Genomic DNA, 57,671 nt, shown 5'->3' on the forward strand with positions numbered 1-57,671 from the left:
AAGAACAACTAAACCGACAATGGTAATGGTTTCTAATAAGGTGATTACAATTTCTTTTAATGCATCACGCATATATAAAGTGCCGTCATAGGCAAATTCAACTTTCATTCCGTGTGGCAAAGTTAAGTTAATTTCGTCAACAGCTTTATACAAGCCATTACCAATGGTGATTTCATTGGCGCCGGGTAATGGCCAAACTGAAATATAAACTGTATCGCTATGGTTTATTCTAGCGCTTATATTCGCTTCTTCTGCGCCTAAGGTTATTTGTGCAATATCTTTTAAATAAATAACGTCGTTGTCTATGCGTTTAACCACTAAGTTTTCAAAACCTTGCACCGTTGAAAGTTGAGAATTGGTTACTATGTCAATGCGTTGTCTTGAATTTTGGCTGTAACCCATAGTTGCAATAGAGTTGTTATTTCTTAAGGCATTAAACACTTCATCCGTACTGAGATTAAAAGTAGCTAATTTAGCTGTATCGAGGTTTACTCGCATTGCCGGTATTCTGCCGCCTTCTAATTGTACTCGTTGCACACCCTCAACATTATTTAAAATAGGGTTCACTTGCCGATTTAAATAATCAGATACCTGAGACTTATTTAAATCGCCATAGCTTACATTCAGATAAAAAGCGGCAAACGTTCGATCGGTTCTAACTACTGAAACGGCAGGATCTTGTGCGCCTTGTGGTAATTCAAATCGAATTTGGCTTAGTTTAGTATTTAGCTCTGCTAACGCTCTTGTACTGTCTTCATTAAGTTTAAGCCAGGCAGTTACTTTGCTTGTTCCTGAAGTGGTAACCGAGTCAACATAATCAACACCGGGTATTGTTGAAGCAACACGTTCTATAGGATCACTAATGAAGCCTTTTACGACCTTTGCCGATGCTCCGGTATAGTATGTGTCAATCACTAGTGACGAGCTTTCCATTTGTGGAAATTGGATCACCGGTATATTGAAAACTGCCCATAGTCCAGAAAGACAGATCACAATAGATAATACAACTGCCATTACCGGGCGACGGACAAAAATATCCATAACACTATTTTTAGTTTTTAAGGTGTTGAACATCAGACTAACCTTTACCCGTCAATTAATTTATTGATAAATACTTTCATGCCCGTTTGCAGTTTAAAGGCGCCATCGGTGGCAATGATCTGATCTTTGAGCAAACCACTACTTATTATTGCTTGCTCTGCTATACGCTCTAACACAACTACTTTTTGACGTTCAGCTCGATAACTACCACCTGCTTCAGGTTGCAGTACAAAAACATAATCACCAAATTGATCATGGGTTAGAGCTAAATCAGGAATAGCTATCCGACTTTTACTATCTTCTACGGCAACCGTAACATTTACCAGAGTATTAGGGCGCAAAGGTAATTCAGCTTTCAATATTTTGGCGCGATATTTTAAATGACGAGAGTTGGCCGATAATGTGGGATTGATGGCAATGATCTGTCCCTTAATCTGATTTGTACGAGAGCCTACTTTGTTGATCAAAACTGTGGTGTGAAGTGGCAAATCGTTATAAGTTTGCGGCAAAGAAAAATCAATCCAGAGGTAGTCATCAACTCCTACCAAGGTATTGATCAAGGTATTGTTGTCCAGGTATTGTCCAACTTCCAAATTGTTGATACCAACAACGGCGGTAAATGGCGCCTTGATAATTTTTTTAGAAATACTATCTTGTAATAAAGTTACATTGGAGTGCGCCAACGCATAGTCAGCATGGGCTTGATCGACTAATTCTTGGCTTACTTCATTACTTTCTTTTAATGTAGTGTAACGTGTCAGATTATGCTTGCTTAACGTTAGTTGAGCATTCGCGGCAATTAATTTAGCTTTTTCTTCAGTGTGCTGAAGCTCGACCAGTATTTGCCCTTTTTCTACCACGCTGCCTGATACCAAATTAAGAGCAATAATTTTTCCGGCCAATTCATTTTTTAATTCAAGTTGTTTTACCGCTTTAACTTCACCACTTACTTGTGTTGTTTTTTGAAACTCAATTGAGGCTGCCTTTATCGCATCGACGGTTGCTGAAGGTTCAAATTGTTGCTCAGCCGCAGTTGGTGGCGACATCAGTAATTGCTTGTAATGATATAAACTAAATAAGGTAATAGTTAATAGAAACAAGGTGATGAGCCAAGGCTTAAATTTCATGGTTGATCCAACTAGTGTAAAAACATTATTAATAAATGTTAAAGGGGCATTTTTCCAGGCAATAATTTTAAGCGGAAAATAGTGCTATTTCTATGAGAAATGTTAATGAAATGTTGCAAAATATTTCATCAAGGAAGCTCATTGCATCCAAGCATTGATAATTATCAACCTTAGAGTAGTATAAAAATCAATCAATACAAGGATTTTGAATATGATAGGGTAGGCAAATAGTAAAACTATTTTAGTAATTCGTGGCCTTCTGGAAGTTGTTTCTGGATCCACAGTGCAAGCTTATGTTTCATGCTTAACAGGTCTTCCTGATCTTCAGGTAATGGGTGGACTAGTTTATCTTGTACTAATAAACGATATAGCGCCTCAACTTTTTGTTTCGCTGCATCGGTTGCACCAAAGCTTTTGAAACCACGGTTAATTGCGTACTTTTCACCAACACTAAGGGCTATTTTTAATAAAGCCTGTTCATTTTTTATTTTTTTCATACGCGTTCCATATCAGGGGAAATTGATTATCTAATTGGTATTATTGTAAAAATTCGCTGCGTGTCGCCGGGTTACTTTTAAAACAACCGCTTAGGGCTGTTGTAGTGGTACTTGAGTTTGAGTCCATAACGCCACGAGCTTTCACACAATAATGCACGGCATTGATTGTTACCGCAACATGTTCTGTGTCTAGTAAGGCTTTTAATGAGATCAAAATTTGTTGAGTTAAGCGCTCTTGAACTTGTGGGCGTTGAGCAAAAAATCGCACCAGACGATTGATTTTTGATAAGCCAATAATTTTCTCTTTCGGAATGTAAGCAACTTTCGCTAAGCCATCTATAGTGACAAAATGATGTTCACAAGTACTGGTTAAATTTATATCTTTAACCATGATCATTTCATCATTAGCCATTTTGTTTTCAATAACAGAGATTTTAGGAAAGTTACTATAATCAAGGCCAGAGAAAATTTCTTGCACATACATTTTTGCGATGCGATGCGGTGTTTCCTGTAAGCTGTCATCGGTTAAATCTAACCCTAAGGTGTCACAAATATCGGTAAAAGACTGTTTGATCTTTTGATACTTTTCATCATTACTAAGCTCTTTATTACTATGCATAGGCGTTTCTAAACCCGCAGCAATTAATGCATGTTGCACAATTTTAGCCGCAGGACTGCTTGCTTTGTTACTACTAATGCTCGCCAGTTTTTTTGCTTGCATGCTATTCATAATCTCTTTCTCTGTTATCAATACTTAGCTTAATCTCAACCGAATTAAATCAAGCGGATTAAACTAGGTGTCGGCCACCGTTTAAGTGTAGTGTATGGCCAGTGATATACCTACTGTTTAGTAGATATTGCACTGCTTCAACCCCTTCAATTTCTCCGGGGGCAATTTGCATTAATGATTTCTGCAGGGTTTTTTGTTTATAACTCTCGCTGTCGCTTTCATTGAACATTAACAACGATGGCGCAATCGAATTAACTTTTACCTTTGGTGCTAACAGGGCCGAAAAAGACAAGGTTAAATTGGCTAATGCAGCTTTACTGGCGGCATAAGCTATATGCTTTTTACTACCTTTATCAACAACAAAGTCGGTTAAGTGAATTATACTGGCTGTGCTCAAGTTTTGTTGATAATAGTTTTCCAATAAAGGCTGAAAAGCTAAATTAAGCTGATAGGGCGCTTGCACATGAACTTGCATCATTGTTTGCATGGTTACGCTAGCTGAAACCGTAGTGCTTTCAGCTAACCAATCTGACGCGTTATGTATTACGGCTTTTAATGAAGAATAATGGTTTTGTATGTACTGGTTAAAGTCATCAATTCCTGCGTCAGTGGAAAAGTCGGCTTTGATACAAGTAATACCAAGCTTTTGTAATTCTGCAATTGATTCACGTTCTGTTCTATAAGTAATCACAACAGGCGTGAGTTTACTGTGTAAAGCTTTTGCTAATGCCAAGCCTAATCTTTGCCCACCACCGGTGATAACTATTGCATTATCTATCATAAGTTACTGGCGTTTGGCACTTAAGGTAAGTGATACCGAATCAGCGAATCGCAGCGCATGCGGTTTCTCTACCGTAACTTTTGCAAAGGTAACAAGCTTGGACGTCATGGCAATTTCTAATAAATCTGAAGTTAGCTTTTCTAGCAGTTTAAAATTGCCACCTTCAACATGACTGATCATTTTTTTAGTAATGGTTTTATAATTTAAAGCTTGTGCTGCTTCATCGGTAGTACAGGCGTTACCTGCCGGGTAACGTATTTGAGCATTTATGACAATGTCTTGCTGTTTGCTTATTTCTTCGGGGTTAAAGCCAATATAAGTGCGCAAGCGTAAATTAATGATATCGATGGTTGCATCGTCCATAATTAAGGTATTGGTATTATTTTGTATTTTTTGTACCGAACTCATGCTGATCTCTACTGATACTTTTGCTTAAGTATAACAAGATGCAGAAACAATGAAACGCTAGAAAGTGAAAATAAACAAGAGTAGAACCAGTACCGGTTCTACTCTTGCTTCTTTAAGGTGAGATGGTTTAAACGCTATTCATTCCTGCAATTTGATGCCAGTAGCCATTTGAGTGGTTGCAAGGCAGCTTCTCAAAGGTTGGTTGTTGTTCTTTAGCGATAAAATTATCAAGTATAGTGAAAGTGTTTTCTGCCTGCGGACTTATACGAATGATATCAATCAAGCCTTGCATACTTGTTATGTCATTACTTAGGTCATAACAATCGCCCGACATGGTTTGAATACCATTTAATACAAACAGCTGTTTATCTTCCTGGCTGTCAGCAATGCGCCCACTTGGATAATTTATACAACAAAGCTGACAATCATCTTTACTTTTGTTTTCACTTCTTGCGGTAAAGCAGCGGGCTGAATAGGCCAACGGTAAATGCCCATATGATTGAGTTTCAACTTCAAATTTTTCGCGCAGTCCTTGGTTAGCCAAGTCATCCAATGTCTGTTTTATCCAGTCTCTACCAAGTTCTACAGGCGTCACCCAACGTTTCATTCCCATGTTAATTAAACGCTTTAATGCGGGGCCATTGTAGGCATTTATAGCTTGCCCACACACAAACTCCACCTTATTTTGTCGGCAAAATTCAATGGCGCCAACATCGTTGGCTTCAATAATAAACTCACCGTTATCACAATATTTTTTGAGAATTGCTACTTCTGATGGCGCTTCTAATAATGCCATAGTCGACAAGACAATCTGTTTATTAGAATTAGCCAACTCTTTTGCTAATTCCAACCAATCTTTTTGCCGCAGCTCTCTTCGTTTTGAGCAAACAGTTTCGCCCAAGTAAATAATATCAGCATTTGAATATGCTGCTTGTTGGTAAAATTCTGCAACCTTTGCTTTTGGCCAATAGAATTGATTTGCACCTAATGAATATTTCATTACTTTTCCCCTATTGCCAGTCACGGTGATAAGCACCTAACGTTGTTTGTGAGCCTTCTGAAATATTACCAAGCTCGTTCATCCAGGCAGGATCGGCTCGATAGTTTTCAGGATCTTTATTGTATGAATCTATAGCTTGGCGCCACAATCTGGTTACAGTCGCAACGTAAGCAGGACTGCGTTGACGACCTTCAATTTTTACCGAGGCAATATTTGCTTTAGCAAGTTCAGGGATTAAGTCGATTGTGTTTAAACTTGTTGGCTCTTCGAGGGCATGATAAATATTATCATCTACTTTAAAACGGCCTTTACACAGTGTAGGGTAACCGGCGTTTTCATCGTCTTGGTAGCGGTCAATTAATACATCATTTAAACGCGATTCTAAGCCATTTTCGGTCTGTTGCCAGTCTACATATTTAGCCGGTGAGCAAGCGCCTACCGTATTTGGGCTTTCGCCGGTTAAATAAGATGATAAGTAACAGCGACCTTCGGCCATAATGCACAGGCTGCCAAAGGCAAACACTTCAAGTTCAATATCCGTTTGGCGAGACAACTGCTTTACTTGTTGAAGTGACAAAACTCTTGGTAATACAACACGATGAATATTGAAGTTATTGCGGTAAAAATCGATAGCGGCTTTATTGGTAGCTGAAGCCTGCACTGAAAGATGAATTTCAGCATCAGGGTATTTATCTGCGGCGTAATCAAGCACCGCCATGTCTGCAATAATTAATGCTTTCGCGCCAATGTCTACGGCTTTGTCTACCGCATATTGCCACGATTTGAACTCGCCTGGTTTGGCAAAGGTATTAATGGCAATGTGCAAATCTTTATTCTGTTGATTAATTAAATTAGCAGCTTGCAAAATACGTTTATCATTAAAATTAAGGCCGGCAAAATGACGGGCATTAGTTTCATTATTCATGCCGATAAATATTGCATCAGCGCCATGCTCTAAGGCTGTTTTTACTGCAGGCAGACTACCGGCAGGGCAAAGTAACTCCATGGTTGGTTCATACTCTTAGTTATTATTATGCGAGATTATTTTAACTGTTTAGTTAGGGTTATATTTGATATGGATTAAACAATCGATATTTATAATTTGTTATCTTGGCGTTATTAACATTACTAATCTTTTATTTTTGAGTTGCCATGAATCTACCTGATAAGCTTTGCCAAATCTTGCCTAAAATAGCTAATATTTCAGCTCATATTGTTCCGGACTCCATTCAAGGTAAAGTCATTACTGTGGCGATTAATCATGTCCTTAAAGAACAACTGGAAGACGGTGAGTTGGACTTTCTTGATGGGGTATTCTTAGAAATAAAAGTAACCGACCTTAATAAATCTTGGTTTTTTACTGTCGAGGGTGAAAAGATAAGTGTTCATCATACTATTAACGTACAACGTAGCGATGTGGTGATCAGCGGTGATTTCAATTCATTCGTGTTATTGGCATCACAAACGATTGATCCCGACACTTTGTTCTTTAAACGCAAATTACTGATTGAAGGTGATGTTGAGTTGGGCCTGGCGGTTAAAAACTTACTCGATAGGGTTGAGTTGAATCAATTACCTGAGTTGTTAACCAAGCCTCTTATCGCTTATGCACAAGCACTGTAATTTATAATCTGCTCTACTCTATGAAGAGGTAATAATAAAATAGGTTGGCATCACCGCAATCTTCTGTATAATGAATTTCTTATTTAGACGTCTATACATCTAAATTGATAATTTATTAACACAGTACATTATAGGTAAAGCAAATGCGCTTATTCGACATCTTAGGGGTTCTTTACGAACCAATTAACAGCCTTGATAATCACGATCATTTGTTAACTTATATCGAACCTGAGTTAAACGCTGATGGCACTTGTCCAATCTATAAGGTTGCTGGTAATAGCTACGACTTAATGCAATACGTTGATAGTGCTGAACAAAAAGCGAACTTGTTAGATTTACTTGCTCGCTTAAATCGTTTGGTGCGCTGGATTCACATTAAATCTGACGTACTGTGGTTTGGTATTTACCTGCGTCACGGTGATAAATTAGTGAAATACGTTTACAACGGTGAAATGAGTAAAGCTGAGTTTGAGATCTCAGAAGAACATTTAGAAAAATCGATTAATACTCGTGTGATCATGGAAAAACAGCAATATTATATTCCCGATGTTGATACTCATGTCGGTCCTTATTACCGTTGTGATGCAAAAGTTAAATCAGAGCTTTGTTGCCCAATATTTGGCCCTGATGGCGATGTGATAGGAATTTTTGATTCTGAAGATCACCGTAAGAATTTCTTTGATGACAAAATTGATTTTATCGGAAATAAAGTCAAACGTGCCATTGAGATTTTTTTAGAAGATCACCCGTATATGACTCATTCTAAAGAGTTTGATATTAATGAAGATAATTACTCAAAAGAAATAAAAGCAAACTAATCAGCGAAACCGATTTAAGATGCGGTTATTTGAAATGGTTGCTCTATTGTAGATAGTAATGGCGCAACTTGGTTTATCTCTTCACTAAACCATTCATTAATTGCATCATCTGCGATTAACAGCGGCATTCTGTTGTGATACTCGGCGCACTGCTCGGTAGGCTTGGTCGTCAGAGTAACTAGCAAAGGCTTATCACCATCTTTAGCTTGATAATAAATTCCTGCCATCAGCAAAGGTGTATTTTCGTTACTCGCAAACTGGAACTTCTGTTTCTTTCCTTGCTCATTAGTTTTCCATTCAAACCAAGTTGAAAAAGGAATGAGGCAGCGCTGTTTTTTAAAAGCTTGTTTAAACGTTGGTTTTTCAGTAATACTTTCAGCTTGACCATTTATTAGTAACTTATTTGCCCATGCTGGTTTGATGCCCCACAGAGCATCCTGCTGTGCCAATTTATCTGCAGTTTTGATAATCGTGCTTACCGTTTGGCTAGGGCATAAATCATTATTATCAACACACGCAAAGGGACTGAGTAAATTACTGGTTACCCAAGTTTCTATCTGTTGCTTATTTATTGAAAAACGTCCACACATAATTACTGTTATCTAAGGTAGTCTCGCTATAGGTAAGGTAAGTATAAACCTTACTCCGCTGTTATCCGCTAAATTTTCAGCAATTATAGAGCCTTCGTGGTGATCACTGATCAATTTACAAATGTATAGACCTATACCTAAATGCGGCTGCTTTTTCTGCTCTTCATTGCGCACCGACACCATGGCATCAAAAATATTGGCCTGCATCTTTTCAGGCAACAAAGCCCCTTTGTTTTCTATCGATAACATTACTTGTTTTTTGCTATTGTCTAGCGCTAAATTTACCTTAATATCATCGCCATTGTTACTGAACTCAACGGCATTTGATATTAACTTGTCAAACAGCTGTGCTATATGCTCATCGCAGCCATTAATAAAAATAGGTTTGCTGGTAATGTTTAAATTGAACTTTTGTTGTTGATAAATTTGTTGATAGCTTTGACCACAGCCTTCAACCAGTGCGGCAAGATCAAATTCATCACTTTCAGATGTTGCCAATGCTTGCTCTAAATGGGTCGCTTCACTCATCGCCATTAACATTGAGTTTAAGCGGTTTATGCCATTTTTAGCACGCTTCATGTAAACCTGGTTATCTTCTGGTAACTGCTGATTTTCCATCATTTCAAGCGACGAACGTACCACAGATATTGGCGTTTTTAACTCGTGCGATAAGCGGGACGACATATGCTGCAGATAGTTATTGTATTGACCAAGTTGACTAATTATATTGGTAAAACTCTTCGATAAATCGCCAATTTCATCGTTTATTTTGGTGCCGGGCAAGTTAGCTTTTATTTTACCTTGCTCATCAACCACAGCTTCGGTTTGATTGCGCAATTTTCGAATACGAAATGACAATCTTAGCGTATAGAGAAATAATGCCGCGACCGATAAATAAATGAAAATACTGGTCAGTAATATACCTTCAACCGCTTTATTACGAATGCTGCGAATACCATGAGTGGTTTCTTCAACAATCACTGCGCCCTTTACTTGATTATCAACATAAATAGGATGTGCCGCAGACAATATAACCGCTTTATTGTCATTGGTTGTCCACCACATTGACGTTAATTTTCCGGTGTTTATTGCCGCCTGAACATGGCGGTTTTTATGGCGACGATTTTCAAACTGTTCAATAGTAAATGTTTTTGGCGGTTTAGTTAAAAAGTATTGATAAAACGGATTTATGATCAAATCTCTTATTTGACTAAACCAAGTATCTTTTTCAAGATAAAAATTATTATCAGACCAATCGCCAGCCGCATTTTGAATATCACCATGTTCAGTTAATAATTGCTGATGTTTATCGACAACTCTGATTTTTGAATGGCTGCGGCCCATTGCTTTAATAATGCTCTCAATTTTTGGTGAAGGCACCGTAAGTGTACCTAAATCATTCGAGTTCTGAGTATCGGCGGTGCCAATTACGATCTTTTGAATTGGTTTTGCGAAAGAGTCAACGTCGGTAATACTAAAGCCGACCTTTTCACCGAGTAATGCTTTTTTAATTCTAAGTTCAACAATATAGCCGTCTTCGGTTAATTGCCACTGGCCTTGTATTGCCGTTTCATTCTGGGGATGTGCATCGATATCTGCAGCAGGCATCTTGAATGCGCTTACCCATCCGGCGCTATGGTTACTGATAACATAGCGAGAGAATTCTTGGTTTTGATCGAGTGTCGCTATTTCAATATGATCATTTTCTACAACCGATAAGGCATTTTTAGGGCGAAATAAAACCTGATCATCAGTGACGTTTAACAACGCATATACATAGTCTTTATATCGACCTATTTGCGAGCTAAAATTTAAACTAATTTCTGCTTCGCTCAGAGTTGAGTTAATTTGGTTAAGGTGATTGTAACGGTTGATACTCTTGGCATTAGCCTGTTCTAGCCAATCATTATCAAGGCCGTCCAGTTTTATTGCTTTATTAATTTGGCTGGGAAAAAAATCTTTGCCTTTCACCAGGGCATCTTTATAGCTGGCCTGATTGTTAAATAAATTTTCGCGCTCGTGTAACGCTGTTGCCAATGCTTTGGCATTGTTCATTAAGGTTTGCTCTTGGCCTTTGCGCAAGTGCTTTTCCATATCCCAAATATAGTTGTAACCTATCATCGGGATAGCCAGTAAAAAGCTGGCAAAAAACATTAATTTTATGGTGATGTTTAAGCGCAAACGTATATTTCCTTATTGCCCGTCATGCCAACGGTATCCCATACCATACACTGTATCGATACAATTAAAGCCGCTATCTTGGGCACTAAACTTTTTTCGAATTCGTTTGATATGAGCGGTAACTGTGTTGTCATCAACAACAATGTTGGCGTCCGTCATTAGTTGCTCTTTATTTTTAACATGACCAGGATTTAGTGCTAAAGAATACACCATCCAAAATTCAGTGATGGTGGTGTTAATTAACTTATTTTGCCAGTGAATACTTAATCGGTCTTTGTTGATACTGAGTTCACCGCGGTCGACTTTATTTTCGACGACAGGTTTATCAATAAATTTAAGGTAGTTTAAAATTGCATGAATGCGGGCACTTAAATTTGCAAAGCTCATGGTTTTACTGACGTAATCATTTGCACCTAAACGTAAGCCGCTAATTAAGTCTGCATCTGAATCGCGTGCGGTTAAAAATATAATCGGTAGCGTGTCAGACTTGTCTCGAAGGTAACGACACAAATCAAAGCCGCCATCATATTCATCTTCCAGGCCAATATCTAAAATGGCTAAATGCGGTAGGGCCAAATCAAACGCATCGAGAGCGGTTTGTTTGTTTTTATAGGTTTGCACCACAAAACCTTGTTTACGCAAGGCATCGGCATAATTTTCTCTGATCGCTTCATCATCTTCAACAATTGCAATTCTTTTGCTCATCATCTCTTTTTCTTAGTTATCGGGATACTTGAAATTAATATATCAATTAAAACCATAAAGTTAAGGATAACAGGCTAATCATCATAATTGGTCATAATTGCGCGCGAAAAGTTCATTTTAGAATAAATAGATTGTCATTTTTATTGGGTTTAATGAAGTCATTGAAAGGCCACGGCTTAACTCGAGACAACTTAACAATTCAATCTAAAAAAGGTAAACATTATGAATAAAACAATGACAGCAGTCGCACTCAGCTCAGCAATACTTACTTCTTCTTTCATCGCATCACAAGCGTATGCGGAGGAAAAAAATATTATTGAACATATTGAAGAAATCCCAACTGAAGAAAAAGTAGGGGTAAGTATTGGTGCCGTTATAGGCGGTATTTTTGGTGGTCCTCCTGGGGCATTTATTACCGCCATTGCTGGCGATTTTATTGCTAAACATATAATCGCTGAAGAAGAAATTGGAGTTTTAGAGTCACAGGTTGAAAAACAACAACTCAGCGCCAGAAACGCTAAAAATAAGCATAACAGTGAAATTAAAAGCCTTGAGATGCAATACCAACAAGAAGTAATGAACATTGCCAACAGCTATGAAAATAGCGAAAAAGCACAAGTCGAAAATATATTAGTTAGCTTGATGTTTAGAACGGGCTCGAGTGTTATAGAACCGCATTATGAGCAGCAAGTACAAGCGCTGGCAAAAGTATTACAACGATCGAAGCACTTAAATATTGATTTATCTGGCTACACCGATAAACAAGGTGATGAACAGCTAAACCTGAAATTAGCTGAGCAGCGCATTGCCAGCGTTAAACAATTATTACTTGATGAAGGTATCGATGAGCAACGAATATTTACTAATGCGTTTGGTGAAATGGCCCCGGTAGATGAAACCATCGCCTCAGAAGTTAACTACTTTGACCGACGTGTAGTTATGAAATTAAAAGTTGATAGTGAGGAGGTGGCCAAACAAGCAAATTTATAATATAACATTTTAAAACTGATAAAATCTCCCGCCAAGTTAAAGCCATTTATCAACAGGTAAATGGCTTTTTTGATTTACCGGTACCTTTACGAAATCAGGAAATGTTCACCGTCATCCTCGAGGAGCTCAAGCGACATCGGGGACCTCATTAAACGTATTGTGAATATAAAAATATCGACTTCCTGAACTTGTTTCAGGATCTTCAATAGGTCGGCTTAGTGCCATTTTCTGCCGTTCACTAATTATCAATCTTTTATGGTTATACGTTTATAGGCAAGTGAAAGGATGGCAACGTTAAATATTCCTATAAAAGTGAATACTATCCAGTCAATTAAAATTAATGTGATAGAGTCAACATGAAAGAATTTCATAGAGAGAAGATATAATCCTTCCCAAATCAAAGCCATTATAAACATAGTCAAAAACAAGCTTGTTCTATGCCCTTTAGATAATCTAAGAGCATGAGTAAAATCAATTTCATTTTTAATTGCTATGTGCGGAAGAACAAGGCCACCAAATGATAACAGTACAATAAAAAATACCTCAATTACAAAATTACAGGTTAGAAAAATAACTCTAAGCACTTCATCAGAATAACCTGTTAATGAGAGTTTCCAATCACTTAAAGCCCAGTCTCCAATAAAAGGTAATATGTATAGAACAGCTATAGCCCAAATGTATTTCCATTCTTTAACGCTAGGTTTAACGCCGAACTTAGACTGCTCAATTGACATGGCTAGAATCAAAATTTGGTGAATAACAACAGCTATGTTTGCGTAGATAAAAAATATGAAAAAGCTGGTTGCCAAATACAACAATCCAAGTAAGGATTTTCCATTTGGTAAATGGTCAGGAAGAAGAAGTAACTCAAAACTAGCTAAAAGTATTAATGGTATTAATAAACATCTGAACAATGAATTTCTATGGGTACTTAGAAGGTTAATCGTATCAGCTAAAATTAACTTATTATTTAGGAGTTGTATCACTGAAATCCCTTTCTATATATTCCGCTTGTCGCTCTTCAGAGACATTAAACTTTTCAACTAGTTACGTCAGCCGCGAGTGACTTTGGAGTACCATTCTCAGCCATTCATTGTCACCTTAATCACTTGTTAGATTTTTTGTTTATTAGCATTCTAGATTGATAATAAACATAAGTAGCATACAGTGGAGGGATGAGCACAAATAATTTTAAATTTATAATTGAAGGGAGTGTTATAAGCCACAAATACCCAATTAAAATGGCATTATATTTACTTGTTGTTTCTACTTTTAGTAATCCTATAAACGCAACAATGTATAAAAACACCAAAAAAAATAAACGATGAAAAGTATCATCATACCCATCTTTAACTTTCATTTTAAAATTTTCAATTATTGTTACACCTTCTGGAAGGCCTGATAATAAAAGAATATATACAGTCCCTAACAGCCCTAGTAAACATATAAAATAAATAACAGATACGTACTTATTGGGGTTTAAATCACTAAGCTGTTTAAATAGTGTCAAGTTAATTACTCCATAGAAATACAACAAATTTGAGTGGCGTTTAAGTTGGCTAAAACATTGATCTGAGCGAAAGCCACCACAGTCCATTTATCGCTCGCAGCGGTCGGTCACCACTTCATTCTTTTAATCAATAACTTACGCTAGTTCTCTGACCTACGCAAATGCCGCTATAAAGGTTTATATGGGGGAAAGGCATAGTGAACTAAAAATCGTAACTAACCTGAAGACCAATACCTTCAGAAGTAGTTGGTGAAAATTTGAGTTCATCAGGTTTACCTTTAAAGGCCAGTTCCGCCCCTAGAACTAATATCGTACTCCCCCAAAACATTTTCAGATTATCTTGCCTTGAATTAATTGATGGTGCAGGAGAAATATTGACATGATACTGGTTCGTAACTGTCATCGCCGTAGAAGCTGCAAACATTGATTTACCGAAAGGTTTTTCAATGTTGTTAATTGAACTGAGCATTGCAACCATATAAAAGTATCGTGCGTTTTCTGGCTCTCTTCCCGCCTCATGTATCATCCAGTTAGTGGCGGCAAGAGCAAAAAGCATTACTGGCCAGTTACCTTCATGGTGATTTTTTATTTCCACTTCATCTTCACTTGCATTGGCCGAGAATACAGAGGATGAGATAAGTAACAGGATTAAAATTGAATTTATGCCCATAATATCCCTTTAATGCAACTAATTTTATTTTTATATGACGTATCAATATGGTTAACAAATTACCACTGCGCTCATCGGAGACATTCAGTTTTCCAATCAGTTACATCAATCATGAGCGTCTCTGGTGTAGCCTTACTCTTTAAAGAACATAAAAACCAAAGAATTAAGTAACCCAAAATAGGGATAAGAGCAATAAGCTGCCACCAGCCACTACGCCCTATATCATGAAGTCGTCTCGTTGTAATACTAAACATTGGAATTGTAATTCCTAATATAAAAGCTACATAGATATAGATAGAAAAAAGTGCTTTACCTGTATACCCTTCAATAAAGCCAACCAAAAACAGAATAAAGTGGTTAGTTAAGTAAAAAGTCCAAAATGCCTTTCTGCTTGTTGTGCCTTTAAAGTTAGCATAGTTCTGTAATGCTAAAACGTAATATGTCATTTATTGCATCTCGTGCTGATGTATTAAAACTAACAACTTATTTAAAAGGCCATCGGCATTTGAAGTGTAAAAAATGCAGGTGTTGAATAAATTACTACTAGAACCAATGACCGTTGCTAGCTCTATGTAGAATAACTACTTTTAGTTTTGAGTCTATTTAATGTATGTTGATTTTTTATTAATTATTTATCTAATAACAGATATATGAGGAATGTGATCTTTTATTGAGTTTTCTTACTAAGTTATTCGAGCAATAAACGACCGTTCATCGCTCCATAGACCTTAGCCTTTTCAAATGCTTAAGGTCAAATTTATGGCAAAATTTGCTTTGTTAAAATTCATTATAGGCCTTACTCTATACACTCAGCCATTTTTCGACAAAGCTGAGCATACTCATCTTTTGCTGAGGAAACCCCTTGCTTTTTAGCCATTTTAAACCAATATAAAGCTCGTTTAAAGTTCACATCTACAGCCTCCCCATCACGATACATTTGGGCTAAACTTATTTGTGCATATGGGTTGCCTTTTTCAGCTGCTTGTTCAAATAAACGAAAAGCTTCCTTCCAATCTTTTTCGTATCCCATATTTCCTTGATAATAAGAAATTGCTAATTGGTTCTCTTGAGTACCAATTCGATTTTTTTGTTCTTTAATTAGATTCTGTTTAGGCTTGGGAATAATTATACCGCCGTATAAATGCATGCCATCATTCGAACGTCCGACTTCATTAACTCCGCCATTGAGCCAAAGCGTTTCAAGTCGCGATTTAGATATTTTTAATATTTCTTTTGAAAAGAATTTGTGAATGAGGAGTTTATCTGAACGAATCCCTGTAATCGCATCATTTACTCTAAAATATATATAGTTACTCACTTTTAAATAAACATTTTTTTCATCAACAGATTCTACTTGAGTGATCATATATTTTTCACGTAGGCGATTTTGATTATTTAACACCTCTTTATCAATAATATAAACATCATTGAGCAGTGGGTTTTTTATTTGATTATGCTCTAATTCTTGCTGTGCTTGGTAATATTTTATTCCTGCAAAAAGTAGAGAGGCTATTAATACTGGTAATAATAGAATTAGCTTTTTGTGTTTAAAATAAACCTTTTTGAACTCAATCATTTTTTATCCCGATAGATTATCTTTTTATTGTTTTAAATGGCGAAGGTGATGGTTGACGTTGCGGTATTATTTAGCCACATTATTGATGTCAGATTTTTGCACTGAGCGAGCGTTAGCGGCCACTAAAAAATTTTGATTTTACAATAACATCATGTCCCGTATGTTTACAAATGATTAAGGTTGTCGGAGGTAGCTTTGAGTGATTTAGAGCCCCCCAGTATATATTAAAAATACACCGTTATATAAAAGAATAAGCTTCAAAATAACTTCTCAACTTCAGCTCATGGTTGTGGCTTCAATTGATGAATGCAATCAAGAGAGCAACAGCTAACGCCAATTCAGTCAAAATATTGCACTAGTCATAATTGATCAGTATTCATAATAGTACTTTCACATTTAACTATCTCTAAGGTCATAAAGTTTCGCTTAAATAGGGCATATAACTCTATGGAGAAACGTTATGACACCTAAACCCTCATTCAAATTTTACTTAACGAGTTCAGCACTCTGGTTCACCTATCTTGTTGTTGGCTTTATGCTCGTTAGCAGCTTTATTGTTTATGCAAATACAACCCCTAATTCGAGTCCAAGCTCTACCCAATATTCAGAAAAGATTGATTATAACGCTGTTGAATCGGGCAGTTTATTTCTAAAGAGCGAGCAAGGAATAGCGCATTCGTTAGTGACTGAAAGTGACTATAACGTGGATGTGAATGCGATGATGGCGAGAGTTGTTCTCACTCAAAGTTTTATTAATACCTCGACCGATTGGGTCGAAGGAATTTATGTGTTTCCTTTAACCGAAGGTGCTGCTGTAGATGATATGGAAATGTGGATTGGTGAGCGTTTTATCAAAGCAGAAATACAGGAGCGCAAACAAGCGAAAAAAACCTATGAAAAGGCTAAAAAGGCTGGCAAGAAAGCCAGCTTAGTCGAACAGGAACGGCCTAATATGTTTACTACATCGGTAGCCAATATACCGCCTGGTGAAGAAATTAAGATTAAAATCAGTTATTTACAGCAAGTGCCGTTACTTGCCAATACTTTTAGCTTACGTCTGCCGTTAACGATAACTCCAAGGTACATTCCACAAGAATTCAGTGAAGCAAAGTTGAATTATGAGCACGAGCAAACGGCAAAACAGTTAAAACAACAAACAAAGCCGATAGATATTAACCAAGGTGTTGGTTGGTCAGTGAATACCTTTACCGTACCTGATGCATCGCGCATTACGCCTTTTCAAGTGCCTGAACATTTAGGCCAACAGGCATCTATTACAGTTAATTTAAATATTGGTTTACCATTGGCAGGAGTGAACAGCGATTATCACCAAATAAATCACTCAGCAAGCAACCAAACTCACAAAATTTCACTAACCAATACCAGTGTAACTATGAATCGTGATTTTGTTTTAAATTGGACGATTAAAGAAAGCGCCAGACCACAAGCTGCCTACTTTAAAGAAAGCAAACAAGGCTATGATTATGGTCTCTTTATGATCACCCCGCCAACGGCGCCACAAACAAGCATAACTATTGCAAAAGAGATGATTTACATTATTGATACTTCGGGTTCTATGGGCGGCGTTGCAATTGAACAAGCCAAGCAAGCATTAGATTTTGCCGTTAAGCAACTTTCACCAATGGATAAATTTAATATTATTGAATTCAATTCAACTTTTACTACCTTGTTTAACCATTCAAAGTTAGCTAATAGCGACGCAGTTAATGCCGGGGTTCATTGGGTAAACAACTTAAAAGCAAACGGTGGCACTGAAATGGTAGCGGCATTAAAAGCCGCAACGGGTGAACAATCAGAGTCAGGCTATATTAGGCAAATTGTCTTTATTACCGACGGCAGTGTTGGCAACGAAGCGCAATTATTTCGGATCATTAAAACCAACCTATATGACTCTAGGTTACATACCGTTGGCATTGGTAGTGCACCAAATAGCCACTTTATGGAGCGTGCAGCAGAGCTTGGGCGCGGGTCTTTTAGTTACATAGGTAATGTTGGCGAAGTACAGCAAAAAATGAGCGAACTGTTTAATCGCATAGCTCAACCAATGCTTACCGACATCAATATTAGCTGGCCAAGTGAACAGGTTGAGTTATTACCGAGTAAAATTCCTGACTTATACGCCACAGAGCCATTAATTATAAGCGCCCGTTGGCCGTCAGGCTCTTTGTTAAATAATACTGCAGAAATGACCGTGAGTGGTGAAATTAACCAGCAACTTTGGCTACAAGACATGCCGGTAAATAATGCCATGCAACAATCAGGAATTGCCACTTGGTGGGCAAGGCAAAAAATTAAGCACCTTACTTATGAGCTGTACGACAGCAATGACAAAGTAGAACAGCAAGAATACATAAATAAAATTACCAATATAGCGATTAAAAATCGTTTGTTGTCAAAATACACCAGCTTTGTTGCCGTTGAAAAAACGCCGAGTAGGAAACTTGCTGATATTTTAAAAAAACGCCCTGTGCCCAATGCCATGCCAAAAGGCTCGACGCAAAAAATTCCATTAGCGCAAACTGCAACCAATGCCAATGCATTATTTAAGGTTGGCTTATTAATGATATTAATAACGGCCCTGTGTATGTTAGCAGCGCGAACTAAACGGCAATACCATCAATTAGCCCTAGAAAATAACAAACAAAAAATTAAGGAATAATGATGACTCATATTAAATTTATTCCTGTTACCGATTTATCGAAAATAAGCTGCAATGCCTCTGAGCCGATTCGGGCTGAAATGAAAAAAATAGATAAGCAACAAAAGCAAGATCCGAAAAGCGCAATTAAATTTTTGAAAGTAATGTCCGCATTAATTGCGTTAGCTTGTATCGGCAGTGCATCTTATATTCATATCAAAGCGTATACCGCGCAATACTTATTAAGCCAAGCTTGGCAGCAAAGTAGCGCTGACAATCTTGAAAAACCATGGCCTTGGTTTGATAGCAACCCGGTGGCAAAAATTCACTTTCCTACCTTAGGGAATGAACAAATTGTCTTAGCTGGAGATTCAGGACAAGCATTGGCATTTGGTCCAGGATTAAGCCACTTAAGTGTAAAACCTGGAGAGGAGGGGACATTAGTTATCTCAGGACACAGAGATACTCACTTTAGTCATTTGCAATACTTAAATCCAACAGAAGAAGTGGTGCTTGAAAGCATATCTGGAGAGCGGCATTTATATAAAATAAATAAAATCAGCATTGTTAATGTCAATAAAGATGACATCACTCAAACAGATTTTGAGCGTTTATTACTGGTAACCTGCTTTCCCTTTGATAGTGATGTAGCTGACACACCGCTAAGGTATGTTATTGAAGCACTCCCCGTTGCTATTACTGAACCAACCACGTTAATTGCTAAGCAAGGGCATGTACCTGTGAAAAAATATGGCAAGAATATGGCGCTAACGTTTTAGCTTGTCTTTGCAAGGTTTAAAAATTTTAAGGCCCATCATGTTTATGGGCTTTAAGTTTTCTAGGAGAAAACAGAACACACCGTTATTTAATTTAACGGGCAATATTTACAAGCTGTAAATTAATTGTTAACTTATATGTAAGCGCTTACATTTTTATGTTGAAAATGAACTTGAAACATTAGTGAACCAATAATGAAACAGCAAACAATGAAACAACAAAATAATAAGTTTTCAATAAAAGAAAGTGCGGGGTATGCCTGCGGCGATGTTGCGTCCAATTTCTATTGGCGCGTCTTTGACGTATTCCTTTTCATTTTCTATACCGATGTATTTGGCCTATCTGCTGGTGCAGTAGGTACGATGATGCTGGTTACTCGATTAATTGACGCATTTTCAGACCCGTTAATGGGCGCGGTTGCTGACCGAACGAAAACTCGCTGGGGAAAGTTCAGACCGTACTTGCTCTGGGGGATTATCCCAATTGTAGCCGCAGGGGTTTTAACCTTTACTGTTCCAGATCTTGATGACAGTGGTAAATTGGTTTGGGCTTACGCTACGTATATATTTATGATGTTGGCGTACACTTTTATTAATGTACCCTATGGTGCTTTGCTTGGCGTGATTACTGGTGATAGCCAGCAGCGAACTTTGTTAACCAGCTTTCGCTTTATTGGCGCGTTTTCCGGGGGCAGCTTAGTTGCATATTTAACCCCTGAACTGGTGAACTTTTATGGCGGTGATGATCAAGTCTTAGGCTGGCAATTAACCATGTTTACTTATGGCATTATTGCTGCAGTATTATTTTTTATTAGTTTTATAACAACCACTGAGCGTATTCAACCAGTAGCCTCAAAGAGCACTCCGGTGCTACAGGACATTAAAGATTTATTTGATAATAAACCTTGGCTAATTTTATTTTCGTTAGCGTTGATCATTATGATGACCATCACTTTACGTGGCAGCTCCGGCACGTTTTATTTTAAGTACTTTGTTGAACGAGAAGACTTAATTGGCAGTTTCAGTTTAGCGTATATGTTATCACTTGCTGTTGGCGCTGCGAGTACACCATTACTGACAAAGCTTTGTGATAAAAAAACATTACTTTTCATCTTGATGATAGCGGTAACAATATTGTCGACGCTATTTTATTTTGTTTCTAAAGAACAGCTTTGGCTTATATTTGCTCTACAAATTGCCATTGGTTTTTGTTTAGGGCCCAAGTCGCCATTAGTATTTTCAATGTATGCCGATACCGCCGACTTTTCTGAATGGAAAACCGGTAGACGGGCGACAGCCATGATCTTTTCTGCAGCAGCATTTGCGCAAAAGTTAGGTGGGGCGTTAGCTGGCGCTATGATGGGCTGGCTACTTGCCAGCTTAGGTTATGTTGCCAATCAAACCCAGTCAATGGAATCACAACACGGTATTGTATTACTGATGACACTTTTACCGGCCATTTTTGCATTGCTCTCAGTGTTTGTGATCCGCTTTTATCCGTTAAATGATAGTAAAGTTGTTGCTATTCAAGACAAGCTAAACATGCAAAAGCTTGTACAAGAAAGAGCTAGCCAGTAATGAATAAATTGATAAATGAGCTGGTTAATGTTGCTCAAAGCGAACAAAGATTAAAATTGTATAGCCCAACAAAAATGCCGGAGGCGGGCAGTTTTTTGTGGAATAAACACATGATGGTGCAGTTTAACTGTCGCGGTTATGCTGTAGGGCAGTTTATGCAACCAGAGCCAAGTAAATACGCTTATGCACCTAACCTGGAAGCAAAAACCTTTATGCAACCAGAGCATGCCTATTATGCTAATCATCCAGGTCGATTTTTTTATGTAAAAGATGAGGATAGCGGAAAAGTTTTTTCTGCGCCCTATGAGCCAACAAAAGCCTCACTGGATTATTTTTGCTTTTCTCCAGGTCAAAATAATATTAGTTGGCAGATTGAAGCGCTAAAAATTCTCGTAAACATTACCGTAAGCCTCAGCGATTCTGATGCTATTGAAATGTGGGAGCTCAAAGTCACTAATTTAGACAACAAACCACGCAATATCAGTATTTATCCTTACTTTACTATTGGCTATATGTCGTGGATGAACCAGTCGGCTGATTTTATCCCTGAGTTAAATGCCATCGTGGCAACCTGTATAAGCCCTTATCAAAAAGTTGAAGAATATTTTGAACGCGCCAATTTAAAAGATAAAACTTACTTTTTAGCTGATACAGTGCCAACTTCATGGTGTTGTAACCAAAAAGTGTTTGAGGGTAACAATGATATTTCATCACCAGACGGCATACACGAAGCAACACTGGAACAAATCAATTCATTGTATGAAGTGCCGGCTGCGGTGATGCAATATCAACAGTGTTTTCAGGCTAAACAAAGCAAAAGTTATCGCTTTTTATTTGGTCCCGCGCGAGATAATCAACAGATCGCTGAGATAAAACAAAAATACTTCGCTAATGCAGCAGGCTTTGAGCAAGAAAAATCTTCTTACCAACACTATATAAAGCAAAGTAGTGGCCCAATAAATATAGAATCAGGCGATGACGTTTTTGATCAATTTGTTAATCATTGGCTGCCTAGGCAAGTGTTTTATCATGGTGATGTGAACCGCTTAACGACCGATCCGCAAACTCGTAATTACTTGCAAGATAATTTGGGCATGAGTTATATCGCCCCTAAGAAAGCCAGGCAGGCTTTTATTACAGCGCTAAGTCAGCAAGATAGTAATGGCGAAATGCCAGATGGTATTCTAATTCATCCTGATGCGTCGTTAAAATACATTAATCAAGTACCTCATACTGACCACTGTGTTTGGTTGCCTATATGTTTGCAAGCCTATTTAAATGAAACCAATGACATTGCTTTACTCGATGAATTAATCGCTTTTAGTGATACCTCAAATAAACAAACGGTAAAGCAGCATATCGAACTTGCCTTAGATTGGTTAATTGGCGCTCGTGATGAACGAGGGCTCAGTTATATTGCTCAGGGGGATTGGTGCGATCCAATGAATATGGTGGGCTATAAAGGCAAAGGGGTGTCTACTTGGTTAACACTGGCAAGTGCATACGCGATAAATATTTGGTTGGAAATTTGTGATAGCTACAACATCACCGTTAACAGCAAATACAGAAGCTTTGCTGAGCATTTAAATCATGCCGTGAATAAACATTGCTGGGATGAGCAATGGTACAGTCGTGGCATTACCGATGATAATGTCAGTTTTGGTGTTGCCAATGATGACGAAGGCCGAATATTCTTAAATCCGCAAAGTTGGGCAATACTTTCAGGGGCGGCCTCACCTGAACAGCAAAGAAAATTGCTTGCACAAATAGAACTACAGCTTGAAACACCCTACGGCACTATGATGTTAGCGCCAAGTTACACTAAAATGCGCGAAGACGTTGGCAGAGTCACCCAAAAATTTCCCGGTACCGCAGAAAATGGTTCTATCTATAACCATGCCGCCATTTTCTACGCCTTTAGCTTATTCAAAATTGGCAAAGGTGAAAAAGCCTTCGAGGTAATGCGCAAAATGCTGCCCGATGATGATTTTATCAAACGCGGGCAATTGCCGAATTTTATCCCTAACTATTATCGAGGTGCTTACTACCAACACCCTAGAACTGCAGGTCGTTCCAGTCAGTTATTTAATACCGGTACGGTTTCTTGGTTTTATCGCTGTGTGATTGAGGGCATCGCTGGGTTAACTGGTGATAAAGGTGAGTTAGTTATTAACCCACAATTACCGAAACAATGGTCAAATTTAACTGTTGCTCGTGAGTTTAATGGTGCTACTTTTAATGTTGAAATATGCAAAACAAAGAAAGTTACTCAACAAAAAATACTGCTAGATGGCAATGAGGAAGACTCTGATCGTATTACTAATATAATTGCTGGCAAACATTATCAAGTAGAAGTATTACTACCAGCTTTACCTGAATTGATCATTATCATGGGCGTTAGTGGCTGTGGGAAATCAACAGTCGCAAAACAACTTAGCCAGCAATTTAACTATCAATACATTGAAGCTGATGATTTTCATTCTAAAGAGTCTATCGATATGATGGCTAAAGGTATTCCTTTAACTGATAAAGAGCGTGCGCCATGGATCGCAGCTATATGCACTCAATTAAACTCAGCTATGGCTGAGCAGCAAGATTGTGTTCTTGCTTATTCAGGACTGCGCGCTGAGCATAGAGATAAATTCAGACAGCTTGGCTTTAACCTGTGTTTTGTATACTTGCAAGTAGAGCAAAAAGAGCTTGAGTCTAGACTTGCATTAAGAACATCGCATTTCTTTGACGCGAAACTATTAGCAAGCCAATTTTCTGCCTTGCAGCTTCCAGAAGATGAGTCTGATGTTTATTTAGTTGACGCCAATCAACCACAATCTAATGTTTTAAAACAAATTATTGCTCACCATAAAAAGGAAGGTCAATGAGCCATTTACCACAGTTAACACAAAAGATCCTGTTGAGTTGTTTATTAGTTTCTACGTTATGTCTTGCCGATGAAAATATAATCGCCGTGAATAAAGCGGAGGTTGCAATCGATATTGATGGAAAAGCTACTGAACAAGTTTGGAATAACGCACAATGGTTACCCATCGATAAACACATTGTCGGTGAATATCCGAGTAGTGATGATTTTTCAGGGCGCTATAAATTGCTTTGGGACGAAGATTATTTATACCTTATGGCAGAAATAAATGACGATGTATTATTCGATCAATATGCCAACCCTACAGAAAAATATTGGGATGACGACAGCTTAGAGGTTTTCATTGATGAAGATGCATCTGGTGGCATGCATCGATTTAGTTTTAATGCCTTTGCCTATCATGTGGCATTAGACAATCAATCGGCGGACATAGGCCCAAATAAAGCCGATGGTAGTAGCAATTTTATTTTGCTAAACGACCATGTTAAAAGCCAATGGCGTCGAGATGCAAATTCGCCATATTCAATAACATGGGAGTTAGCGATTAAATTATATGATGATAGCTTCACTCTAAAAGGTACACATATGCCAGTTAAGCTAACTAAAGGCAAAGTCATCGGTTTTATGCTGGCTTACTGTGATAATGATGGCAGTAGTGAGCGTGAACACTTTATTGGTTCCCATGATATAAAACCTAAAGATGGTGATAAAAACTTAGGTTATATTGATGCAGGAGTATTTGGAAAAATTAAACTGCAATAAACGTTTATTGGTATCAGAGTGTTGTATGAAGATTTTTAAATATATTATTTATTTCACATTAGTTAGCACGGTTTGGGGCTGCTTCGATTCGAGAAAGAATATCGAAGGAAAAGCAAGTAGTGACACAATAGTCATTTTGAAAAGCGATTACAAAGAAAAGTTGCATGGCTTTTGGCTTGGACAAAATATTGCTAATTGGACCGGTTTGATCACCGAAATGGATAAAGTTGGCACACCAGAAACCATGCCATTTTACACCGACGCTGATTGGGGAACAAGAGACCTTCCCGCAGTGTGGGGCGAAGGCGTACCCCATGCAGATCTTATTGATTTTTATTTTGAACAAACAGGCCAGCCTTGGGGAGCCGATGACGATACAGATATTGAGTATATGTATTATTATTTACATGAAAAACACCAAAGCAGTATGCTCTCCGCTGAGCAGATACGGGATGGCTGGTTAACTCATATCTATTCTGAAACTGAAGCCCCGCTCTTTAAAAAGTTTACTGACTCACAGCCGGTCATTGAAAATTTTTTATGGGAATCAAATCAACAGGCTAGAATTTTAATGACAAAGGGGATGCTGCCTCCTGACACGAGCGAGCCTGAAAATAATAGCAAATATATGATGATTGATGCGCAATTAACAACGGAAGTTTTTGGATTGTTAGCACCTGCCAGGGCTGATGTAGCATTAAAAATTGCCCACTTGCCAATAAGAACCTCAGCCAAACATGAAGCAGAATGGGCTGCTGAATTTTATGTAGTAATGCATTCATTAGCGTCCAGCGTTGACGATAATTTATCAATGAAGCAACAAACCCAATGGCTTGCTGAGCAGGCAAGGCAGTATTTGCCCAAGTCATCAACAGTGGCAAAAATGTATGACTTTATTAAAGTCTCATATGAAAATAATCCGGATAAAAATAATTGGGAAAAAACCCGTGATCAAGTTTATCAACGTTATCAAATTGAAAAATTAGATAACTATAGCTATCAAGATCCATTCGAAGCCGGTATTAATTTTGCGGCGAGTTTAGTAAGCCTTTTTTATGGTGAAGGTGATATTAAGAGAACGATTCAAATTGGTTCATTAGTAGGCTGGGATTCAGATAACCCAACAGCAACATGGGGTGGGTTATTAGGATTCATGCTTGGTAAACAAGGAGTTGAAAAAGCGTTCGAGCAATATAGTTTATCTGATACTTATTGGATACACAGAACAAGACGTAATTTTCCTGATCGAACGCCAGATAAAGCCGGTGAAGATACGCTCGAGTTTATGGCAGAGCGTGGTTTGGATATTATCGATAACGTTGTAGTCGAGCAAATGGGTGGGGAGTTGAGCGCAGATGGAAATAGCTGGAAAATACCATTAACTGAAAAATAATTATGATAAAACCTTAATTGAGTTTCGTTTAACTAGCTTAGGTTCGAACACATTTTTAATGGCAATATCATCTTGTTTATAAACACTTTTCAAAATAATATCGGTTGCCATTTTACCCATCAAATACGCTGAGTTATCAACTGTGGTTAGCTCTGGATATAAATAGCTGGCAAACATATTATTATCGAAACCGACAATAGATAAGTCTTGGGGTAAATCTAACCCTTGCTTTCTTGCCGCTTTCATAGCACCTGAAGCCATTTCATCATTACCGCAAGCTAGAGCGGTAAATGTTAACTTAGCTTTGGTTAATTCGTTAAAACCATCGAAGCCGGTATCTTCATTGAAGTCACCTTGAAAGAAAAGCTCCGGTTGATAGCTTATACCATGTTCTTTAAGCGCCCGTTGATGACCTAAAAGGCGATCATGTGAATCAACTTTCCAGTCAGGACCGGCAATGTAAGCAATATGCTTATGACCATTTTCAATTAACGCTTTTGTTGCTAAATAACCACCTTGTTCATTATTTAAACTAATGCAGTTCTCGCTAATGCGCTCAACCTTGCGATTAACTAATACCGTAGGAATTGTTTTAGAAATACTAATAAGGTAATCATCAGGAACAGAGTCAGTGAGTAATATTAGCGCGTCACATTTACGGCTAATTAAAAATTCAATAGCACTTTTTTCTTGTGCTTCATCACTATGACCTGTGGTAATGATAATATGCTTGTTGGCTAAACGTAGTTCGTTTTCAATGCCGTCCATGATGAAGCCAAAAAATCCACCATGTAATTCTGACACTAACACACCAACACTATTGGTGCGATTAGAGGCCAAAGACTGGGCAATAGCGTTAGGGCGATAACCTAATGTTTCCATGGCATCCAATACTTTAGTACGTGTTTTTTCACTTACTTTTGCATTGTTATTCATTACTCGCGAAACGGTTGCAAGTGATACACCCGCTAATTCCGAGACTTCATAAATTGTGGCCATTTAACGCTAATCCTTAGAGTTATTAAACTAAATAATTAATAGAGAAATTATAACTTTGTCATGCGCGACACTGTAGCATAATTCCATTCAAATTAACCAGTAACGGGATTAAGTTGCTGATGAATTTCTGCAACTTTTTTATCATCTAAAATATACCAGCGCATGATGAAAGCAACCAATAAAGAGCCAATCGCAGGGAATAAGGTAAATGATAACAAAATGCCTTGTTTTGTTGCTGCTGTTTGTTCCATATCGGCTTGATAACCGTAATAAGCAAGCGACCAACCAGCTAAAGCACCACCTAAGGCAAGCCCTAGTTTGATAAAAAATACCACTGATGAATAGACGATACCGGTGATTCTAATGCCTGTTTTCCAATGCCCGTAATCAATAGTATCAGCCATTTTTGCCCAAAGTAATGGCGTTGCCATTTCAAGGAAAAATCGCCATAAGAAGAACACGACAAAAGCCAGAGCAATTTGTTCACTGCCAATAAAGTAACTGAGTGCACAAATAATTGCCGCAATGGTTTGCAGGGTAATATAGGCTTTAATTTTACACACTTTCTTCGCTAACGGCTGAGCTAGAGCAACGCCTGCGATACTGCCGATCATTCCTAAAGTGATGAAAGCCGATACTAAGTCTTCACGTCCGAGAAAATATTTTACGTAATAGACTGACAATGAAAATCGTAAAATTTGACCTGTTAATAATGATACTGCAGCTAGGCATAAAATACGCCATTGATCATTTTGCCAAAGTGATTTGAAATCTTCTTTAAAACTCGATTTCTGTGCTATCGGGGTTACAATTCGCTCTTTCGTTCCGGCAAAGCAAAGCAAAAACATAACAACACCCATGATACTCATAACGATCATGGTTAACTGGTAACCCTTAGCATTATCACCATTACCAAAATACTCAACCATCGGCATGGTACAAGCGGCAATGAAAGCACCGCCTAGCATGGCAAAAATAAAGCGATATGTTTGTACTGTTACACGTTCTTTCGGGTCTGCGGTTAAAACCCCACCAAGTGCAGAGTAGGGGATGTTAATAGCTGTATATACCATCATCAACAATGTATAAGTGACGAAGGCATATATTAGGCGACCACTGTCGGAAAAATCTGGCGTGGTAAAGGCAAGCACACTGATCAAGCCAAAAGGAAGTGCTAGCCAAACGAGATAAGGACGAAACTGACCATATTTAGTTCGTGTTCTATCGGCAACTGCGCCCATTAATGGGTCGGTAACAGCATCAACAACGCGTACTAATAAAAACATAGTCCCAACGGCTGCAGGTGCTAGCCCAACAACATCGGTATAATAAACCAATAAAAACATCATTACCGTTTGCCAAATAATATTACTGGCGGTGTCACCTAATCCATAAGCAACTTTTTCTTTTACTGATAACATTACTGCCCCTTTATCGTATCTATTCTGTTATTATTATTTTTAAATTTATGTCCGTTTTGCAAGCAGTTCTCTATATGCTTTGCCGCTTGCTTTGACCGTACGCTGTTGAGTTTCATAGTCTACATAGACTATACCAAATCGTTTGCTGTAACCTAGTGCCCATTCAAAGTTATCCATTAAACTCCAGGCAAAATAACCTTTAACATCTACGCCTTGCTCGATAGCATCATTTAATGCATTTAAATGCTGCTGGTAATATGCAATTCGATTTTGATCATCAACCACGTCATCTTTTATTGTATCTGGCATCGCACAGCCATTTTCAGTGATATATACCGGTGGTAAGTCGTATAAGTCGTCTAATGTTGTTAATAACTCGGTAAATGCTTGTGGGTATATTTCCCAGCCCATATCGGTCAGTGGCACATGTTCAGGTGGAACTACTACAAACGGTTCAACATCATCGGCTTTAAACACTTCTCGGGTATAAAAATTGATCCCTAAAAAGTCTATTTTTTTGCAAATTATATCCATGTCACCGTCAATAATATCCGGTTTATGAGCTTCATCTAATAAGTTAATAGTGTCTGGATAGCAGCCATCAAATAGCGGTTTTATGTACCATTGATTATTGTAATCATCAGCAAATTTAGTTGCTGCTAAATCTTCAGTTGAGTTTGTTGCCGGGTAGGCAGGGGTAAAGTTTAAAACAATACCATTCATGCTATCTGGACTATATTTATTCAGTACGTCCATGGCCAAACCATGAGCAAGCAGTATATGATGAGCGGCTTTGCGACCAAATTCTTTACCAACTAAACCTGGCGCATGAATACCAGCTTCGTAACCTAAATATGCACTACAAAAAGGTTCATTAAATGTGGCATAAGAGTGGACTCTTCTACCTAATGCTTTTGTCACTAGTTCAGTATACTCAGCAAATTTATAGGCGGTTTCTCTATTTAGCCAGCCGCCATTATCTTCTAAATGTTGTGGTAAGTCCCAATGGTACAAAGTGACAAAAGGTTTAATGCCTTTAGCATTAAGGCCATCTAACAAATTGATGTAAAAATCTAAACCTGTTTGATTGGCACTACCATCTTGGTTCATTACTCTAGGCCAAGAAATTGATAATCGATATGCATCCACGCCAAGAGATTCAATTAGCTCAATATCCTGTTGCCATAAGTTGTAATGATCACAGGCAACACTACCGTCGCTTTTATCTGCTACTGTCCCTTCTTTTGCACAGAAGGTATCCCAAATACATGGCAAACGAGAGTCAATTCCGCCTTCTATCTGAAAAGAAGCAGTAGCAACGCCATAGAGAAATTCTTTGCGCAGCATTTTTGAATTTTGAGGTAATGAAATTTTCATAACAGACATCTAGTCCTAGTTTATAATTTTATGTTAAGTCATGCGAAACTCAGCAATTATCAGGTTAATTGAGTTGCGCATATCAGCGTCTTCCGGCTCGAATGCAAATATGTACTATCGTGTATCGCTAAATAATTTATTTTTATTATGTAAATACGTACCTATCACATGAAAGCGCTTACATTAAGTTGTTAAAAAAAATTGCTATTGAGCAATTTTGTGGTATAAATGAAAGCGCTTACATGATTTAGGTTAACGTTTAATTAACCAAAGGTCAACTTTAAGCTTCAACAATATAAAATACGATTTGTGATCATTAGGTTAAAATTATTCTAATGCCATCGAATTGCTCAAACAGAGTTAAAGAGGAAAACCATATGGCTGGTGTAAATATACCAACTACAAACGCCGCAGTATCAAATAGCACAACAGGTAACTATAATTTTGCCTTAACATCACTCACATCTTTATTCTTCATGTGGGGGTTCATTACCTGCTTAAATGATATTTTAATTCCACACTTAAAAGGCATTTTTGACTTAACATTCACCCAAGCAATGTTAGTACAATTTTGTTTTTTTGGGGCCTATTTTGTAGTTTCTATTCCTGCTGGAAAGTTGGTTAAAACTCTTGGCTATCAAAAAGGTATTGTTGTCGGCTTGGTGGTTGCGGCTGTTGGTTGCTTAGGTTTTTATCCTGCCGCATCTATGCATAGTTATCCTGTATTTTTAATGGCATTATTTATACTTGCTTCAGGTATTACTATTTTGCAAGTATCGGCAAATCCTTATGTTAGTTGTTTAGGAAAGGCGGAAACGGCATCATCTCGCTTAACCATGACACAAGCCTTTAACTCTTTAGGAACTACCGTTGCTCCTTTTTTTGGTGCTTATTTAATTTTAGATGAAGTCGCTAATGCAATGGCTACAGCCCAAGAAAAAGCGGCTATGGTACAAATGCCATACGTATTTCTTGCTGCAGTATTATTATTGCTGGCGGCTATTTTTGCATTGCTGAAATTACCGCATATTGAAGATGAACAAGAGCATGATGAAGTTTCTAATACCACCGGTAGTGCATGGCAGTACTCTCACCTAGTATTAGGTGCAGTTGGAATTTTTGTTTATGTGGGCGCTGAAGTTGCCATTGGTAGCTTTTTGGTAAACTTTTTTACAGACCCTAATATAGGCGGTTTATCAGAATCTAATGCGGCAAAATACATCGCCTATTATTGGGGCGGGGCTATGGTAGGGCGCTTTATTGGAGCTGGTGTAATGCAAAAAGTTCCAGCAGGTAAAGTATTGGCATTTAATGCCAGTACTGCGGTATTGTTAGTACTTATTTCTATGTTGTCGTCAGGGCAACTAGCAATGTGGTCCATACTGTTAGTAGGTTTATTTAACTCAGTGATGTTCCCAACAATATTCTCGCTAGCTGTAACTGGTTTAGGCAAGCATACATCGCAAGGCTCTGGCATATTGTGCTTGGCAATTGTTGGTGGCGCAATTATCCCGCTAGTTCAGGGCGCTTTAGCTGATTCTATCGGCGTGCAAAATTCTTTCTTCTTACCAATCTTGTGTTATGGCTTTATTGCTTATTATGGGTTGGTAGGTTCAAAACCAAAATTTTAAAAAAGTATATCAAGAGACAGAAACTTATGAATAATCTAATTATAAATAATAATTTAAACCAGGTTGCAAAAGTAATGATGCTAGCAAGTGCAGCATTTCTTACAGCCTGTTCTGATGTACCTAAAAGCGAGCAAGTAAACGAAGCCGATGTATCAATAAATGGCAGTAATATTGCTCAAAATATTGATATTTGGCCGAAGTTGAATATGCCTGTTAAAAAAGATGCCAAGCTAGAGCAAAAAATAAAAGATATCTTATCAACCATGACACTTGAGCAAAAAGTGGCGCAGATGATCCAGCCTGAAATTCGCGATATAACGGTCGAAGATATGCGTAAATATGGCTTCGGCTCTTATTTAAATGGTGGTGGGGCATTTCCAAACAATGATAAGCACGCAACACCAAGCGATTGGATAAAACTAGCCGAAGACCTTTATCAAGCATCAGTTGATGATTCTATAGATGGTTCTAGCATTCCAACTATATGGGGCACCGATGCGGTGCATGGCCATAACAATGTTATTGGTGCTACTTTATTCCCACACAATATTGGTTTAGGCGCGGCAAATAATCCTGAGCTTATTGAAAAGATAGCTGCGGTAACCGCTACAGAAGTAATGGTTACGGGGATAGATTGGGTGTTTGCACCAACTGTTGCTGTTGTCAGAGATGACCGCTGGGGGCGAGCATATGAAGGCTATTCTGAAGATCCTGAAATAGTACGTGAGTATTCGGCATCTATAGTTAAGGGCTTGCAAGGTCACGCTGATAAAGACTTTTTAGGGGATTCTCGTGTAATTTCAACCATTAAGCACTTCTTAGGCGATGGCGGTACCGAAGAAGGAGATGACCAAGGTAATAATATTGCTACCGAGCAAGAATTATTTGATATTCATGGCCAAGGTTACGTAGGCGGCTTAACAGCTGGCGCACAGTCAGTTATGGCGTCGTTTAATAGTTGGCATGGTGAAAAAAACCACGGTAATAAATACCTGTTAACCACAGTGTTAAAAGAGAAAATGGGCTTTGATGGTTTTGTTGTTGGTGATTGGAATGGTCATGGACAAATTCCTGGTTGTACTAATGAAAATTGTAGCCAAACAGTGAATGCTGGTTTAGATATCTTTATGGTGCCAACAGATGCTTGGAAACCCTTATACGAAAACACCATTGCGCAAGTTATATCGGGAGAAATTCCACAAGCACGAATTGATGATGCCGTAAGCCGTATTTTAAGAGTAAAACTTCGTGCTGGTATATTCGATAAACCAAGTCCTGCTAATCGTGCGGTATCAGGTAAAGTTGAATTAATTGGCGCTGCGCCACATCGAGAAGTAGCTCGCCAAGCTGTGCGTGAATCTTTAGTGTTACTTAAAAACAAAGACAACATATTACCACTAAACCCGAAAGCAACTATTTTAGTTGCTGGCGACGGCGCCGATAATATCGGCAAACAATCTGGCGGTTGGTCAGTGACCTGGCAAGGAACTGGCAATGCAAATTCTGACTTTCCTGGAGCTACATCTATTTATGCCGGCTTTGAACAAGTTGTAAGTGCTGCTGGTGGTAATATTGAATTAGCAGTTGATGGTGAATTCAGCACTAAACCTGATGTTGCTATTGTTGTATTTGGTGAGGAGCCGTACGCTGAAGGCACAGGCGATATAGCTAATTTAGATTATCAACGTGGCAATAAAAAAGATTTAGCGCTATTGAAGAAGTTAAAAGCACAAGGTATTCCTGTTATCTCGGTATTTATTTCAGGACGCCCTATGTGGGTGAATGCTGAATTAAATGCTTCAAATGCTTTTGTTGCTGCATGGTTGCCCGGCAGTGAGGGGAGTGGGGTAAGTGAAGTATTATTTACCAAAGCTGATGGTACGATTAATTACGATTTTAAAGGGAAGTTATCTTTTTCTTGGCCAAAATCAGCTCTTCAAGCAGTCCTAAATCGCTTTGACACAACTTATGACCCATTACTACCTTATGGCTTTGGTTTAGAGTATCGCGATGAAAATGTGTTAGCAGATGACTTGAATGAAATTGTTGCAAAAGATAATAATATTAGCAGAGAGTTAGTGTTGTTTGAGCAAGTTGCCAAAACACCATGGAAAATGAGTATATCTTCAGGTGGTGAATCAGAACTGGTTACAAGTTCAATTGTCGAAATGCCTGCGATAAAACTTAAAACCATGGATAAGAGCGTACAAGAAGATGCTCGTACCATTACATTCACCGGGAACGGCAAAGGAGAGGTAGGCTTAAAAAGTAACTTTGTTGAGGATTTACGCTCATATGCAGAAAACAGTGCAACAATTACTTTTTCTTTGCGTAAAGATAAAGAGCAATCAACTACAGCCAAGGTTATGCTTGAAATGCATTGTGAAAAAGACTGTTTAGGCACGGTAGATATTAGTCGCAAAATTGCCGATATGCCGGTCAATGAATGGCAAGAACTTAGCGTCGATTTGAATTGTTTTATTGAAAGTGGTGCCAATATGGCGAGAATAAATAAGGTTTTTGTATTATCTAGTAATGATGAAATAACGTTATCGTTTGCTGATATAAAACTTAGACCTAAGAGCGCTGAACAAGCTTCTATTAGCTGTTAGTAATTTGGCCTTGTTTATCGTTGCACGCATGAACCGCAGTTAAGTATCGCTGCGGTATCTTGTTAGTTACAAATTTTGACCCGCCAAGGCGGGTTAATACGATTTTCTCCTGCCCAATACAGTTTAATTTTATTACCTGATGGGTAATGTAACTTGATTTAAATTCATTAAATTTCCTTGTGTATGGTAAGCCAACAGTAAAAGCCAATCTTGCGCCATGACTGACAGTTGAAAATGTATCTATAAGCATAATCGAAGCTACTCATTACAAACCTTGCCCAAACTCAAGAAACGTTTGAAATAGTATCTGTTTTGCTTTATCTCGTGATAGACAATTAGATAGAGGATCATTATAAAAAAATTCTTTACTAATTTTCTTTTCCGTAGATACCCACTTCATCTTGTCTAAAACTATTTCAACTTTACAGCTGAACTTTTCATCGTTATTAGTGTAGAAAACTTTAACATCATCAGTTCGATTAATTAGATCGTTATAGGGGTATTTGTTTGCTGTGTCTACAGTAATATGTTCAGCATTAGCTAGGTTTAAAAATAAAAAAATACTTATTAATGCAATGTTTTTAAAGATATTTATTGTTGCGTTTGTCACTTATATTCTCGCTTCATCTCTTAGGTGTAGATAATAGATTAGATATGATAAGCTTAAAAAACAAACGATATTAAATTAAGTTTAGTTAAGAAAATCTTAAGTATGAAATATTTGCCACCACTGAAATCTCTGCAGTTTTTTCTGGCAGCTGGACAATCTAAAAACTTTAAACAGGCAGCCGAACGACTTAATGTGACACAAGCGGCAGTCAGCCAACAAATTCGATTGTTAGAAGATAACTTACAATCTAAATTGTTTGAACGCTCAAATAAACAAACAATGCTTACCGAAAAAGGCAGAACACTTTTACCTTTTATACAAAGAGCATTTGAAGAATTCTCCTGTGGTATACAAAGCGTCACAGGTGACCCAAACCCACAAGTATTACGCATTTCTACAGTACATTCATTTAGCTCTCTATGGTTGATACCCAGGCTTGTGGAGTTCCAAAAATTACACCCAGAAATAATGGTACAGCTTGCTCCATCCAGTGAACTTATAGATTTTAAGCAATCAAGTATTGATTTGGCAATTCGTATGGGATTAGGAGGTTATTCTGAAGTAATACAGAAGAAAATCTACGACGATAATCTTATTTTTGTTGCAAGCCCTAAGCTGGTAGCTGGCACTAATAAGGATAACCCTGAGCAAGTATTTAATTTGCCATGGATAGAGGACACGAGTCCAGATATACAGGAGAAATTTAAATACTACTGTAAAAGTGTAAATCTTAAATATGAAACCTTAGTACCTGTACTTCAATCCAATGACGCACTGCCCTTGATTGACAGTGCCGTTCAAGGGCGTGGTTTCTTGTTAGTCAACAGTAGCCTAGTAATGGAATATTTGCGTGCGGGTCTATTGGTTAAACTACTCAATTATTCCAGTAAAAGTCCTTATTCACTTTATCTTGTAGCACCAGAGCAACAGTTTTCATGGAATAAAGTTAAACTATTTGAAGACTGGTTAGTTCCCAAGTTGCGAGAGTCATTCTCCGATTTAGACGTACTCTAATCGTTGTTGGTAATTCAGTAATTACATCGTCGACTTACAATATCGCTCAACAAACTCACTATGAGTAGGTAACTGTTGTACGGCATTACTTATTGATGATTTGATACCATTTAAAAACTTGTTTAATTCTGCATCATTCATGATATCGGCAATTTTATGATATTGCTTAGGCATCAGTCCTTGGCCAAGCATAACTTGCGTCCAGGAATCTACCCGAAAGATATCACCGTCATCTAAAAATACCCGACCAGTTTCTTTGAATAAATTAATTTTATGTTGTAAAGAAGCAGGGATCTCCATGTCTTTACAATAACGCCAAAATTCAGAGTCATCTCTTTGATTCACATGGTAATGCAAAATGATAAAATCGCGAATGGCTTCGAGTTCAGAATTTAATTTACTGTTGTATTCATCTATGGCCGATTGTTGTATGCCATCAAATGGGAATAGACGCATTAAGCGAATTATTCCCGACATGATCAAGTGGATACTGGTCGACTCTAAAGGTTCGAGAAAGCCACTGGATAAGCCTAATGCAACGCAGTTCTTATTCCAGCCTTTACGGCGACGACCTGTTTTAAATTTGATCACTCTTGGCTCAGTAATTGTGTCACCTTGAATGTTAGCCAGTAATTTTTCAGTAGCTGACTTGTCAGACATATAGCGACTGCAATAAACTAGACCATTGCCAACTCGGTGCTGTAATGGGATACGCCATTGCCAACCCACATCGTGGGCTATTGAACGAGTATAAGGAATAGGGGCAGAAACAGCTTTGGTTTGTACAGCAACGGCACTGTCACAAGGCAACCAATGTGACCAGTCTTCATAGCCAGTATGCAAAGCTTGTTCAATTAGCAAGCCTCTAAAGCCAGTACAATCGATAAAGAAATCGCCATTTACAATCTCACCAGACTCTAATGTGAGTGAGGCTATTTCACCTGTTTGTTTATTTTTAATTACTTTGGTAATTTTACCTTCAACCCTATTAACACCGTTCTTTTGTGAAAATTTTCGTAAATACTGAGCATAAATAGTTGCATCCAGATGGTAGGCATAATTAATTGGCATCTGCTTAGACAGGGCAAATTTTCCGGCTTTTGCCGCCTGTAATTCAAAACAATATTCACCAAAATCTGATTGAATACCTTTATTTAGTCCATGTAACCAGAAATGATGAAATTCACCCGCCCAACACTCTTTGCCAGTAATACCAAATGAATGGACGTAGTCATCATCTATTTTGCCCCAATTTTCAAAACCAATACCTAGCTTGAATGTTGCGTGAGTTGCTTTCATGAACTCTTGCTCATTTATGCCAAGTAATTTATGAAATGTTCTTATTGGCGGGATTGTTGCTTCTCCGACGCCAACCGTGCCAATATCATCTGATTCTACCAGGGTAATATTTAAATTTTTTCCTAACAGTTTTGATAATGCCGCCGCTGCCATCCAACCAGATGTGCCACCTCCGGCAATAACAACGTTTTGAATTTTATTACTGTTCAAAATATTACCCTCTATCTTTGATTTGTTTCGTGTTGTTGACATAAATGATTAATTAAATCCCTGTTAGTGGGTAAGCCTGCAAGATATTTATGCAGTTTTAATTCACCGTCGTTGAATATTTTTTTAGCAACGTCGATATTGGCATAGCGATTTTCAGTATCTCGTAACTTGGTATTAAATCCCATGCCATATAATACGTATTGATAACTTGCGGAAGGAAAAACTTCTTCATTTTGAACGAAATCATATCGACTAGGGGGCTGGTGTTGCCATAACGTCAGTAGCTCATGTAAACGACTTGGAATAGTATTGGCTGACTTATTATCACGCCAGTACTGAGAATCATTACGTCGACTTAACACATAATGAAGTTTAAGGAATTCAATGACTCGCTGCCATCGGTAGTCAAATCTTTCATTATAACGTTTGGCGACTATTTCCATATGAGCACGATTTGTTGGTAATTGTTCGCTGATCATGGTTGTGGCAAGTTCAATAAGCGCTAGAGCCGACGCTTCCAGTGGCTCAAGAAAGCCCGAAGACATACCGATAGCAACACAGTTTTTATGCCAAAACTTTTGATAATGACCTGGTCTGAACGAAATTTTCCGAGGTTCAATTGATTGGCTTATATCAGTATTGGCTGTGGTGGCGATATATTCTCTTAATATTCTTTCGGCTTCATCGTCGTTCATATGGGCGCTTGAATAGGTGTGGCCAACTCCGCGTCTTGTCGGCAAGCCTATGTCCCATATCCAGCCCGCAGTTTGTGCGGTTGATATCGTTGCTGAAGCAATACTGTCACTGTCATCACTGTAAGGAATTTGTACTGCCAATGCCGAGTCATTAAACAGCACATCTTTGCAATCGATAAAAGGGATATTGTAATGCTTGCCAAGTAATAATGACGATGTTCCTGTGCAATCAATAAATAAATCACCACTTATATCGCCCGATTGTTTTGTACTTATCGAGGCGATATCACCATTTTCAGCCGAATTAATAGCAACAACATGGTCTAAAATATGATTTACATTTAGTTTTGTGGTGCAATGCTTTTGTAAAAGAGAGGCAAATTTAGCTGCATCTAAATGGTAACCGTAGTTTGTTACTGCAGCATATTGTGGGGTAGCAAGTTGTTTAGGTGCCAGACCCGCTTGGCAAACATGGCTTTGCATATTTACCGTATCAGCATAGTTAGTATTTTTATTGACTGACTGCCATCCAGCGTGCAAATTTACTTGTGTATAACCTTCAGGAGTCATAAATGGGTGATAATAAAAGTCATCTGACTGACCATCACACCAGCCAACAAACTTTGAACCTTGCTTAAAGGAAGCGTCGCATTGTGAGATAAATTCCAGTTCACTTATGCCAATTTTATTTAAAGTGTTTCGCATAGAAGGCCAAGTACCTTCACCAACACCAATTGACTTAACCATCGGTGACTCAATTAGGGTAACTTCAATACCTTTGGGCGAGTTTGCCATATGCTCTGCAGCAAGCACTCCTGCGCTAATCCAACCCGCTGAGCCGCCACCTACAATGACTATTTTCTTTATCGGCTTATCCATACTGCTTTATCCGTGTAGTCAAAATATTTTGAAAAGAACCCAAATATTGATTTTAATAAATTAATATAGCGGTATTTATACTCGATAATCCAGAAGTAAATTTTCAGGGTAGGATTATACCAATCTGTATAATTATCTACTCATTGAGTAACTCATTATTCGTACTAGTATTAGTCATTACCTTCAGATAATTGAATAATTTTTTACGTATATGGGTTCTTTTAAAAATTTTCTATGTTTTTAATTTATTACTTAAGTTAGAAAAAAGCCGCATAAATTAATAAATAACTTAGCGGCTTAAATTACATTCTAGTTTACTTCTATGGCAAGCTTAGAACGTATAACGTGCACCTAAGGCATAACGTGCGCCTTGCTCTTCTAGATTCCATAATTGTGCGCTGTATCGACCATGAGTACGAGTATCTTCTTCAGTAATATTAATACCTTCGAAAAATACTGATAATTTCTCAGTTGCTTGATAAGCAACATTAAAGTCGATTTGTGAGTACTCTTCAGTAAAGCCCGGTTCATTAAGGTATTGAGCCGGAGTATTTAAGAACTCGTCGCGCCAGTTGTAAGCGATACGAGCTTGAAAATCACCTTTCTCATACATCAATACTAAGTTGGCAGTATCACTTAAACCAACAAGCGCAAATTGAGTAACTGTAGGATCACCATCTACGTCATGACCAATGTCACCATTAACGGTAGTATAGTTAGCTTGTACGCCAAAACCTGTTTCACCAAAGAAGTGTTGTACCGCAAACTCAATACCATCAATTTTTGCTTCTTTGTTATTCACAAATTTAACAACATTGAACATCATTTCAGGATCATCCGCATTTGGTATTACATCGTATGCATTTTCAAACTCTTCCCCTGTCATTGAATCAAACGGAACACCATTTTCCATCGCTGCAACCATAGAGAATAGGTTGGTATCAGTTACTTCTATACCTTGGTCGATTAGTGCTTGTTCTGCCGCTTGTGCACGAGGACCAGCAGTAGCATCAGTTAAACCATAAACATTTTCTTCAACTGGTTGACGACCTGCAAAGTTGCTGACGCGTTTTTCATAATAACCAATAGACGCATAACTTGTTTCAGCGAAGTACCACTCTAATGATAAATCAAAGTTATCTGATTCCAGTGGTACTAAACCAGGGTTACCATTTGATGCGCCACCAAGTTCAGAGCCGCCAATGATAGTAGGGCCTGATGGGCCACTTACATCACTAGCTGCAGCACTTAATTGATCATAAGTCGGACGGGCAATCGTTTTACTGTACGACATGCGAGTTTTTATCTCATCAGTCACGTCTAAACCAAAATCAAAACTTGGTAGTAAATGATCGTAACTGGCATCGGCTGAGAAGTCTTGTTTAGCATCACCAAAACGTACGTTGAAGTCGTTGTTACCTTCCCAAGCTACAGCACTTGGAATGTCTACATTAGCAGATGAAGTAACATCAGTGCTTTCAAAGCGAACACCAGCAGTTAATTGATAAGTCATACCGCCTAACTCACCATCAACACTGAACTGTACATACGCTGCAGCAACGTCTTCTTCAATAGTACGGTTAGTACCGTAAGCACCATCGGCGATAAAATCAAAACCATATTCACCTGCGGCCCAAGCACCAACTTGTGAAGCGCTACCGGTGAAGCCTTGGTTAAATGCGCCGTTTGTTGAGTAGTCATCAAATTCACTGGTAAAGTTAACTGGTTTTAAGAAGCCTTCAGGTAATTCACCTGGATTTTCAACACCCCAGTTACCCATGGTATGGCGGGTAAGTGATTGTAATGAATGACTTTCCATTGAACGGGCTTCAACACCAAACTCAATGCTGCCTTCATCAAATTCATAGGTACCAATTAAGCGGAACTGGCTGATGTCTGTTTCTTGTTGAGCAACATTCATGTCAAGAATTGATGTACCCACATCGTCTTGATCTAAAACGCCATTACAATTTAGACCACGGTCAGCGTTACAGTCATCAAAGTCAATCATCATCGTCGGCAAGTCATTGCTAAAATCAACACCTTGTGCTGCAACAACGTTGGCGCCTAAACCAGCATTTACCCAACTACCGTAACCGGCATCAGGAGAACTTTTTGCACTAGAATCATGAGCATCTAAAGTGATGTTGAAATAATCATTTACGTCATAGCTTAAATTTAAACCAATTGAGTCGTTTTCATTTAATTGATTTAATTCTTGAACCGCTAGACCAATATCTCTAGGTGCTTGATCGCGACGTTCTTCTAGATAGCCAATTGGAGTTTTAACGGTATTGTCATCAAAAGCTAATGCTGATTTATAAGTATCCATCCAAATAGATTGTTCAGCACGGGCTTCAAATAACTCTTGCTCAGAGTAAGTATAATCAAGCGTAGCTGTTAAGTTGTCCATTGGACGATATTGCAATGTCAATTGCGCGTTGGTACGTGTACGTTCCCTGTCTGCAATTGAGTAACGCAAATCAGATGGCATTGAGTAAAGTTGATCCATTGCCGGACCATTAACTAAAACTGCTGGTGTACCATCTTGTTCTTGAGGGATAGTGCCATCATAAGGGTTAGTACGCCATTGATTAACAAAAGCACCTGTTGCTGAACTGTGACGTTCTGACATGTTGGCCGTAAGAGAGGCACCAAACACTTCATTGTCATCTGTCCAAGATAGTAATGTTGAAAACTCTGGAGTTACATCATCTCCAACACGATTAGTCGTGTCAGATAAAGCTTTTACACCAACGCTAACGTGAGTTCCTGGATCGTCTAACGGCTTACCTGTAACAATATCGATTGTTGCACCTATACCACCTGTAGCGATACTTGCGCGGCCAGTTTTGTAAACTGAAACTGATTTAACTGCATCTGATGCTAAGTTGGAAAAATCATAGGCACGTGAATTGGCTACACCACCGCCGGCAGGCAACGACGAAGATGGCATGGTACGGCCGTTTAACGTCACCATGTTATAATCAGGACCAAAACCACGAACGGTAACTTTACTACCTTCACCATTAGCACGGTCAATTGATACACCAGTGATGCGCTGTAAGGACTCAGCTAAGTTAGTATCTGGAAACTTACCAATATCTTCCGCAGAAATAGCATCAACAACACCTGCAGCATCACGTTTTAATCGAGTAGATTCTTTAATACTCGAACGCATGCCAGTGACTTCGATAACCTCTACTGATGCTTCGTCAATTACTACTTCTTCAGCAGCATATGCGGTATGTACCACTGATGCACCCAATATTAACGACAAACTTGTTGCTAATTTAGTCTTGTTAAATGTTCTTGTTTTCACTTTACTCTCCCCAGAGTGCTTTATTTTAGTTTTAGTGAATATCTGTGTAATAATTTTGTAAGCGCTTACATTTTAAGGTTTTTTAAAAGGCCTAAATATTGTAAGCGCTTACATAACGTAATTTAATATTACATAGTCGTCAACTGTTTTTAACATGTTTTTTACTTTATTTATTTAACTGTATGCAAAATGATGATTAATAAAGCATTGTAAATCAAACGGTTATTGAACTATTTTTCAGATTATTAAAATGTTGAAATTATATTTAAAATAGTACATTATTATGTAAGCGCTTACATTGGTGTGGGTTATTTATTATTTTTAAATTAAAAGCTAGCGTCTGTTTACACCTGTCTAATCCGTGAGTTAAAAAACGACATCTTACATTTATTATATATTTAGAGGCTGCTATGAACTTCAAAACAATTGCACTTTTGTTAACTGCTTTGCTGCTGTTGGCTTGTGAAGCTGAGGTTAAAAATACTGTACAGAAAGTTCCTGAACAAATGAGCTTAGAAAAAGCAGCACAATTCAAAATGAAAAGATTAACTTCGGTTGAGCAAGATGTTAATAGCTTATTGGCAAAATTAACTCTGCAAGAAAAAATATCTTTGGTGCATGCCAGTGGTAAATTTCATATTAATGCTATTGAACGGGTTGGCATTAAGGAAATGTGGCTTTCTGATGGTCCACATGGGGTAAGACATCAAATTAAAAGAGATGACTGGGGGTCAGCAGGATGGACTGATGATCATGCTACCTATCTCCCGCACCTTACTTCAGTTGCAGCTAGTTGGGATCGAAATATGGCTGCTTTACATGGCAATGTATTAGGCAGTGAAGCAAGGCATAGAGAAAAAGATCTGATATTAGGACCTGGAGTAAACCTTGCTCGCTTACCTTTATATGGACGTAATTTTGAATATATGGGTGAAGATCCTATTCTTGCGGCAAAACTTGTTGTTCCGCAAATTAAAGCGATACAAGAACATGACGTAGCAGCAACGATTAAACATTACGCTTTAAATACTCAAGAGTTAAATCGAACCGGGGTTAATGCTAAGCCTGATGAGCGAACTTTGAGAGAAGTCTATTTACCTGCGTTTGAATATGCAATTAAAGAAGCAAATGTGTATTCAGTGATGGGAGCTTATAATGAATATTACGGCAGTAATGCTAATCAAAGTAAACATTTAGTAATGGATATTTTAAAAGGCGAGTGGGGCTTTAACGGGGTTCTTTTGACTGATTGGAATGTTGATATAAATACTTATGATGCGGCGGTAAATGGCCTTGATTTAGAAATGGGGACTGATGTTGATAATTATGATGACTATTACTTAGCCAAACCTTTAGAACGAATGATTGAGTCTGGCAAAGTAGCCATGTCGGTGCTTGATGATAAAGTGAGACGCATCTTAAGGTTACAGTTTTCAATAGGTATGTATGATCAAAATCGAGCGTCAGGACAGCGCAATACAAAAGAGCACCAACTAGCAGCACGTAAGATAGCTGAAGAAGGTGTGGTGCTATTAAAAAATGAGCTAAATGTTTTACCGCTTAATAAAACCAAAATAAAAAATGTTTTAGTTCTTGGTCCAAATGCAGATAAAAAGCATGGTACAGGCGGTGGCTCATCAGAAGTAAAATCTTTATATGAAATTACCCCTTTAGCTGGCTTGCAAGAAGCACTAGGGGATGATGTCAACATTCAGGTGATGCGAGCTAAAAGTAGCCAATTATCACCAATTGCAAGTGACTATGTCGCCAGTAGACACTGGACAGGAACACCTGCATGGAATATTTCATCGTATAAAGATTCTAATCGTGAACAGCTTATTAGTGAATCTTGGATTGTTGATGCGAAATTTTCAACAGATGGAAATGAAGAGCAACACATCACTATGAAAGCAAAGATCGAGCCGCTGAAATCAGGAAAGCATAACTTAAAAATTTCAGCACAAGGAAGATTTTCATTATTCATTGATGGTGAAGAAATCATTCGATTAAACAATTTTAATGATGATGTAAGTGAACAAGTCATAGATCTTACGGCTAAGCAAGAATATCAATTTGAAATTAAATATGATGGTCATAATAGCTTTACTTTAGGCTGGGATGCCCCTGGAAACTTGTTTAGTGATGAAGATGATTACATTGCTGCAGCTAAAGCGGCGGATGCAGTCATTTATTTTGGCGGTTTATCACATGCCGACGATCGTGAATCTATTGATCGAACTGTTATGAAGTTACCAGGCAGTCAGGATGAAGTTGTTGCTAAACTATTGGCGGTAAATAAAAACACTGTGGTCTTTTTAGTTGCTGGCTCAGCTGTAGAAATGCCTTGGGAGGAACAAGCTAATACAATAGTCTGGGGCTGGTACGGTGGTATGGAGGCAGGTAGGGCGTTTTCTAACGTATTAACTGGAGCAGTAAACCCAAGTGGTAAAATGCCAATCACGTTACCAATGAAACTTGAGGATACTGCCCCTATTGCTTTACAAGATTATAATGAAAAAGAATCTTTATATTCTGAAGGTGTTTATATAGGCTATCGCTGGTTTGAACAGCAAAATATAAAGCCATTGTTTCCATTTGGGCATGGTATTTCTTATAGTAAGTTTGAATATTCTGACATTAAACTTAGTCATAAAGACATTAATGCTGAGCAAACATTAACCGTGATGGCGACCGTTAAAAATACGTCTAAAGTGGCTGGCGCGGAGGTGGTGCAGCTTTACTTACATGATGCACAATCAACAGTTAGTCGGCCAAATAAAGAACTTAAAAACTTTGCCAAAGTCTTTTTACAGCCAGGTGAAAGTACTCAGGTTAAGATGCAATTAAGTAAGCGTGACCTGTCATTCTGGGATGTAAAATCGAATGGCTGGCTTGCTGAAAGTGGTGAATTTGAGGTAATGCTAGGTGCTTCTGTTGAAGATATTAGACTTCAGCAAAGCTTTAACTATCATCAATAAAAAATTAGCTATTATTGATAAAATGGTCGAGCAGTTCTCGACCATGTTTTAACTTTGAAAATTAAAACGCCTTCACTAGTAATTTTGCAAATTCAATTGCATCCAGTTCAGCACCTTCGGCATCCATTTGCCAGTCAACACCAACTAAAACACCATCTTCGTTGAGATCGCTGACCCATTCTTCTAAAAATTGCTCTAAATGAATACTGGCGACTTGATAGTCCTGCCATTCATCACAACAAAACTGTTGAGCCGTTTCGCTGTTCGCCCAAACCGGCATAACATCGCTATTTTCGAACTCTGCGGAGTCACAAACAACCCAATCACCAGATTCGTTTTGTAAAGCAAATAACTGCTCATCTTCATTTACGGTATCAACAAATGTTGAAAATTTTTGTGAATGGTTGCTCATTGAAAATCCTAGTTACATTTTATCTTCTAGCTATTTTAACCTAAAAAACGAATACAGAAAGTAAAGTTTTGTGTTTTTAAATGATCGCTTAGGATTAATGGCCATTTAATTCTGGCTAACTTGAGCTAACTGAATTAATTGCTAAAGTTAAATAATGATTATCCTATTGAAGCATTTAACATGAATAAAACTGTAGCTATCTACCTTATCGTTATATTTGCCAGTGGATGTATGGATACATCTTCATCAGATCCCGATATTGAAATGGCTGAATTAAAGTCAACTGACGCATTAAAACCTTGTTCAAAAGCCTGGATGATTTTTGTTGAAGACCGTTTAGTATCCTCGGATGGGCAGGGCCATGGACCAGATTTAGGCTCTGATGAATGGAAATCGGTGATAGAGTTTAAATTAAATATAAGAGGCAATCATGAGGTACCGAACCGCAACAGCGATGATTGGTGCAACTATGTTGATGAAAAAATAAAAACAACAGGGCAGGGCTAGAGGAGAAAATGGCAAAATTTCAATTAAAGCAGCGCTTTTTATCATTAACTGAAAAGTTTGAAATTAAAAATGAACAAGATGAAATTGTTTACTTTGTTGATGGTAAATTCTTTAGTATCGGTAAAACCTTTCATTTAACCGATGCTCTAGGTAATGAACTTGCAAAAATAAAACAAAAGGTATTATCACTTAGGCCTACGTTTTATATTAATTTTACTAATGGTCAACAAGCAAAAGTAGTAAAAACATTTTTACCACTTTTTACAAGTCGTTTTGTGATCAAGTTTGGGCAAGAAGAAATTACTGCAACTGGCAATTTTTTATCACACGAATATCAATTTACACAAGTAGGCTCTCTAATCGCAGAAGTAAGTAAAAAATGGTTTTCATTTAGTGACACCTATGGACTAAATGTTGAGCATGATGAATTAAATGAACTCGCTCTGTGCATTTTAATTGTTATAGATGCTGTTCATCATGGCAGTGATAATAACGCTTCATAAAATTTATTTTAGTGGCAAAGATCTTGAATTTTCAGCTATTACCCATATAACTTAAGCATTAGAATATATTTTTATTTAGGATCATCATTCGATGTCAGACAATATCGTTGCTATTAGCCCAGAAAATTTTCAGCAAGTTATTTTAGAAGAGTCAAAAACTAAACTTATCTTAGTGCACTTTTGGGCTGAGCAGATACCTGAAAGCGTAGAGTTAAGAGATAAACTTGCAGGAAGAGTTGCTGGTGCTGATAACTTTATGACTTTAGCTACAGTTGATTGTGCAGCCCAGCAAGCAATTGCGCAACAGTTTGGTGTACAAGCGCTACCTACCTCGGTTATGGTAAAAGATGGTCAGCCAATTGATGGCATTTCTGGCCCGCAAAATGATCAGGCAATCGATGAGTTTTTAGGAAAATATCTGCCTAAGCCTGAAGATACTCTTTTAGCGCAAGGCTTAGACCTATTACAGCAACAAAAAGTAAATGAGGCATTAGCACCATTACAACAAGCCTATGCTATTGATAGTGAACGTGCTGATATCAAAAAAGCGTTAGCTGATGTTTATTTACATCTTGGCAAAATTGCTGAAGCTGAGCCATTGTTAGCCAGTATCATGATGGTTGATAAAGATTCTTACTATCAATCGTTAATTGCCAAATTAGAGTTGGCTCAAGAAGCGAGTAATTCCCCAGAAATACAAGCCTTAGAACAGCAATTTGCTGCTAACCCTGATGATATTGACTTAACTCGTCAATTAGCGGTGCAATATAACCAAGTGAACCGGGTCGATGAAGCGCTTGATTTACTTTATAAACTACTACTTAAAGATGCTGGTGACAGCGAAAGTAAGAAGTTACTGCTTGATATTCTTGCGGCATTACCCGATGGCGATAAGTTAGCTGCCAAATATCGTCGTAAATTATTTGCAATGATGTATTAATTTAATTTATTTGCAACCCGACTGTGCTTTAGTTTGATAAGCGATAAACATTCTATTTATCGCTTATTTATAATTGTTAGCAAATTAAAATTTAGCGTTTAACCATAACCATACCTTATCAGTGTCTACTTTACCTGCCGTAGCATCACCGGCAGAATATGATGCCAATTTAATACCTGCAGAGTAATTTTTAGTAAAACTTTTTGTATATACCGCATTTATTTCTGAACCTAGATCATCAACAAGATTTGAGGCTTCATCGGCAGCAAATTTGTGATAAATAACCGCCCATTTTCCGCCGGCAACTTTACCGCCGACACTGGCATATAAATCCTCTAAGCCTTGTGCTGGCGTACCTAAGAATTGATCCGACCAACCATTAAATTTATGCAGTGTTGCTAATGGCGTTGAAAAGCCATACAAGCCATCATCAGAGCCTAATAACTCGTACCCCAACTTAATGCCAAATCCAGAAAAATCTGTGCCTATTTCAGTTGAAATATAATCAGCAGAGTAAGAGGCTGTAGAACTGTCTGCATCTTGTTGTGCATATTCAAAAGTGTAAGATAATTTTTGTTTACCAATGTTAGCAGCACCGTTAACACGAAGCCCTAATGTATCAAGACCATTGTCAGTGTTATTATCGACTTCCAATAAATATCCGTAAGCGGTAATTGTACCAATAGAGGTTTTATAGGCGGCATTTACTAGGTGGTCTTTTGACTTGATGTCTTTCTCTTGAGCAAAAATTCTATTTCGTTGCGAAATATAACTATACTGTAAAGTCAAATTATCAACAGGTTGGTAGGCGAAACTTACACCATCAAATGTTTGCCTGTCTTGGCGCCAACCAACATGACCAACAAATCGATGATTATCCATGGCGATCACTTGTCGGCCAGCTTTAATCGCTAATGATTTTTGTTTGTATTGCAGCAAAAATTGATCAAGCTCTGTTGTTTCAGGATCTGCTATCACTGAATAATCAGGATTTTTACCTAAAGTATTCTTGTAATCATCAACACCAGCTACCGTACGAGAGTCTTCAAATTCAACTATAGAAGAGAAACCGTTAACCCTGCCGGTTGTATAAGTTACACGGGTACGTAAGGTGAGAGCGTCAGCATCATTAAGTGCATTATCTTGTTCTACTGTTTCAAAGCGCAGGTTTAAATCGGCATTGGTTGTGCCATTCACTAATGCTTGAGTTATTGAATTGTTATAAAGCGAGTCGGCAAAAGCCAGAGGTGAACAACTTCCTGTTAAGGCAATAGATACACAAAAAGCGATTTTCTTAGGTGACATAGTTTAATTTTCCTTTTATTTTTTTATTCATAAAGTTGTAAAGCAAAATATAAGCCAATATCTTTATTCTTTATATATCAACTGGTTACCTTGGTGTTGTGGTTTTGGTATTATCAATTTGCACCAATAAAAATAACCAATGTTCGATAAGCATCACTTCAAATATGATAAATTTTCTGTTGCAGTTGTGGGGGGAAAAGAAAAATTTTCGATGACAATAAAATAAATACTAAGTGTGATTGAATTCGTATCTATTATAAAGTTCTCATTACTTACTCACTTATTTTATTTCATTTTGTCTCTGAATAAGTATTCTAGCTTTGCCAGTTTAGGGGCGATCATAATTTGGCAATATGGCTGATATGGGTTTTTATTGTAAAAGTTCTGATGGCCTTCATCGGCAATAAAAAAGTCTTGTTCTGGCTCCAACGTGGTTACTATAGCCGAGTCGTATTCGCCGGACTCGTTTAACTTTTTAATTTCTAGTTGAGCAGTGTTTAGCTGTTGTTCATTTTTATAAAAAATTGCTGAACGATATTGAGTGCCTCGATCATTTCCTTGCTGATTCAGCATGGTGGGATCATGCAGGGCAAAAAATACCTGCAGTATTTGCTGGTAACTAATAATGGTTTCATCAAAAGTAATAACGACAACCTCTGCGTGACCGGTAGTGCCAGAACAGATTTGTTGGTAGCTTGGATCCTTGATTTTACCGCCCATATATCCTGATAGGGCTGACTTAACGCCATTTAATCGTTGCATCGGCGCTTCAATACACCAAAAACAACCACCAGCAACAATGGCCTGCTGTAAGCTTTTTGTCTCATTCATAAATAATTAGGGTCAGATCTAAATTACTTTAAGATTAGGTTCCTTTGTGCAACCAATCAAGCTAATATTTGTGGCTAACAAATTTAATGTAGATCTGACCCTAATTATCTTATGGATCAAAAAGCCTTACTTATTGCTATCAATCAAATTATGCCTTTCGGCAAATATGCTGGTAGAAAACTATTATTATTACCCGAGCCTTATTTAGTTTGGTTTCATTCAAAAGGTTTTCCACAGGGAAAACTGGGAGAGCAATTGGCATTAATCTATGAAGTTAAGCTTAACGGTTTAGAGTCGATGCTTATGCCGCTACTAACAGATTGAAAAAATTTTACTCGCTTTTATATTAACTACTTTTTACTAATCTTTTTTTCGATTGATTTATATATTTTTAATTCTATTTTTTGATTAAAAAATAACCTGTATATTTATACTTGAAAAATTCAGTGTTTTATCTTTAAAAATTAACATGATGTTTTTATTACAATTTAATTAAATTGAACGTTCGTATAAAAAACGTACAGTAAAAAAGCCTGTTCAATTCGCTATTTGCATAATTAGTTATTTCAGTTCTATCGGCAGGAACCGTTTTTTGAATTACAAAAAAGCAGTTGCAAGCAAGCTTAAATTGATCTTAAATTAAATGTCGACATGAAGTTTCTCGACCACCTCACGGTTCAGTATCGCACTGACCATTTTAATAATCCAGAGGAGTCACTATCTATGAAAAGACAAAAACGCGATCGATTAGGAAGAGCGCATAATAATGGGTATCAGGCCGGTTTAAGCGGTAAAAATAAAGAAAATTGTCCATATCAAAATGTTGATGCAAAGTCAGAATGGCTTGGTGGTTGGCGAGAGGCAATGACCGACAGAAACACCGGATTTTTTAAATAACAAATTAATAATTAATCCATTCACATATACCAAAGACTTAAACGCCCGTTATTTATAAGAATAATGGGCGTTTATCGTTTTAAGTGAATATTTATTCAATTTATATTCATTTGAAATTAATGCTCACAACTACAGCTTGAGTTTTTTGTAATATTAAACGCTTGCCATTGCAGAGCTAAGCCATCAAATAACATCACTTGATTACTTGGCACATTTTTACCGATCAAAAACTTAACCGCTTGCAACGCTTGCATACTACCAATGATACCTAAAATAGGCCCCAATACTCCAGCAGTAGAGCAATTCAAGCTAGGCTCGCCTTTTGTTTTGGGGTAAAAGCATTCATAACAACAAAAATCACTATCATTTGGGTTGATAAACATTAATTGGCCTTCAAAACGAATTGCGGCAGCGCTTAATAAAGGGGTTTTATGCTCAATGCATTTTGCATTGATTAAATAACGAGTGCTTAGATTATCAGTACAATCTAATACTAAATCGACTTCAGGTAAATAATAATCGAGGCTTTCAGCATCAATCATTTCATCAATCGCTTCAATATCAATTTCTTGGTTTAGGCCGGTTAAATGTTCGCAAGTTACTTCTGCTTTATTGTGACCAACATTGTCTTGTTGGTAAATTATCTGGCGCTGTAAATTAGTTACGTCAATGTTATCACCATCACTAATTATTATTTTACCAACCCCAGCCCCTGCCAAGTATAATGCGGCGGGGTTGCCTAAACCGCCAGCACCAACAATTAGAATACAGGCATTTTTTAAAGCCCGTTGTTGTTCAACATCGAAGCCTTTCAGTAATAGCTGGCGTGAATATCTCAGTTGTTCTTGATCTGTTAGCATGGCTAATATCCTAGTAGCTACGAATAGCATTGGCCTTAAACTGTATATACACAGCCTGGCCAATTTCAAGTTTTAATTTTTCTACAGAGTAACGAGTGAGCGCCACCAAAAAATCTTGGCCACAAGCATTAACCGTTATTTGTGCCGAATTACGACTAAGTCGCTGAACTTTGTTGATCACTCCTTGCAAATTATTTATTACTGAAGTGTCTTGTGGTTTTTGTATAGTTATACTTATATCGGTTGCGAGAATGTAACAGCGTAAATGGCTATTGATTTCATGAGAAACTACATTGCTATATAAACGCGAGTTTTTTTGTGGATTATCGATGAAGTCGAGTTGAGTTAAACCAAAGTTAGGCAAGTGCTGTTTTATTTTTAAACTCAGCGATGTTTGCTGTGAATAGTCATTGGTTATGCTGTTATGTAATTGGTTAATTACTTGATGCACATGGCCGCGCTGTATCACTACGCCGTTTTCCATTACCAGTACATTGTCAGCTAGCTGTTGGATCTCTACTACAGAATGACTGACATAAAGCATAGGCAAGTCTAATCGTTGATGAATATTGCGTAACAGCTCCACCATTTCGCCTCGAGCTTTGTTATCTAGCGCGCTTAATGGTTCATCGAGTAACAATAATTTTGGCTCTGCTAAAATTGCTCGAGCGAGGGCAACTCGCTGTTTTTGCCCCGCAGAAAGTTGTCCTACATGACGTGTTTGCAAGTGTTCAATTTGTGTTAGGCTGACCACTTCATTAATGGATATACGACTTGATTGACAACGTTTTGCAGCAAACTGTAAGTTGCCCAACACATCTAAATGAGGAAATAATCTCGCATCTTGAAAAACAAAACCAATATTACGAGATTCGCTTTTGATGAATATGTTTTTACTGGTGTTTTGTAGAGTGATATCACCATACTCTACAGTGCCCGTTGCATTGGAATTCAAACCAGCAATAATTCTTAATAAACTGGTTTTACCCGAGCCCGAATGACCTAAAATACCAGTAATTCCGGTAAGTGGGATTTGCTCTTCGCTGATCAAGTTGAAATCATCATACTCTAAGCGGATGTTAAGGGCGATGCTCATTACATGCTCCTAACTTTTATCGATTTTTCAGATTTAAAATTAAGCAAATAAACCAATGCCAGCATTACTATAGAGCCAATTAGCAGACTTGCTGCTAACCAGTGTGCAGTGTTGTAATTCATCGCTTCAACTTGATCAAATAGGGCGATAGACAATACGCGCGTTTCGCCGGGGATATTTCCACCAATCATTAGTACCACACCAAATTCACCAACTGTATGAGCAAACCCCAAGCTGGCTGCAGTAATAAAACTTGCCTTGGTCATCGGCAGAGTAATGTTGAAAAAACGATCAAAAGGACCCGCGCTGAGCATGGCTCCTGCTTCGTTTAAGTTATCACCAAGCTGTTCAAACGCCTTTTGTAATGGCTGCACTACAAAAGGAAGGGAGTAAATAATTGATCCAATTAATATGCCAGTAAAACTAAATGCGAGAGAGGTACCGGTAAGGTCTTGAATGAATTTACCTGGACCATTGGCAGGTGAAAATAATAATAATAAGTAAAACCCCAGTACCGTCGGCGGTAATACTAATGGTAATGCAACTATTGCTTCAATAAGTACTTTAAAGCGAGTGGTAAGTCTACTTAAATACCAAGCTAGCGGTGTACCAATAATTAATAGAATAAGGGTTGTCAGCGCGGCAAGTTTTAATGTGGTAGCAAGAGCTAGCCATTCATTGGCGTTTTCCATGCTAAATACTTACCACAGCTATTTCAGTATCATTAAGCTCATCACTTGGTTTTGGTTCTTGTGGTTTAGGCTCTTGTTGATCAGGGATAGTAATTGCTGGTAGGTAACCGGTTTTGGTAATGATTTTTTGCGCGCTGTTAGTTAATAAAAACTCGAAAAATTGTGTCGCTAAACTAATATTTTCAGCATGTTTTAAAACGACCATTTGTTGCTCTAATTCATGATGTAATGAGTTGTCGATAAGCACGCCATGGCCAACTTTAGAGTTTAATAATTGACTGTAAGAAATAAAACCATAGCTTACCGCACCGCTAAGTATTTGCTGATAGGTTTGATTAATGTTATTGCCTACAATTAATTTCTGATGATATTTAGACCATAAATTCAATGAGATTAATGTTTCTTTTGCCGCTAAACCGTAGGGAGCAATGTGTGGCCCTGCTGCGGCAATTCGGCCATCATAGTTTTTTAAATCATCTAGGCTGATGTTTTTATCACTGGTTGCCGACCATAAGGCTAATTGGCCAATGGCATAAGTTTTGCGATATTTTTCGTGAATAAGGCCTTGTTCTTCCAACAATTGCGGGCGGCGAAGATCGGCCGCTAAAAAGATATCAAACGGTGCGCCATGACGAATTTGTTGGTATAAAACCCCTGTTGAAGCAACAGAAATTTGTTCGGTAAATGGATGTTTTTTTTTAAATTCTTTGACTAATTCTGCCACTGGAGTGGCAAAGTTTGCAGAAACCGCAATTTTCAGTTTTTCAGCATTCGTGGTAAATGTTGTAAAACACAGTATTAAGCAGGAAAGGAGAACACGAGTTGTTACCACTTATCAGCCTCTTTTTTATCATTAGTTTTTGCTTCTACCCAACGTTCTCCTTGTTCGGTCAGCTCTTTTTTCCAAAACGGTGCGCTTACTTTTAAATAATCCATAATAAATTCGGCAGCCATAAATGCATCTTGTCGATGTTTACTGGTTACTCCAACAAAAACAATTTTTTCACCTAAAGCTAATTGCCCATAACGGTGAATTATACTGATGTTACCCAATTGCCAACGCTGCCTGGCTTGTTTAGAAATATCTTCCAGGCAGTGTTCAGTCATACCTGGATAGTGCTCTAGAAATAAGTGCTCTACTTGGCAACCATCATTTTGATTGCGAACTCGACCGACAAAAGTGACAACAGCGCCATCGGTAATGTTATTAGCTTCTAAGATATCAACTTCTGCTGCAAAATCAAAGTCTTCTTGCTGTACCTTGATGCTGTTAATAACCATATTAACCACCCGTTACTGGTGGAAAGAATGCCACCGTATCGTTGTTGTTAAGCAAAGCATCATCGTTAACCATTTGTTGGTTTAAAGCGGATAACAATGTAGATGAACTAAATACGGCTTGCCATTGTTCTCCTTTGGCAATTAGCAAAGCTTTGATATCACTAATGCTGTTTTGATCTTTTGCTAAGCTCAGCGTTAATTCTGCGCAATCGAGTTGTTCTCTAATTGCTGCAAAAAAGATAATGTTAACATTCATATATTCTATCCTACGCGGTCCAATGTCCGCTTTTGCCACCTTGTTTTTCTAATACTTTTATATCAGAAATAATCATTGATGGATCAACCGCTTTACACATATCAAATAAAGTTAACGCGGCAACGCTTACCGCGGTTAATGCTTCCATTTCTACACCCGTTTGACCAGTAAGTTTACACATGCTGCTGATTTTAACTTGGTTATTGCTAGCTATAACTTCAAAGTCTACTTGCACTTTTGACAGCATTAACGGGTGACAAAGCGGTATTAAGTCACTGCATTTCTTTGCTGCTTGTATGCCAGCTATGCGAGCAACAGCGAATACATCACCTTTAGCGTGCTTGCCGGTAGAGATTAACTCGAGAGTTTTAGCGCTCATGGTGACAAAACCTTGAGCAGTTGCCACTCTTACCGATGCCGGCTTGGCACTAACATCGACCATGTTGGCTTCACCTTGGGCATTTAAATGGGTTAAATCACTCATCTATTAGCCTCTGCTTTCACAAGCTTCTGCCAAGTTTAGATGTGGCACAAAATTACATGGTCTATGACTGGCGTCTAACTGTTCTTTGATCACTTTGTCCCAGGCAGTTTTACAAGCATTAGTAGAGCCTGGTACGCAGCAGATAACCGTTCTATTGGCCATACCGGCAAAAGCTCTAGATTGAATTGTTGAGGTGCCAATTTCGTCATAAGAAACGCTGCGAAATATCTCGCCGAAGCCTTCAACCTGTTTATCAAACAGTGGCATGATAGCTTCTGGGGTATTATCTCTTGCAGTAAAGCCAGTACCACCTGTAGATACAACAGCATGAATGCTGTCATCGGCAATCCACTTAGACATAATTGCCCGAAGTTGGTAAACATCATCAATGACAATAGCTTTGTCTGCTAGCGTATGTCCGGCTTCAACTACACGCTGTGCTAATGCCTGACCAGAAGTATCGTTTTCTTCGGTGCGAGTATCGGAAACGGTTAATACTGCAATGTTTAACGGAACAAATGTTGCTCCACCGTGTTTTGACATGATTAGATCCTGCTTTTAAATTCTTTATTTATGATTTCTTTATTGACTGAGTCGTTAATACGTTTTTTAGCTTGCTGCCATTCATCTGGGGTATTGGTATTAACCAGCACTTGTCGATCATTCTGTTCAATACTCAGGGCGTTCGCTAACTTAAATACCTGCTTAAACGATGGACCTTTCCCTGTTGTTAAAAAGCGAGGGCTGGTAAATTCTTCGTCTAAAAACTGGCTGAGAACAGCGTTTACCGGAATATAGGCAGGTAATGAGCATTTACTATAATGACAAGCCTTGTTAGCCAATGAGCCTTTTAGTTTTAACTCTTGCAAATGCTGGGCACTAATAAATGGCATATCTATGGGTAAAACAAGAACAGAGCGAGGCTGGTATTTTTTAATTAACGCATGAATACCGGCTAATGGACCTCCCTGAACAACTAAGTCGGCAATACCGCCACTGTTGCTGCCTGAGATCTCAATTTTATCTAAGTGACATTGCTGCAAAAGTGATTGGCAATGGTTCAACATGGTGTCATTTTTTAAGGTTAAAAACGCTTTGTTCTCACCCATGCGACTCGATTGACCACCCGCGAGTATTATTCCTAAACAGTCGATCATCTTAACCACCTAACATTGATAAATGCTTAGTTGCTCCGGTAAAGCCTTCATTTAAGAAATGCGTAGCTTGTTTATCATTAAGCAAACTCATGATACGCCTTTGTAGCGGAAGTGGATCGTCTATCTGTAATTGTTCTTTTAATGATAATCCTTCATCGGCAAACAAACATAGGTGTAACTTGCCTAATGAACTTACACGTAAACGATTACAAGTATCACAAAAGTCTTTTGCATAAGGCATGATCAAACCAATAGTCCCTTGGTAATCAGGGTGTGCATAAACTTCTGCAGGGCCTGCCGCTTTATGACGAATTGTTGGCAGCCAGCCGTTAGCCAGCAATTGGTTTTTTATGTGCTGACCACTAACGTGTTGCTGTTGATAAAAATCTTTATTGTCGCCGGTTTGCATCAATTCAATAAAACGCAAACTTACTGGTTTATCTTTTACATAATTGAAAAAGCTATTGATATCATGAGCATTATATTCGCGCATTAACACAGTATTAATTTTTATATTGGTAAAGCCTGAACTCAGGCCATTATCAATACCGGATAGAATTTCATCGAGTTTGTCTTTGCCCGTTATCGCTTGAAACTGGCGCGGATCGAACGAATCAATACTAACGTTTAACGCATCAAGACCCGAATCTACCCAAGTAGGTAAATGCTCAGCTAATTTAAAACCGTTTGAAGTAATAGCAACAGTCTTAATGCCATTAGTTTGTTTACAGGCTTGAATAATGTCAGGTAAGTCTTTACGCAACGCCGGTTCGCCACCAGTTATACGAATTTTTTCGGTACCCATGCTAGCAAATCCCGCAGCTAGACGTTTGATTTCTGCAAGCGAGAGAAAGTCGCGATCGTGATCGCATTCATAACCGTCGGGTAGGCAATAGTTGCAACGAAAGTTGCATACATCAGTAATAGATAGCCTCAGGTAATAAAACCTGCGGCCAAAGTTGTCTTGTAACATGTTCACCTTTCCAATGTCGGGAGGCTAGAAAGTTTCCTTGCTAACCCTGGTGGCAAATACTTAATTGTATTTGTGCCACGGCTCAATGTTCATTCATGCATTGCATGGGCAGAACATAGAGCTCGGCGATAAATATC

Annotated in this window: 54 protein-coding genes, 1 pseudogene and 1 riboswitch (2 of these 56 only partly in view); of the genes and pseudogenes, 18 read left to right on the plus strand and 37 right to left on the minus strand. The window is 38.0% G+C overall.

All coding sequences use genetic code 11. The features are described from left to right. From RI844_RS18020 to ubiU, 8 genes are all read right to left on the minus strand, one after another. Positions 1 to 1,074 carry the beginning of an efflux RND transporter permease subunit gene (locus RI844_RS18020; RefSeq protein ID WP_348396029.1) on the minus strand. The gene continues 2,013 nt to the left of window position 1, outside the view, so 1,074 of the gene's 3,087 nt are visible here — the first part of the coding sequence; the start codon lies at positions 1,072 to 1,074; its stop codon lies beyond the left edge, outside the window. Positions 1,075 to 1,085: 11 nt separating this feature from the next. Next, positions 1,086 to 2,168, minus strand: coding sequence for an efflux RND transporter periplasmic adaptor subunit (locus tag RI844_RS18025; RefSeq protein ID WP_348396030.1), 1,083 nt, complete (start codon positions 2,166 to 2,168; stop codon positions 1,086 to 1,088). Between the two features lie 236 nt (positions 2,169 to 2,404). After that, the gene (locus tag RI844_RS18030; protein ID WP_348396031.1) at positions 2,405 to 2,665 is read right to left on the minus strand and encodes a DUF5062 family protein; all 261 of its coding nucleotides are present in this window, start codon (positions 2,663 to 2,665) and stop codon (positions 2,405 to 2,407) included. A 40-nt stretch (positions 2,666 to 2,705) separates the two neighbouring features. Continuing rightward, positions 2,706 to 3,386, minus strand: coding sequence for a GTP cyclohydrolase I FolE (gene folE / locus RI844_RS18035; protein WP_348398384.1), 681 nt, complete (start codon positions 3,384 to 3,386; stop codon positions 2,706 to 2,708). 67 nt (positions 3,387 to 3,453) lie between these two features. Continuing rightward, positions 3,454 to 4,176 carry a dihydromonapterin reductase gene (folM, locus tag RI844_RS18040; protein WP_405054425.1) on the minus strand — a complete coding sequence of 241 codons (723 nt, stop codon included), beginning with the start codon at positions 4,174 to 4,176 and terminating at the stop codon, positions 3,454 to 3,456. Between the two features lie 3 nt (positions 4,177 to 4,179). Next, positions 4,180 to 4,539 (minus strand): dihydroneopterin triphosphate 2'-epimerase, encoded by a 360-nt coding sequence (folX, locus tag RI844_RS18045; RefSeq protein ID WP_348398386.1) that lies wholly within the window; start codon positions 4,537 to 4,539, stop codon positions 4,180 to 4,182. A gap of 172 nt (positions 4,540 to 4,711) precedes the next feature. Then, a complete protein-coding gene (locus tag RI844_RS18050; RefSeq protein ID WP_348396032.1) occupies positions 4,712 to 5,584 on the minus strand; it encodes a U32 family peptidase in 873 nt (290 codons plus the stop codon). Between the two features lie 10 nt (positions 5,585 to 5,594). Further along, positions 5,595 to 6,590 carry a ubiquinone anaerobic biosynthesis protein UbiU gene (ubiU, locus tag RI844_RS18055; protein WP_348396033.1) on the minus strand — a complete coding sequence of 332 codons (996 nt, stop codon included), beginning with the start codon at positions 6,588 to 6,590 and terminating at the stop codon, positions 5,595 to 5,597. 146 nt (positions 6,591 to 6,736) lie between these two features. On the opposite strand from ubiU, the gene ubiT reads away from it, so the two are divergent. Beyond that, positions 6,737 to 7,207: a ubiquinone anaerobic biosynthesis accessory factor UbiT gene (ubiT, locus tag RI844_RS18060; protein WP_348396034.1), complete on the plus strand. Its 471-nt coding sequence runs from the start codon at positions 6,737 to 6,739 to the stop codon at positions 7,205 to 7,207. A 143-nt stretch (positions 7,208 to 7,350) separates the two neighbouring features. Continuing rightward, on the plus strand, positions 7,351 to 8,025 hold the full coding sequence (locus tag RI844_RS18065) for a GAF domain-containing protein (RefSeq protein WP_348396035.1): 675 nt from the start codon (positions 7,351 to 7,353) through the stop codon (positions 8,023 to 8,025). Between the two features lie 14 nt (positions 8,026 to 8,039). Here RI844_RS18065 and RI844_RS18070 read toward each other — a convergent pair whose 3' ends face one another. Genes RI844_RS18070 through pdsR form a run of 3 tightly spaced genes read right to left on the minus strand, consistent with a single transcriptional unit; the run spans position 8,040 to position 11,504 of the window. After that, positions 8,040 to 8,615 (minus strand): SOS response-associated peptidase, encoded by a 576-nt coding sequence (locus tag RI844_RS18070; protein ID WP_348396036.1) that lies wholly within the window; start codon positions 8,613 to 8,615, stop codon positions 8,040 to 8,042. A gap of 12 nt (positions 8,616 to 8,627) precedes the next feature. Next, complete coding sequence (pdsS, locus tag RI844_RS18075; protein WP_348396037.1) at positions 8,628 to 10,796, minus strand: proteobacterial dedicated sortase system histidine kinase; 2,169 nt, start codon at positions 10,794 to 10,796, stop codon at positions 8,628 to 8,630. Positions 10,797 to 10,808: 12 nt separating this feature from the next. Continuing rightward, positions 10,809 to 11,504, minus strand: coding sequence for a proteobacterial dedicated sortase system response regulator (gene pdsR, locus RI844_RS18080; RefSeq protein WP_348396038.1), 696 nt, complete (start codon positions 11,502 to 11,504; stop codon positions 10,809 to 10,811). A gap of 219 nt (positions 11,505 to 11,723) precedes the next feature. Between pdsR and pdsO the strand changes: the two genes are divergently transcribed. Beyond that, on the plus strand, positions 11,724 to 12,491 hold the full coding sequence (gene pdsO, locus RI844_RS18085; RefSeq protein ID WP_348396039.1) for a sortase-associated OmpA-like protein PdsO: 768 nt from the start codon (positions 11,724 to 11,726) through the stop codon (positions 12,489 to 12,491). A gap of 245 nt (positions 12,492 to 12,736) precedes the next feature. On the opposite strand, the gene RI844_RS18090 is transcribed toward pdsO, so the two are convergent. The 5 genes from RI844_RS18090 to RI844_RS18110 form a co-directional block, all read right to left on the minus strand. Beyond that, a complete protein-coding gene (locus tag RI844_RS18090) occupies positions 12,737 to 13,477 on the minus strand; it encodes a hypothetical protein (RefSeq protein ID WP_348396040.1) in 741 nt (246 codons plus the stop codon). Between the two features lie 119 nt (positions 13,478 to 13,596). Beyond that, positions 13,597 to 14,001 (minus strand): hypothetical protein, encoded by a 405-nt coding sequence (locus RI844_RS18095; RefSeq protein WP_348396041.1) that lies wholly within the window; start codon positions 13,999 to 14,001, stop codon positions 13,597 to 13,599. Positions 14,002 to 14,203: 202 nt separating this feature from the next. Further along, on the minus strand, positions 14,204 to 14,671 hold the full coding sequence (locus RI844_RS18100; RefSeq protein WP_348396042.1) for a hypothetical protein: 468 nt from the start codon (positions 14,669 to 14,671) through the stop codon (positions 14,204 to 14,206). 71 nt (positions 14,672 to 14,742) lie between these two features. After that, positions 14,743 to 15,117, minus strand: a complete 375-nt coding sequence (locus tag RI844_RS18105; RefSeq protein ID WP_348396043.1) for a DUF805 domain-containing protein — start codon at positions 15,115 to 15,117, stop codon at positions 14,743 to 14,745. A 350-nt stretch (positions 15,118 to 15,467) separates the two neighbouring features. After that, entirely contained in the window at positions 15,468 to 16,247 is a 780-nt protein-coding gene (locus RI844_RS18110; RefSeq protein WP_348396044.1) for a tetratricopeptide repeat protein, read from the minus strand. Positions 16,248 to 16,707: 460 nt separating this feature from the next. Between RI844_RS18110 and RI844_RS18115 the strand changes: the two genes are divergently transcribed. The 6 genes from RI844_RS18115 to RI844_RS18140 all read left to right on the plus strand — a co-directional run bounded on the left by RI844_RS18115 (position 16,708) and on the right by RI844_RS18140 (position 26,293). After that, positions 16,708 to 18,927, plus strand: coding sequence for a marine proteobacterial sortase target protein (locus tag RI844_RS18115; RefSeq protein WP_348396045.1), 2,220 nt, complete (start codon positions 16,708 to 16,710; stop codon positions 18,925 to 18,927). A 2-nt stretch (positions 18,928 to 18,929) separates the two neighbouring features. Next, positions 18,930 to 19,685 carry a class GN sortase gene (locus RI844_RS18120; protein WP_348396046.1) on the plus strand — a complete coding sequence of 252 codons (756 nt, stop codon included), beginning with the start codon at positions 18,930 to 18,932 and terminating at the stop codon, positions 19,683 to 19,685. A gap of 192 nt (positions 19,686 to 19,877) precedes the next feature. Next, on the plus strand, positions 19,878 to 21,260 hold the full coding sequence (locus RI844_RS18125; RefSeq protein WP_348396047.1) for an MFS transporter: 1,383 nt from the start codon (positions 19,878 to 19,880) through the stop codon (positions 21,258 to 21,260). Beyond that, positions 21,260 to 24,139: a gluconokinase, GntK/IdnK-type gene (locus RI844_RS18130; protein WP_348396048.1), complete on the plus strand. Its 2,880-nt coding sequence runs from the start codon at positions 21,260 to 21,262 to the stop codon at positions 24,137 to 24,139. The genes RI844_RS18125 and RI844_RS18130 overlap by 1 nt, the downstream gene beginning before the upstream one ends. Beyond that, entirely contained in the window at positions 24,136 to 24,900 is a 765-nt protein-coding gene (locus RI844_RS18135) for a CBM9 family sugar-binding protein (RefSeq protein WP_348396049.1), read from the plus strand. The genes RI844_RS18130 and RI844_RS18135 overlap by 4 nt, the downstream gene beginning before the upstream one ends. A gap of 25 nt (positions 24,901 to 24,925) precedes the next feature. Continuing rightward, positions 24,926 to 26,293: an ADP-ribosylglycohydrolase family protein gene (locus RI844_RS18140; protein ID WP_348396050.1), complete on the plus strand. Its 1,368-nt coding sequence runs from the start codon at positions 24,926 to 24,928 to the stop codon at positions 26,291 to 26,293. Here the strand turns inward: RI844_RS18140 and RI844_RS18145 are convergent, their stop codons facing one another. The 3 genes from RI844_RS18145 to RI844_RS18155 all read right to left on the minus strand — a co-directional run bounded on the left by RI844_RS18145 (position 26,294) and on the right by RI844_RS18155 (position 30,090). Beyond that, on the minus strand, positions 26,294 to 27,292 hold the full coding sequence (locus RI844_RS18145; RefSeq protein ID WP_348396051.1) for a LacI family DNA-binding transcriptional regulator: 999 nt from the start codon (positions 27,290 to 27,292) through the stop codon (positions 26,294 to 26,296). A 92-nt stretch (positions 27,293 to 27,384) separates the two neighbouring features. Next, positions 27,385 to 28,713, minus strand: coding sequence for a glycoside-pentoside-hexuronide (GPH):cation symporter (locus RI844_RS18150; protein WP_348396052.1), 1,329 nt, complete (start codon positions 28,711 to 28,713; stop codon positions 27,385 to 27,387). Positions 28,714 to 28,758: 45 nt separating this feature from the next. Continuing rightward, positions 28,759 to 30,090: a GH1 family beta-glucosidase gene (locus RI844_RS18155; protein ID WP_348396053.1), complete on the minus strand. Its 1,332-nt coding sequence runs from the start codon at positions 30,088 to 30,090 to the stop codon at positions 28,759 to 28,761. 377 nt (positions 30,091 to 30,467) lie between these two features. On the opposite strand from RI844_RS18155, the gene RI844_RS18160 reads away from it, so the two are divergent. Next, positions 30,468 to 31,721, plus strand: a complete 1,254-nt coding sequence (locus tag RI844_RS18160; protein WP_348396054.1) for a sugar MFS transporter — start codon at positions 30,468 to 30,470, stop codon at positions 31,719 to 31,721. A gap of 26 nt (positions 31,722 to 31,747) precedes the next feature. Beyond that, positions 31,748 to 34,333, plus strand: a complete 2,586-nt coding sequence (locus RI844_RS18165) for a glycoside hydrolase family 3 protein (RefSeq protein WP_405054426.1) — start codon at positions 31,748 to 31,750, stop codon at positions 34,331 to 34,333. A gap of 62 nt (positions 34,334 to 34,395) precedes the next feature. Here RI844_RS18165 and RI844_RS18170 read toward each other — a convergent pair. Both RI844_RS18170 and RI844_RS18175 read right to left on the minus strand, forming a co-directional pair. Beyond that, a pseudogene (locus RI844_RS18170) lies at positions 34,396 to 34,485 on the minus strand (VOC family protein); the annotation flags it as partial. Positions 34,486 to 34,598: 113 nt separating this feature from the next. Then, entirely contained in the window at positions 34,599 to 34,943 is a 345-nt protein-coding gene (locus RI844_RS18175; RefSeq protein ID WP_348396055.1) for a hypothetical protein, read from the minus strand. A 102-nt stretch (positions 34,944 to 35,045) separates the two neighbouring features. Between RI844_RS18175 and RI844_RS18180 the strand changes: the two genes are divergently transcribed. After that, positions 35,046 to 35,957 (plus strand): LysR substrate-binding domain-containing protein, encoded by a 912-nt coding sequence (locus RI844_RS18180; protein WP_348396056.1) that lies wholly within the window; start codon positions 35,046 to 35,048, stop codon positions 35,955 to 35,957. A gap of 21 nt (positions 35,958 to 35,978) precedes the next feature. On the opposite strand, the gene RI844_RS18185 is transcribed toward RI844_RS18180, so the two are convergent. The 3 genes from RI844_RS18185 to RI844_RS18195 all read right to left on the minus strand — a co-directional run bounded on the left by RI844_RS18185 (position 35,979) and on the right by RI844_RS18195 (position 42,362). After that, positions 35,979 to 37,508, minus strand: coding sequence for a tryptophan halogenase family protein (locus tag RI844_RS18185; protein WP_348396057.1), 1,530 nt, complete (start codon positions 37,506 to 37,508; stop codon positions 35,979 to 35,981). Beyond that, positions 37,478 to 39,040 (minus strand): tryptophan halogenase family protein, encoded by a 1,563-nt coding sequence (locus tag RI844_RS18190; RefSeq protein WP_348396058.1) that lies wholly within the window; start codon positions 39,038 to 39,040, stop codon positions 37,478 to 37,480. Before RI844_RS18190 ends, RI844_RS18185 begins: the two co-directional genes overlap by 31 nt. Positions 39,041 to 39,371: 331 nt before the next feature. Next, positions 39,372 to 42,362, minus strand: coding sequence for a TonB-dependent receptor (locus RI844_RS18195; protein WP_348396059.1), 2,991 nt, complete (start codon positions 42,360 to 42,362; stop codon positions 39,372 to 39,374). Positions 42,363 to 42,772: 410 nt separating this feature from the next. Here RI844_RS18195 and RI844_RS18200 point away from each other — a divergent pair, with 410 nt between their 5' ends. After that, complete coding sequence (locus RI844_RS18200) at positions 42,773 to 45,340, plus strand: beta-glucosidase (RefSeq protein ID WP_348396060.1); 2,568 nt, start codon at positions 42,773 to 42,775, stop codon at positions 45,338 to 45,340. A gap of 61 nt (positions 45,341 to 45,401) precedes the next feature. Here the strand turns inward: RI844_RS18200 and RI844_RS18205 are convergent, their stop codons facing one another. Next, positions 45,402 to 45,752: a DUF2750 domain-containing protein gene (locus RI844_RS18205; RefSeq protein ID WP_348396061.1), complete on the minus strand. Its 351-nt coding sequence runs from the start codon at positions 45,750 to 45,752 to the stop codon at positions 45,402 to 45,404. Between the two features lie 180 nt (positions 45,753 to 45,932). Here RI844_RS18205 and RI844_RS18210 point away from each other — a divergent pair, with 180 nt between their 5' ends. From RI844_RS18210 to RI844_RS18220, 3 genes are all read left to right on the plus strand, one after another. Further along, positions 45,933 to 46,259 (plus strand): hypothetical protein, encoded by a 327-nt coding sequence (locus RI844_RS18210; RefSeq protein WP_348396062.1) that lies wholly within the window; start codon positions 45,933 to 45,935, stop codon positions 46,257 to 46,259. A gap of 8 nt (positions 46,260 to 46,267) precedes the next feature. Continuing rightward, positions 46,268 to 46,762, plus strand: coding sequence for an LURP-one-related/scramblase family protein (locus RI844_RS18215; protein WP_348396063.1), 495 nt, complete (start codon positions 46,268 to 46,270; stop codon positions 46,760 to 46,762). 91 nt (positions 46,763 to 46,853) lie between these two features. Beyond that, complete coding sequence (locus RI844_RS18220) at positions 46,854 to 47,702, plus strand: tetratricopeptide repeat protein (RefSeq protein WP_348396064.1); 849 nt, start codon at positions 46,854 to 46,856, stop codon at positions 47,700 to 47,702. A gap of 84 nt (positions 47,703 to 47,786) precedes the next feature. Here the strand turns inward: RI844_RS18220 and RI844_RS18225 are convergent, their stop codons facing one another. Then, positions 47,787 to 49,007 (minus strand): alginate export family protein, encoded by a 1,221-nt coding sequence (locus tag RI844_RS18225; RefSeq protein ID WP_348396065.1) that lies wholly within the window; start codon positions 49,005 to 49,007, stop codon positions 47,787 to 47,789. A gap of 285 nt (positions 49,008 to 49,292) precedes the next feature. Beyond that, positions 49,293 to 49,838: a peptide-methionine (S)-S-oxide reductase MsrA gene (gene msrA / locus RI844_RS18230; RefSeq protein ID WP_348396066.1), complete on the minus strand. Its 546-nt coding sequence runs from the start codon at positions 49,836 to 49,838 to the stop codon at positions 49,293 to 49,295. Positions 49,839 to 49,949: 111 nt separating this feature from the next. Between msrA and RI844_RS18235 the strand changes: the two genes are divergently transcribed. Together RI844_RS18235 and rmf are read left to right on the plus strand one after the other, a co-directional pair. Further along, positions 49,950 to 50,162, plus strand: coding sequence for a DUF3820 family protein (locus RI844_RS18235; RefSeq protein ID WP_348396067.1), 213 nt, complete (start codon positions 49,950 to 49,952; stop codon positions 50,160 to 50,162). A gap of 399 nt (positions 50,163 to 50,561) precedes the next feature. Further along, entirely contained in the window at positions 50,562 to 50,735 is a 174-nt protein-coding gene (gene rmf / locus RI844_RS18240) for a ribosome modulation factor (RefSeq protein ID WP_348396068.1), read from the plus strand. 116 nt (positions 50,736 to 50,851) lie between these two features. On the opposite strand, the gene RI844_RS18245 is transcribed toward rmf, so the two are convergent. The 10 genes from RI844_RS18245 to moaA form a co-directional block, all read right to left on the minus strand. After that, positions 50,852 to 51,595: a HesA/MoeB/ThiF family protein gene (locus tag RI844_RS18245; RefSeq protein ID WP_348396069.1), complete on the minus strand. Its 744-nt coding sequence runs from the start codon at positions 51,593 to 51,595 to the stop codon at positions 50,852 to 50,854. Positions 51,596 to 51,605: 10 nt separating this feature from the next. Next, complete coding sequence (gene modC, locus RI844_RS18250) at positions 51,606 to 52,691, minus strand: molybdenum ABC transporter ATP-binding protein (RefSeq protein WP_348396070.1); 1,086 nt, start codon at positions 52,689 to 52,691, stop codon at positions 51,606 to 51,608. Beyond that, the gene (modB, locus tag RI844_RS18255) at positions 52,691 to 53,383 is read right to left on the minus strand and encodes a molybdate ABC transporter permease subunit (protein WP_348396071.1); all 693 of its coding nucleotides are present in this window, start codon (positions 53,381 to 53,383) and stop codon (positions 52,691 to 52,693) included. The genes modC and modB overlap by 1 nt, the downstream gene beginning before the upstream one ends. 1 nt (position 53,384) lies before the next feature. Next, positions 53,385 to 54,215, minus strand: a complete 831-nt coding sequence (modA, locus tag RI844_RS18260) for a molybdate ABC transporter substrate-binding protein (protein WP_348396072.1) — start codon at positions 54,213 to 54,215, stop codon at positions 53,385 to 53,387. Further along, positions 54,209 to 54,664 carry a molybdopterin synthase catalytic subunit MoaE gene (gene moaE, locus RI844_RS18265; RefSeq protein ID WP_348396073.1) on the minus strand — a complete coding sequence of 152 codons (456 nt, stop codon included), beginning with the start codon at positions 54,662 to 54,664 and terminating at the stop codon, positions 54,209 to 54,211. The genes modA and moaE overlap by 7 nt, the downstream gene beginning before the upstream one ends. A gap of 1 nt (position 54,665) precedes the next feature. Beyond that, positions 54,666 to 54,920 carry a molybdopterin converting factor subunit 1 gene (gene moaD / locus RI844_RS18270; protein WP_348396074.1) on the minus strand — a complete coding sequence of 85 codons (255 nt, stop codon included), beginning with the start codon at positions 54,918 to 54,920 and terminating at the stop codon, positions 54,666 to 54,668. Between the two features lie 10 nt (positions 54,921 to 54,930). Beyond that, positions 54,931 to 55,404 (minus strand): cyclic pyranopterin monophosphate synthase MoaC, encoded by a 474-nt coding sequence (gene moaC, locus RI844_RS18275; RefSeq protein WP_348396075.1) that lies wholly within the window; start codon positions 55,402 to 55,404, stop codon positions 54,931 to 54,933. 3 nt (positions 55,405 to 55,407) lie between these two features. Further along, positions 55,408 to 55,947 (minus strand): molybdenum cofactor biosynthesis protein B, encoded by a 540-nt coding sequence (gene moaB, locus RI844_RS18280; protein ID WP_348396076.1) that lies wholly within the window; start codon positions 55,945 to 55,947, stop codon positions 55,408 to 55,410. Positions 55,948 to 55,949: 2 nt separating this feature from the next. Then, the gene (locus RI844_RS18285; RefSeq protein ID WP_348396077.1) at positions 55,950 to 56,561 is read right to left on the minus strand and encodes a molybdenum cofactor guanylyltransferase; all 612 of its coding nucleotides are present in this window, start codon (positions 56,559 to 56,561) and stop codon (positions 55,950 to 55,952) included. 1 nt (position 56,562) lies between these two features. Continuing rightward, positions 56,563 to 57,534, minus strand: coding sequence for a GTP 3',8-cyclase MoaA (moaA, locus tag RI844_RS18290; protein WP_348396078.1), 972 nt, complete (start codon positions 57,532 to 57,534; stop codon positions 56,563 to 56,565). After that, positions 57,523 to 57,671: riboswitch (molybdenum cofactor riboswitch) on the minus strand (it continues 3 nt past the right edge of the window). It overlaps the preceding gene by 12 nt.

This window comes from Thalassotalea fonticola (assembly GCF_032911225.1).
GTDB lineage: Bacteria > Pseudomonadota > Gammaproteobacteria > Enterobacterales > Alteromonadaceae > Thalassotalea_A > Thalassotalea_A fonticola.

Bases quoted from the DNA above. Each gene is read 5' to 3' on its own strand.
- moaD (WP_348396074.1), bottom strand. From the start codon at position 54,920: ATGAATGTTAACATTATCTTTTTTGCAGCAATTAGAGAACAACTCGAT.
- RI844_RS18130 (WP_348396048.1), top strand. From the start codon at position 21,260: ATGAATAAATTGATAAATGAGCTGGTTAATGTTGCTCAAAGCGAACAA.
- rmf (WP_348396068.1), top strand. From the start codon at position 50,562: ATGAAAAGACAAAAACGCGATCGATTAGGAAGAGCGCATAATAATGGG.
- RI844_RS18185 (WP_348396057.1), bottom strand. From the start codon at position 37,508: ATGTCAACAACACGAAACAAATCAAAGATAGAGGGTAATATTTTGAAC.
- RI844_RS18225 (WP_348396065.1), bottom strand. From the start codon at position 49,007: ATGTCACCTAAGAAAATCGCTTTTTGTGTATCTATTGCCTTAACAGGA.
- RI844_RS18025 (WP_348396030.1), bottom strand. From the start codon at position 2,168: ATGAAATTTAAGCCTTGGCTCATCACCTTGTTTCTATTAACTATTACC.
- RI844_RS18220 (WP_348396064.1), top strand. From the start codon at position 46,854: ATGTCAGACAATATCGTTGCTATTAGCCCAGAAAATTTTCAGCAAGTT.
- RI844_RS18150 (WP_348396052.1), bottom strand. From the start codon at position 28,713: ATGTTATCAGTAAAAGAAAAAGTTGCTTATGGATTAGGTGACACCGCC.
- folE (WP_348398384.1), bottom strand. From the start codon at position 3,386: ATGCAAGCAAAAAAACTGGCGAGCATTAGTAGTAACAAAGCAAGCAGT.
- RI844_RS18030 (WP_348396031.1), bottom strand. From the start codon at position 2,665: ATGAAAAAAATAAAAAATGAACAGGCTTTATTAAAAATAGCCCTTAGT.
- RI844_RS18235 (WP_348396067.1), top strand. From the start codon at position 49,950: ATGGATCAAAAAGCCTTACTTATTGCTATCAATCAAATTATGCCTTTC.
- RI844_RS18050 (WP_348396032.1), bottom strand. From the start codon at position 5,584: ATGAAATATTCATTAGGTGCAAATCAATTCTATTGGCCAAAAGCAAAG.
- msrA (WP_348396066.1), bottom strand. From the start codon at position 49,838: ATGAATGAGACAAAAAGCTTACAGCAGGCCATTGTTGCTGGTGGTTGT.
- moaA (WP_348396078.1), bottom strand. From the start codon at position 57,534: ATGTTACAAGACAACTTTGGCCGCAGGTTTTATTACCTGAGGCTATCT.
- pdsO (WP_348396039.1), top strand. From the start codon at position 11,724: ATGAATAAAACAATGACAGCAGTCGCACTCAGCTCAGCAATACTTACT.
- RI844_RS18160 (WP_348396054.1), top strand. From the start codon at position 30,468: ATGGCTGGTGTAAATATACCAACTACAAACGCCGCAGTATCAAATAGC.
- modB (WP_348396071.1), bottom strand. From the start codon at position 53,383: ATGGAAAACGCCAATGAATGGCTAGCTCTTGCTACCACATTAAAACTT.
- RI844_RS18165 (WP_405054426.1), top strand. From the start codon at position 31,748: ATGAATAATCTAATTATAAATAATAATTTAAACCAGGTTGCAAAAGTA.
- RI844_RS18120 (WP_348396046.1), top strand. From the start codon at position 18,930: ATGACTCATATTAAATTTATTCCTGTTACCGATTTATCGAAAATAAGC.
- RI844_RS18110 (WP_348396044.1), bottom strand. From the start codon at position 16,247: ATGATTGAGTTCAAAAAGGTTTATTTTAAACACAAAAAGCTAATTCTA.
- RI844_RS18135 (WP_348396049.1), top strand. From the start codon at position 24,136: ATGAGCCATTTACCACAGTTAACACAAAAGATCCTGTTGAGTTGTTTA.
- folM (WP_405054425.1), bottom strand. From the start codon at position 4,176: ATGATAGATAATGCAATAGTTATCACCGGTGGTGGGCAAAGATTAGGC.
- RI844_RS18100 (WP_348396042.1), bottom strand. From the start codon at position 14,671: ATGGGCATAAATTCAATTTTAATCCTGTTACTTATCTCATCCTCTGTA.
- RI844_RS18070 (WP_348396036.1), bottom strand. From the start codon at position 8,615: ATGTGTGGACGTTTTTCAATAAATAAGCAACAGATAGAAACTTGGGTA.
- RI844_RS18155 (WP_348396053.1), bottom strand. From the start codon at position 30,090: ATGAAAATTTCATTACCTCAAAATTCAAAAATGCTGCGCAAAGAATTT.
- RI844_RS18145 (WP_348396051.1), bottom strand. From the start codon at position 27,292: ATGGCCACAATTTATGAAGTCTCGGAATTAGCGGGTGTATCACTTGCA.
- RI844_RS18215 (WP_348396063.1), top strand. From the start codon at position 46,268: ATGGCAAAATTTCAATTAAAGCAGCGCTTTTTATCATTAACTGAAAAG.
- RI844_RS18125 (WP_348396047.1), top strand. From the start codon at position 19,878: ATGAAACAGCAAACAATGAAACAACAAAATAATAAGTTTTCAATAAAA.
- folX (WP_348398386.1), bottom strand. From the start codon at position 4,539: ATGGACGATGCAACCATCGATATCATTAATTTACGCTTGCGCACTTAT.
- moaC (WP_348396075.1), bottom strand. From the start codon at position 55,404: ATGAGTGATTTAACCCATTTAAATGCCCAAGGTGAAGCCAACATGGTC.
- RI844_RS18285 (WP_348396077.1), bottom strand. From the start codon at position 56,561: ATGATCGACTGTTTAGGAATAATACTCGCGGGTGGTCAATCGAGTCGC.
- RI844_RS18245 (WP_348396069.1), bottom strand. From the start codon at position 51,595: ATGCTAACAGATCAAGAACAACTGAGATATTCACGCCAGCTATTACTG.
- RI844_RS18115 (WP_348396045.1), top strand. From the start codon at position 16,708: ATGACACCTAAACCCTCATTCAAATTTTACTTAACGAGTTCAGCACTC.
- RI844_RS18210 (WP_348396062.1), top strand. From the start codon at position 45,933: ATGAATAAAACTGTAGCTATCTACCTTATCGTTATATTTGCCAGTGGA.
- pdsR (WP_348396038.1), bottom strand. From the start codon at position 11,504: ATGATGAGCAAAAGAATTGCAATTGTTGAAGATGATGAAGCGATCAGA.
- RI844_RS18200 (WP_348396060.1), top strand. From the start codon at position 42,773: ATGAACTTCAAAACAATTGCACTTTTGTTAACTGCTTTGCTGCTGTTG.
- RI844_RS18190 (WP_348396058.1), bottom strand. From the start codon at position 39,040: ATGGATAAGCCGATAAAGAAAATAGTCATTGTAGGTGGCGGCTCAGCG.
- ubiT (WP_348396034.1), top strand. From the start codon at position 6,737: ATGAATCTACCTGATAAGCTTTGCCAAATCTTGCCTAAAATAGCTAAT.
- RI844_RS18205 (WP_348396061.1), bottom strand. From the start codon at position 45,752: ATGAGCAACCATTCACAAAAATTTTCAACATTTGTTGATACCGTAAAT.
- RI844_RS18140 (WP_348396050.1), top strand. From the start codon at position 24,926: ATGAAGATTTTTAAATATATTATTTATTTCACATTAGTTAGCACGGTT.
- modC (WP_348396070.1), bottom strand. From the start codon at position 52,691: ATGAGCATCGCCCTTAACATCCGCTTAGAGTATGATGATTTCAACTTG.
- moaB (WP_348396076.1), bottom strand. From the start codon at position 55,947: ATGTCAAAACACGGTGGAGCAACATTTGTTCCGTTAAACATTGCAGTA.
- RI844_RS18105 (WP_348396043.1), bottom strand. From the start codon at position 15,117: ATGACATATTACGTTTTAGCATTACAGAACTATGCTAACTTTAAAGGC.
- moaE (WP_348396073.1), bottom strand. From the start codon at position 54,664: ATGGTTATTAACAGCATCAAGGTACAGCAAGAAGACTTTGATTTTGCA.
- RI844_RS18180 (WP_348396056.1), top strand. From the start codon at position 35,046: ATGAAATATTTGCCACCACTGAAATCTCTGCAGTTTTTTCTGGCAGCT.
- ubiU (WP_348396033.1), bottom strand. From the start codon at position 6,590: ATGGAGTTACTTTGCCCTGCCGGTAGTCTGCCTGCAGTAAAAACAGCC.
- RI844_RS18065 (WP_348396035.1), top strand. From the start codon at position 7,351: ATGCGCTTATTCGACATCTTAGGGGTTCTTTACGAACCAATTAACAGC.